Here is a 57,671-nt window from a genome sequence, read left to right on the forward strand (position 1 = left end):
TTATAATTTAGACATGATACAATGTCAAGAATTATTAAAATTACTAAGTTTACATACATTTTCTAAGTTATATATTCTGCCATTAGCTTTTATTTGTTTTAAATCATTCATTTTAAATTGCTTATTATATCTGTAAATATCAGATCCAATATCAAAATCTAAATCACTGATAAAGTTTCTATTGCTGAAAATAAAGTCATCTATTACAATTGGTTTTTTAATATTATAGTAGAGATTATTATATATGTTAAAAACCATGCTTTTTTCTTTCATGTTTTTTATAAAATTTATATTATTTTTAAAGTTAATTATAATATCAAACCTTTTTATGTTATCTATGTTTTTTATTATGCCAAGAGATAAGCCTGTGTTTTGTAAAATTTCTTGAGATACTTCTAAGGATTTATTTTTATTTTCTTTATATATATAAATATTTTTTATCTTAAATGGTATCTTTTCTATTAATTTTTTTAAATCATTTTTTTGGTCATATATAATTAATAGCTCTATTTCTTCTTGTGCTTTATAAAAATTCTTAACTATTTTTTTAATTACAAATGGTATAGTTTTTAATTTTACTTCTTTTGAATAATCATTTGGCTTTAATATCATTTTTTCTAATAATTTGTTTTCTAAATAATGATTATAATCACCTTGAAATATTATTGAAGATATATTTTCGCTATATAAATCTTTTTTTATCACTTTTTCTAATTTTTCTATTAATTTTTCTTCAGATATATTCTTCATTGTAGATAATCCTATATTATAACCTATTGTATTATCTTTATATTCAATTTCTGATAAAATTTTAGCTTCTTTTAATATATCAAATTTTTTTAATAATATATTAGGTATATATTTTTTGAGTTTTTCTTCTTTTAATTCTTCAATATACCTATCTTGATTTAGAATATATATAAATTTATTCAAATTAATCAACTCTTACTAATATCTATTACAAAACATTATATGAGAGAACTTAATCATCTATTCTATTTCATTTATATAGTTATTTAAGGTGTATATTATTTTTTCCTTACTATCTAATTCATTTAATTTACCACGAATACTAGAAGAATTGTGCATACCTTTTATATACCATCCTATATGTTTTCTAATTTCTTTCACTGCCACAGACTCACCTTTATGTTCAATTAATAATTTTAAATGCTTTATACACATATCAATTTTTTCTCCATTGGTAGGTTCAGGTAGAAGTACTCCTTCATTTAATAATTTATCAACCCTATTAAAGATAAAAGGGTTACCTTGAGCTCCTCTGCCTATCATGACTCCATCACAACCTGTATAGTCTATCATCTTTTTAGCATCTTGTGGAGAAAAAACATCTCCATTACCAAGTAAAGGAATATTAATAGCTTCTTTTACTTTTTTTATAATATCCCAATCAGCACTTCCAGAGTAATATTCTTCTCTAGTTCTACCATGTATTGCGACCAAGCTAGCTCCACTTTCTTCTATTACTTTAGCTATCTCTACAGCATTTATATGTTCATCATCCCAGCCTTTTCGTATCTTTACCGTTACAGGTTTATTTGAAACTTTAACTACTTTTGATACTATTTGACCAACTAGTTTTGGATTTTTCATCAAAGCACTACCATCACCATTTTTTACTATTTTAGGTGTGGGACAGCCCATATTTATATCTAGTCTATCAAAATCATCTTTGTAATTTAATTTTTCCTCTACCATCTTTGCCATTATATCTGGATCTGATCCAAATATTTGAAGCGATACTGGTCTTTCTTCTTTTTTGATTTTCATGAGATCTTTTGTGTTTTGATCTCCATAATATAATCCCTTTGCACTTACCATTTCAGTATATATAAGTCCTGCATTTTGTTCCTTACATAAAAGTCTAAATGATAAATCCGTAACTCCTGCCATTGGAGCTAGTGCTATTATTTTCATATTTTCACCTATTTCTAAAAAAGTAAGACTTAAGCTTTCGCTAAAGTCTTACCTTTACTTATTTATTTCATGAATTATTCTTAATCCTTCTAAAGTAAGGAGTTTGTCCACTTCATCTATACTTTCTGATTCTTCTGCTATGAGTGTAGATAAACCTCCTGTAGCTATGATTTTCGCATCTTTTAAGTTTAGCTCTTTTTTCATTCTATTAATTAAATAATCAACTAAACCTACATATCCATATATTATACCTGACTGCATGCTACTTACAGTATTTCTACATATTACTTTATCAGGTTTGGAAAGTTCTACCTTAGGTAGTTTTGCCGCTCTTAGAAATAATGCCTCTGATGAAATCTTTATTCCAGGTGAAATAACACCACCTAGATAATCTCCATTTTCAGATACTGTACAAAATGTAGTTGCAGTACCAAAGTCAACTATTATAACAGGTCCACCATACTTTTTATATGCTGCAACTGCATTTACTATTCTATCTGCTCCTACTTCTTTTGGATTGTCATATATAATGTTCATTCCAGTTTTTATTCCAGGTCCAACTATCAATGCTTCTTTATCGCAATATTTTATACTCATAGCTTGTAATGAATACATAAGTGGTGGTACTACAGAAGATATAATTACAGATTCTACCTCTGTTAATTTGTATCCATTATAGCTAAATAATCTATCTATAAGCATTCCATATTCATCTGATGTTTTATTTTTATCTGTAGAAATTCTCAAATCTTTTAAAAGATCTTCCCCTTGATATATGCCAAGAGCTATGTTTGTATTGCCTACATCTATTACTAAAATCAAATTTTCACCTTCTTATCTACGCTTTTTTCTTAAGTCCTATTACTACCCCACTTACTATTATCATCGCAACTATAACTTCCGGTATTCCATTTGCAATTCCAAGTGTAAGTATTGCCTTTCCAACAAGTTGTGTATCTCCACCAATCAACTTTACAAATCTCTCCCCATAAAATATATATATCATAAATAAAACACCTAAGGTATTTGTAAGGGTTCCTACTACAGATGCCATTATTATTTCAACTGCATTTTCCTTGAATTTCTTGTATGAAAAATATCCTATTAGAATAGTTAATAATATCAAAATAAATTTAAATATTATTGATATATTAAAGATATCTTCTGCAAGCTTCAAACTATTATATAAATCATATGATAAATATAAAAGTGTTGATACCCACATTAGACCAAGTAAAACTACAGAAGACTTTTTGCCTAGTCTTTTAAATAAGGTATAAGAATAATATGCAGTTATTCCTATTAATATCCTTGGTAGTACGGATACTAAAGGATTGTAAAATAGTGGTGATAATACTGTAGGAGCTGTTATGGCTCTTATTATACTAAATATACCAAAAATAAGCCCTACTAAAGCTCCAACTACCGGTCCTTCTATTATAGCTCCAATTATAACAGGAATATGCATTATGGTAGCATTTGCGGGACCTATTGGTATGAATCCTAAAGGTGTAAGTCCAAGTATTGCTGAAATTCCACCAAGCATACCAATAATAGTCAATTTTCTTGTAGACATTGACTTTTTGTTCTTGTTTTTCTTTTTATTTGACATTTTTTCCCCTCCGCTCTAGTTCTTTTTAAAGATACTAGTCGTATTATTTATAGGTTACTGACTACAAACCATTTTAGCAGTTTTTATATCATTTTTCAAATAAAATTTTACTAACTTTCTTTAAACATAATCATTCAAACCTCTAATAGAAATTTCTCCTGAAATAATTCTTTTAATTTTGCCAAATTCATCTTCTATTATAAGCCTTCCTTCACTATCTATATCTACAGCTTTTACTTTTTTTGTTTCATTGACATTTATAAGTCTTACCGTTTTTCCTAGTAATGCTGATTTACGTCTACAAATTTCAAGTGATTTTCCCATGGATTTACTATTTAAAAAGTCTTCATATAGATATTCAAATTCATTTAATATATTTTTTACAAGATTTGCCCTATCAATAAATATTTTGGATTCAATTTTTAATGAAGTCGCTATATCTTTTATATCAGGTGATAAATCTTTTTCTTCTAAATTAACATTTATTCCTATTCCTATAACTATAAAATTAATTTTATCTATTTCACCATTCATTTCTGTTAATATTCCACATACCTTTTTCTTGTTAATGACTATATCATTTGGCCATTTTATTTTATTTTCAATATTAATATCATCTAAAACTTTTGATACTGCTGCTGCTGCGATTTGGGTGATTTTTGGAGCTTCTTCAGGTGCTATTTCTGGTTTTAATATGATAGACATCCATATTCCCTTATATTTAGGGGAAATCCAATTCCTTCCCAGTCTTCCTTTACCCATAGTTTGTTCTTCTGATATAATAACTGATTCTTTATTTTCATTCATTGCTAAATTTTTAGCTTTTTTATTGGTAGAGTCTATAGAATTATAATAATAAATATCTCTTCCAATATACTTTGTAGTAAGTGATTTTTTTATCTTATCAATATCTAATATGTCAGGAGATGAAACTAGTCTATATCCTTTTCTTGATGCAGATTCTATTATATATCCTTCTTCTCTAAGCTTTGAAATATATTTCCATATGGACGTTCTAGAGACATTTAGCATTTCACTAATTACTTCTCCTGATATATATTCATTTTTATTTTCTTTTAGTACTTCTATAATTTTATTTTTCATATATTTCCCCTAATAATATATTAATCTAAATCTATATCATCAATATATTTCTCATTTACATATACCTTACCATCTTTTGATATATCTTCATTTTCTACATTAATATAGTTTGTATTTTCTTCAGTTTTTATATTTTCTGCTAAATCTTTTAATTTATCAGATGCTTTTAATAAATTAGTTTTTAATTTTTCTCTGTTCTCTTTTCCTGTTTCAGGCGATAATAATAAAGCTGCTCCAGCTCCTATAATTAATCCAAGGGTTATACCTTTAACTCCATTACTATTTTCCTTGCTCATAAAATTCATCTCTCCTTTTATTTATTATATCATTTAATATACCCTAAAATACAAGAATAATATAAAAAGAAAAAAAGGGATTAAATAATCCCTTTTTCTTTTAATGCCTCTACCTCTTCTTTACTTAAGTTTAAATACTCTTTTAATACCTCTTCATTGTGTTCTCCAAGAAGTGGTGCAGGTGTTTTTATTTCACCTTGAGTTTCACTCATTTTAATTGGTACTCCAGGAACTTTAGTTTTACCTGCTTTCTTGTGGTTAACTTCTACTATCATTTCTCTTTCTAATACTTGAGGATCGTTTACTACATCTTCAATATCATTTATAGGTCCATTAGGTATACCTGCTTTAGTTAAAGTTTCATACCACTGTTGTGTAGTTTTAAGTTTGAACTTTTCTGCAAGTAATGGTCTCATTTCATCATAATTTTCTCCTCTAAGAGGATTCGTCTTAAATCTTGCGTCTTCTATAAGTTCTGAAAGCTCTAATTCATTACATAATTTTGCCCACAATGCATCATTTCCTGCTGCAACCATGATTTCACCATCTTTAGTGTCAAATGGCTCAAATGGGAATATGGAATTGTGTACATTACCTGCTGGTTTAGGTGACTCTCCATTTACAAAATATCTTGCAATAGCATTTTCAAGTATTGCTACTTGACCATCAAGCATTGCTACATCTACTTTTTGTCCTTTTCCAGTTTCATTTCTATAATTTAAAGCTGCAAGGATTCCTATTGAAGTGAATAAGCCTGCAGTTATATCTCCTATAGAAGGGCCTACTCTTACAGGTTTACCACCTTTTTCTCCTGTGATGCTCATTATTCCACCCATGGCTTGAACTATAGCATCATATGCAGGTCTTGTGCTATATGGTCCAGTGTGACCGAATCCAGATGCTGCTGCATATATTAATTTGGGATTAACTTCTTTTAATTTTTCATATCCAAGTCCTAATTTCTCCATAGTACCAGGTCTATAGTTTTCTACTACTATATCTACCTGTTTTACCATTTCTAAAAACATCTTTTTTGTTTCATCCTTTTTCAAATTCATTGTAATACTTTTCTTGTTTCTATTAAGACTCATAAAGTATGCACTCTCACCATTTTCATATGGGCCAAAAGCTCTAGAGTCATCTCCCACTCCTGGTCTTTCTATTTTTATGATTTCCGCTCCCATATCTCCCAATATCATAGTAGCATATGGTCCTGCAAGTACTCTTGTTAAATCTAAAACCTTAATGTTTTCTAATGCTTGTGCCATAAATATACCTCCTATGTTTTTTATATTAAAACTAGAACACTATAATCTATTATAATATTCTAGCTCTCATATTTATATATTATATTATTATGTTATATATTTACCCTATTATACCTATTAATATCAACAATGCTCCAAACACAACTCCACCAAATCCTAAAATCAATAATTGTCCAAATAATTTTTGTTTATCTTCATTTTCTGGTGCATTTGCCATTGCAAGTGCTCCAAGGGTTGATATAGGTGAATTAGTTACAAGATGAGCTCCAAGAATTATTGCTGTTATTAAAGTAGGTCCTGTTACACCATCTAAGTTCTCTACCGCCCTGGTACTGTTGTTATAAGTGTCGGCATAACAACTCCAGATGCAGATGAAACTGCTGACATAAGCCCTGATATTATTGCTATTATAGGTCCTGCTGTAGTTGAATTCATAAATGTAGATAAACCATCAGTTAAATAATCTATTCCCCCAGCTACAGTAACCACATTTACAAGCACTCCAACACCAGTTACAAGCAGTAAAGTGCCCCATGGTATTGCTGCAATTGCTTTGTTTTGATCTGCTGCCTTTAAAAGAAGTAGTATAACTCCTCCAACGAATGCCGCAAATCCGATATGTGCTTGAAATCCAATTATAGCCACAACCACAAGTGCTATTACAACTAATGTTGTTTTTTGAACTTTATCAAATGGTGCTGGTTTTACTTTATCAGTAGATTGATCTTTTTTAAGTTTAAATCCACCTAATGCTATATATAAAACTGCAGCAAGTATTACTTGTGCTATTATCATATTAATAAATACATGCATAGAAGTGTCATAACCTGCTGCTTGAGCAAGTTGCGTTCCAATTATTCCAGTTGGAGCAATTGGCGAAAGTCCACCTGCATTAGAACCTGCTATTACCATTGCTGCCATAAGTAATGAACTTATATCTTCTTCATTGCCTACTGCCATAGCTATAGGAAGTACCAGTGCACAAACTGCAATATTACCAGGTCCTATTGCTGCTAATACAAGTGAGAACACAAAGAATAATAAAGGAATTAATTTTCTATTTCCCTTAGCTAGATGAGATGATTTACGTGCTAATAATTCTAAAGTACCGTTTACCCTTGCTATACTAAATAAAAATGTCATCCCAACTAAGATAAGAAATAAACTAGTGGAAAAACCAGCTATCAAAGGTTTTCCTTTTGCAGCTGCTCCCGACATTAATCCCATATCTTCTGTCATTACAAAAAAACCTAATATATATGCAAATGCAATACTTACAAGGCCAGTGTTGACCCCTCTTTTAAAACCTATAAAGATAGCTAAAATTAAGATGAGTAATGATACTAAACCTAAACCCATATGCAACTTCCTCCTTTTTTTTAAAACCTAACAATCAATTCAAGAATATTCAAAATTCTTTGATTCAAGTTCCCCACTACTAATTAGTAGTGGGGAACTTGAATATTTAATTTTAATTGTTTATTTAACCAAAGAACATTAATAATAATCCTGCTGCTACTGCTGAACCTATAACTCCTGCTACGTTTGGTCCCATGGCATGCATTAATAAGAAGTTTGAAGGATTTTCCTTTTGTCCAACTTTTTGAGCAACCCTTGCAGCCATTGGTACTGCTGAAACTCCTGCTGCTCCAATTAAAGGATTAATCTTTCCTCCACTTAATTTGTACATTAATCTTCCAAATAATACTCCTGTTGCAGTTCCTACTGCAAATGCAATAAGTCCTAATGCTATTATACTTAATGTTTGTGTTGTTAAAAATAATTCAGCCTTTGCTTTTGCTCCAACTGTTATTCCAAGTAGTATAGTCACTATATACATTAAAGAGTTTTGAGTAGTTTCTGTAAGCTTAGGAACTACTGCTGATTCTCTTATTAGGTTACCTAACATAAGCATTCCTATTAATGCTGCTGCAGAAGGTAATAATAATATTGTAAATAAAGAAACTATAATAGGGAATAATATTTTTTCAGTTTTTGATACATGTCTTAATTGTTCCATTTTTACTTGTCTTTGTTCTTTTGTAGTTAATGCTTTCATTATCGGCGGTTGAATTATAGGTACTAAGGCCATATATGAATATGCTGCTATAGCTATAGGTCCTAATAAATCTGGTGCCAGTTTAGATGTTAAAAACAATGCTGTAGGTCCGTCTGCTCCACCTATAATTGCAGTAGAAGCTGCTTCAGCACCTGTAAAGCTAACAAATGGAACAAATTCATCTAACAATATTGCCCCAATGAAAGTGAAAAATATTCCAAATTGAGCTGCTGCACCTAATAATACACTTTTAGGATTAGCTATTAATGGACCAAAGTCCGTTCCTGCTCCTACACATAAAAATATTAGTGGAGGATATATACCTAACTCAGTTCCTTGGTATATGTAATACAATAGGCCACCTTCATCCATAAGGCCTGCAAGGGGCATATTAACTAGCAGCATACCAAATGCTATTGGTATTAGCAAGTAAGGCTCATAGCCTTTTTTAATAGCTAAGTATAAGAATACTAGTGCTATTACAATCATTATTATCTGTTGAAAGCTAATGGCAGAAAAGCCAGTGCTGTTCCAAAATTCTATTAAAATATCCATCTAGAGTTCCCTTCCTTTCTCAATTAGTAAATTATTCTAAGGATATTAATGGGTCTCCTGAATTAACTGATTCTCCCTTAGAAGTGTTTATTGCTGCAACTTTTCCAGCTCTTGGTGCCATTATTTCATTTTCCATTTTCATAGCTTCTAGTATTAATAATACGTCTCCTTCTGCTACTGTGTCTCCTTCGGAAACTTTAATTTCAAAAACAGAACCTGGCATAGGTGCATTTATTGTTTCTGCTCCTTGAGGCACATCCTTTTTAGGAGCTGCTTTTGGTTGTTCTTGTTTCTTAGCTTGTGGTTTGCTTTGTGGTTTTGCTTGTGGCTTTGGTGCCGGAGAACTACTTTGTACAGTTTTACTTTCTGAAACTCCTCCTACTTCTTCCACTTCCACTTCATAAGTATTTCCATTAACAGATATATTGTATTTTTTCATATTGATATCCTCCTTATTTCTACTTAGTTACCTTATTAAATACTGATCTTTCTCTTCCAGCTCTCATCCATGTTGGAGAATTCTGTGGAATTCTTACTATGTTTTTAATGCTTATATTCTCTACTGTATTTCCTGTATGAGCTGCTATTGCTGCAGCTATTACTGCCACAATTTCCTCATCATTATCACTTTCTTTTTCATTAACTTCTAAAGTTTCTTCTTTTACATTATCTCCAATAGGGGGAGCTGCTTTTTTTACTGATGTCTTTGTAGAATCATCTTTATAAAATATAGATTTAAATCCTCCTAGTATTAATGAGATAATTATTAATGTGAGAAAAACTATACCCATACTAAATAGAGTTATAAACAACGCTTCTCCAAGATTAATTCCATCTTGTATATTCATCTACTCTCACCTCTCTAACTAATCTTATAATGGAAGGTTGCCATGTTTTTTCGGTGGCATTTCTTCTCTTTTACCCCATAACATATCAAAAGCACTTATTATTCTTGGTCTAGTTAATTGAGGCTCTATTACATCATCAATATATCCACGCGCTGCTGCTACATAAGGATTTGCTACTGTATCTCTATATTCTGATATTTTTTCTTTTCTCATTTCTACAGAGTCGACAGCTTCCTTTATGTCTTTTCTAAAGATTATATTAGCTGCTCCTTCAGGTCCCATTACAGCTATTTCTGCACTAGGCCATGCTAAAACAAAGTCAGCTTTAAGATGTCTTGAACACATTGCAATATATGCTCCACCATATGCTTTTCTAAGTATTACAGTAACTTTTGGTACTGTAGCTTCACTATAAGCATATAACATTTTTGCACCATGTCTTATTATTCCACCATACTCTTGACCTGTTCCTGGTAAAAATCCTGGTACATCTACAAGTGTTAGAAGTGGTATATTAAATGCATCACAAGTTCTTATAAATCTTGCAGATTTATCTGAAGCATTGATATCTAAACATCCAGCTAATACCTTTGGTTGATTAGCAACTATTCCTACAGATTTACCATTTAACCTCATAAATCCAGTTAAAATGTTTTGTGCATAGTAGGGTTGAACTTCTAAAAATTCTCCATTATCAGCAAGTATTGATATGATTTCTTTCATATCATAAGGTTTGTTTGGATTTTCTGGTATTATTTCATTTAGTTTTTCTTCCATACGATTAATTTCATCTTGAGCTTCAAAACTAGGTGGATCTTCTAAATTATTAGAAGGTAAATAACTTAATAAAAGTTTTATGTTATCTAATGTTTCTTCTTCTGTGTTATTTATAAAATGTGCTACACCACTGGTACTATTATGAGTCATAGCCCCACCTAATTCTTCTGCTGAAACTTCTTCTCCTGTAACTGTTTTTATAACTTGAGGTCCTGTTATAAACATCTTACTTGTGTTATCTACCATAAATATAAAGTCTGTTAAAGCAGGAGAATATACTGCTCCACCAGCACAAGGTCCCATAATTACTGAGATTTGTGGTATTACACCTGAAGCTTTAGTGTTATTATAGAATATATTTCCATAACCAAATAGTGCATCTACACCTTCTTGTATTCTTGCTCCACCTGAATCATTTATGCCTATAAGTGGTGCTCCTACCTTAATAGCCATCTCTTGAACTTTACAAATTTTTGCCGCATGCATTTCACCAAGAGAACCACCTATCACGGTAAAATCTTGGGCAAATACATATATTAATCTTCCATCTACTGTACCATATCCTGTTACTACACCTTCGCCTGGAGCCTTTTTATCTCCCATTCCAAAGTTAGTACATCTATGTTCTACAAATGCATCTACCTCAATGAAACTACCATCATCTAATAGGTATTCTATTCTTTCTCTTGCAGTTTTCTTGCCTTTTGCATGTTGTTTTTCAATGCTTTTTTCTCCTCCGCCAAGTTTTATCTTTTCTTTTCTTTGACGTAATTCTTCTATATTTTTATTAGACATATATAAACCTCCTAAGCCTTATATTAATCTCTCTGACATAATTCTATTAATACGCCATGAGTACTTTTTGGATGTAAGAAAGCTATTTTTGCTCCTCCAGCTCCATATCTTGGTTTTTCATCTATTAATCTTATACCTTTTTCCTTCATTCTTTCTAATGCTTTTTCGATATCATCCACTCTATATGCTATATGCTGAACTCCTTCTCCCCTCTTTTCAATATATCTTGCTATTGGTCCTTCCTTATCAGTAGATTCTAATAATTCTATTTCAGTATCTCCAAGTGGTAAAAATGCAGTTTTTACCTTTTGCTCTTTAACTTCTTCAGTTCCTTCTAATTTCATACCTAATACTTCTGTATAAAATTTAAGCGTCTCATCTAAATCTGCTACAGCAATACCTATATGATCTACTTTACCTACCATTTTACATTCCTCCTTTTAAATTATAGCATTAAATAGTTTATCCTTAGCACTATAAGGATCTATGTCTTTATTGTACACGTCTTTTAATATATTGTCTAAAAGATTATATATTTCTTTGTCGTTAAATATTCTAGATTTAATTTCTTCTTCTATTAAATTTACAATTTCTAAGCGTAATCTTGCAAGTCTTCTTTCTTCTAGCTCTCCTGAAGAAATTAAATATTTTTTATGATCATCAATTTCATTTAATAATTCTTTTATTCCTTCATTCTGGCTTGCAATTACATTTAAAATAGGTGGTTTTTTTTCTACTGTTCCCATTTCAACCATCATTTTAATTTCACCTGCAGTTCGCTCAGCTCCATCTAAATCAGACTTATTTATGGCAAATATATCAGCAATTTCCATAATACCAGCTTTTATAGCTTGAATATCATCTCCAAGACCTGGTACCATTATCATAACTACTGTATCAGCAGTCTTTACTATATCCACCTCTGATTGACCTACACCAACAGTTTCAACAAAAATATAATCACATCCAAAAGCATCAAATATCTTTATTGCACCATGAGTTGCCTTAGAAAGTCCTCCAAGATGGCCTCTTGTGCCCATACTTCTTATAAATACATTGGGATCAGTAGATAATTTATTCATTCTTATTCTATCACCTAATATAGAACCACCTGTGAAGGGGCTAGTAGGGTCTATGGCTATGATCCCTACTTTTTTACCCCTATCACTTAATTCTTTGCTAAGTCTATAGGTAAGTGTAGACTTTCCACCACCTGGGGGTCCAGTAATGCCAACAATATGAGCATTTCCTGTTTTCTTATATACTTCTTTTAATATTTCTATAGAGCCTGGTTCATTATTCTCAGCTTTAGTAATAGCTCGAGCACATGCTCTTTTATCTCCATCAAGGAGTCTATTTACCAAATCCAATATTACCACCACCTAAGCTTAATTATCTTTTTAAGTTATTTCTTATAAAGTCAATAGTTGTGGTAGTAGGTGTTCCAGGTGTAAACACTTCAGCTATTCCTGCTTCTTTAAGACCTGAAATATCATCTTCTGGAATAACACCTCCACCTACTATAAGCACATCGTCTGCGCCTTCCTTTCTTAATAAATCAACTATTTTAGGAAATAAATGATTGTGAGCTCCTGATAATATACTTAAAGCTACAACATCTACATCTTCCTGTACTGCTGATGCTACTATTTGTTCTGGTGTTTGTCTAAGTCCTGTATAAATTACTTCCATTCCTGCATCTCTTAATGCTCTTGCAATAACTTTCGCACCTCTATCATGACCATCTAATCCTGGTTTTGCAACTAATACTCTAATAGGTCTATCCATTTAAAATCCTCCTCATTTAATCTTTATAGCATTACTGCTTGCTCATATTCTCCAAATACTTCTCTCATAACACCACATATTTCACCTAAAGTAGCATATTCTTTTACTGCTTCTATAATATATGGCATAACATTTTCTTCAGTTTCACATGCTTTTCTTAAAGCCTCTAATTTAGTTTTTACTTCTTCATTGTTTCTTTCTTCTTTTAATTGGTCAATCTTTTTCATTTGCATTTCTCCAACTTTTGGATCAACTTTTAATAAACCTTTAGGTGCTTCTTCTTCAGCTTGGAATTTATTTACTCCAACTACTACTTCTTCTCCACTTTCTACAGCTTTTTGATAATTATATGCTGCATCCATTATTTCTTTTTGGATATAACCTTTATCAATTGCTTTTGGAGCTCCACCTAATTCATCTATTTTTTCTATATATTCCATAGCTAATTTTTCTATCTCATCAGTTTTAGCTTCTACAAAGTAAGATCCTGCAAGTGGGTCTACTGTGTTTGTAACTCCACTTTCATGTGCTACAACTTGTTGAGTTCTTAGTGCTGTTCTTACTGAGTTTTCAGAAGGAAGTGCCATAGCTTCATCTTTAGAGTTAGTATGAAGTGACTGAGTTCCTCCAAGTACAGCAGCTAGAGTTTGAATAGCAACACGTACTATATTGTTTTCTGATTGCTGAGCTGTTAAAGTTGAACCACCTGTTTGAGTATGGAATTTTAACATCATTGATTTAGGGTTTTTAGCCTTATATCTGTCTTTCATAATTCTAGCCCATAATCTTCTAGCTGCTCTGTATTTTGCAACTTCTTCAAATAAATCATTATGTGCATTAAAGAAGAATGAAAGTCTTGGTGCAAATGAATCTACATCAAGTCCTGCTTCAATTGCTGCATCTACATAAGCTATACCATCTGCTAGAGTAAATCCTACTTCTTGAGCTGCAGTCGATCCTGCTTCTCTTATGTGATATCCTGAGATACTTATTGTATTCCACTTAGGTACATTCTTTGAGCAATATTCAAATATATTAGTTATAAGTCTCATTGATGGTTCTGTTGGGAATATATAAGTTCCACGAGCTATATATTCTTTTAAAATATCATTTTGGATAGTTCCTCTAAGTTTATCTTCTGATACTCCTTGCTTTTCTGCTACTGCTATATACATTGCAAGTAATACTGCAGCCGGAGCATTTATAGTCATAGATGTACTAACCTTATCTAGTGGTATTCCATCAAATAATAGTTCCATATCCTTTAATGAATCAATTGCAACTCCAACTTTTCCAACTTCTCCTTGAGATAATGCATGATCTGAATCATAACCAATTTGTGTTGGTAAATCAAATGCAACTGAAAGTCCAGTTGAACCTTGCTCTACTAAATATTTATATCTTTTATTAGACTCTTCAGCAGTAGCAAATCCTGCATACATTCTCATAGTCCAAAGTCTACCTCTATACATAGTAGGTTGAACTCCTCTAGTATAAGGGTACATTCCAGGGAAACCTAAATCTTCATTGTAATCTAAATCACTAATATCAAGTGGAGTAGAAAGTCTTTCAACTTCAAGTCCTGACACACTCGTAAATTTTTCTTTTCTTTCAGGAAATCTTGCTAGAGATTTATCCACCTTATTCTCTTGCCATTCTTTTTTTGCTTCTTTGATATCTTTCATTTTTTCATCTTTATCCACAATATTGCCTCCTTTAGAGTTAAAAATATTTATTTCATACTACCCTCTTTTAGAAATTTCTCATGCCATGATAGCGCTTTTCCTATAGTATGAGGGGTATGTTTATATTTACCTTCTAGTGCTTGATTATAATAATCATAAAGTTTTTCTTTATAATCAGGATGTGCGCAATTTTCTATTATAGCTTTAGCTCTTTCTTTAGGGCTTAATCCTCTTAAATCTGCAACACCTTGTTCTGTTACTATTACATGTACATCATGTTCTGTATGATCATGATGAGATACCATTGGTACTATACTAGATATATCACCATCCTTAGCTATAGAAACCGTAGTAAATATAGAAAGATAAGCATTCCTAGTGAAATCTCCAGATCCTCCTATACCATTCATCATTCTAGAACCCATTATATTTGTAGAATTCACATTCCCATAAATATCTACTTCAATTGCAGTATTCATAGCTATTATTCCAAGTCTTCTTATTACTTCTGGATTATTACTTATTTCTTGTGGTCTAAGTAAAACTTTATCTTTGTATTTTTCAAAGTTTTTATAAAAATCATCTAATCTATCAGGGGACACAGTAAGCGAAGTACCTGATGCAAATACTACCTTACCAGAATCTAATAAATCTAGTGCTGAATCCTGAATTACTTCAGAATATATTTTAAGTTTTTCAAAATCAGAATCTATAAGTCCTCCAAGTACAGCATTGGCAACACTTCCTACTCCTGATTGAAGGGGTAATAATTCATTTGGAATTCTTCCTTCTTCAACTTCTTTTTTAAGAAAAGATATTAAATTTGTAGATATTTGTTTTGATATATCATCAATAGGAGCTACTGGTCTTGTTCTATCTTTTTTATCTGATATAACAACAGCTACTATTTTTTCAGGATCACAAGGAATATAATCCGTTCCTATTCTTTCTTCTGTTTTAGTTACAGGAATAGGTTTTCTATTTGGTGGATTTAAAGGAGAATATATATCATGTATCCCTTCAAGTGACAAAGGTTGACTAGTATTTATCTCCACTATGACCTTGTCTGCCTTTTCAATAAATACATTTGAATTACCTACAGATGTTGATGGTACTATTCCACCATCTTCTCTTATAGCTACTGCTTCTACTAAAGCAATATCTATATCACCAAAGAAGCCATATTTAACCCATTGAGGTGTATGACTTAAATGCATATCAGCATATTCTATGCTACCATCATTTATACCATTTCTAGAATCTTTGTTTGTTTGATAAGGATATCTTCTTTTAAGTACACCACTTCTTGCAAGTGCTCCATCTAATTCATCTCCTACAGATGCACCTGTAATTATAGTAAGTTCTAAATCATCTCCATTTTCTTTTCTTTTAGCTAATTCAAGAGGTACTGACTTTGGATAACCTGCAGGAGTAAAACCACTAGTTCCTACAATCATTCCTTTTTCAAATAATTTTGCAGCTTCAGATGCATCCATTATTTTTTCTTTAAGCTTTTCATTTCTAAGTCTTTTTTCTAACATATACTTCCCTCCTAATTTTATACTAATTTACCATTGATCTTATTGAAAGTTTTATGACATGATTTTATAGTTGTTAATATAGCTTTTTTAGCAGATCCAAAATAATGTTTTTGCACCTTAGCTTCTATGATGTTTAGATTTGTTATATTTTCACCTACTAATAAATCTTTTACAAAAGTCCTACCAAGATATGTAGATAAGGTAGGCTCAGCATCCAATATTTCACCTGTTTTTCTATCTACTGTTATTGCAAGTGCTATTACTCCATATAATTCCCTTGCAGTAATTCCTTCTGGTAATTTTGCATATCCCGTTAAAAAAACTTCATTTCTTCTCAATATAGCCACCCCAATTAAAAGCTTTTACTTATATATTAACAGAAAAATTGCTCAATGGGTAATTATATATAGATTTTAATTAATATTTCTTGATTGTTTAATAATTAACGGAATTAAAGGATAATAAAAAAACACAGCAGTACTAAGGTATGAACTTAGGCTACCGTGCTATAGTTACTTCTTTGATAAAAGGTTGTTTTATCACCACAACTATATGGTATCTCTATTGAGTTTTCAAAATCTTTTATTAATTACATTATAATACAAGCTTTAGTAAAAGACAAGTATAAATCAAACTTTATTAATATATATAAATACATATATATTGTTTTCGACATAATTTAATATTACCCGGGAAATTGCGACATTATATATGAAAATAAACCTAAAAAAGATGGCTTAAAAGCCATCTCTTTTATTCTTCATCTTTATTTTGATTTTTATCATCAATTTCTTTTTCATTACTTTCAATTGATTCTTCTCTATCAACAACTATTTTTTCTTCTATATTTACTTCTGATATATCTTCATTTTTTGGTTTTTCTTTTGTTTCTTCATATGCCTCTTTGATTTCAATATCTTCATCAAATATAGCATTGAATTCTTTCTGATTTAATGTTTCTTTTTCTAGTAGCTTTTGTGCCACTTCATGAAGTTTATCTATATTCTCAGTTAAGAGATCCATAGCAGCTGTATATGCTTTTTGAATTATGTGTTTCATCTCATGATCTATTTCAGATGCCACTTCTTCACTATAATCTCTACTATTTCCTAAGTCTCTGCCAAGGAATACTTCATTTTCATTTTTACCATAAGTCATAGGTCCAAGTTTGTCACTCATACCATATTGAGTTACCATGCCTTTAGCTATCTTAGTTGCTCTTTCAATATCATTTGAAGCTCCTGTACTTATATCATCTAACACTAATTTTTCTGCTACTCTACCACCTAATAATTCAATGATTTTTTCTTCCATTTCAGTTTTAGACATATAACTTCTATCTTCAGTAGGCAAGCTCATAGTAAAACCACCAGCCCTACCCCTTGGCATTATAGTAACCATATGCACTGGATCTGCATTTGGTAATAATTTTCCTACCACAGCATGGCCTGCTTCATGATAAGCTGTAAGTTTATTTTCTTTTGCACTTCTTACTCTACTACGTTTTTCAGGTCCTGCTATTACTTTTGTTATTGCTTCTTCTAAAAGTCTCATAGGGATTTCCTTTAATTCTTCCCTTGCAGATAAAAGAGCTGCTTCATTCATCAGGTTTTCTAAATCAGCAGGAGTAAAACCTATTGTCCTTCTAGCTATTATTTTCAAATCAATATCTTCTGCTAAAGGCTTACCTTTTGAATGAATTTTAAGTATAGCTTCACGTCCAACTATATCTGGAACGCCAATTTGTACCTGTCTATCAAATCTACCTGGTCTTAACAAGGCAGGGTCTAATATGTCAGGTCTATTTGTTGCTGCTATAATTATAATACCTTCATTAATTCCAAAACCATCCATTTCAACAAGCAATTGATTTAGTGTTTGTTCTCTCTCATCATGACCTCCACCAAGTCCTGCTCCTCTTCTTCTACCTACTGCATCAATTTCATCAATAAATATAATACAAGGTGAACTTTTCTTAGCTTGTTCAAATAAGTCTCTAACACGAGACGCTCCAACACCTACAAACATTTCCACAAAATCAGAACCACTTATACTAAAAAATGGTACTCCTGCCTCACCAGCAGTTGCCTTTGAAAGATATGTCTTACCTGTTCCTGGAGGGCCTACCATTAAAACACCTTTAGGAATTCTCGCACCTAAATGAGTGAATTTTTGTGGTGATTTAAGAAAATCTACTATTTCTATTAATTCTTCTTTTTCTTCATCAAGTCCTGCTACATCATCAAATGTAATTTTATTTTTTGGATCTTCTTTATGCATTTTAGCTTTGTTTTTACCAAAGGACATTACCTTTCCTCCGCCACCTTGGGACTTTTGCATAAATACAAACCAAAAGACTACAAAAATAAGTATCATAAATATAGTGGGCAGTGCTGCTATATACCAAGGCGTACCTGGATTTGGTTCTGCATTAACCTCTATACCACTTTCTTCTATCACTTCATCATAATATTCTTTTTGTACCTCTGGAACATATGATGTGAACTTAGTATTATCATCATCATTTAATGTACCTTCAACCATATTTTCAACTAATTTTATTTCTTTTATATTTCCTTTTGCTGCCTCTTCTTTAAAGTCTGTATAACTTAATTGGAGGGTTTCAGTTTGACCATCCATAAAATATCCTACAAACAATATAATAACTACAAATATAAGCAAATATGCACTTATACCTCTAAAAAATTTCTTCAAAAGTGTTCCTCCTTCCACATTAAAAGCCTAATATTATACATTTTAACACATTTAAAACTAAAATACAATTATAATTATTTATATATTTTTTCTTTTAATACTCCTATATATGGAAGGTTTCTATATTTTTCTGCAAAATCTAGTCCATAACCTACTAAAAATGCATCTGGAACGTTAAAACCTACATATTTGACATCCATATCAATTTTTCTTCCCTCTGGTTTATCAAGTAAGGTACATATTTCAATACTCTTAGGATCTCTTGACTTTAATATTTTCATTAAATAACTAAGAGTTAAACCACTATCTATTATATCTTCTACTATTAATATATTTTTGCCCTCTATGCTAGAATCTAAGTCCTTTATGATTTTTACAACTCCAGAAGACTTAGTACCTTCTCCATAGCTAGATACATCCATAAAATCTATTTCTAAAGGTATGTCTATGTTCTTTATTAAATCACTCATAAACATTACTGCACCTTTAAGTATACAAATTATAGTTAATTTTTCACCCTTGTAATGTTTTGCTATAGCTTTACCAAGCTCAGCATTTTTCTTTTGAATTTCTTCTTCACTGATTAAAATTTCTTTAATATCGCCTTTCATTTTTACCCCCTATTTTTTATTGAAATAATTAAAACCTTGCTTGTATCGCTATCAACTTTATAATCTTCACTTATTCTATTACCTACTACCCATAAGATACCTTTATTATCACAAATAAGAGGTGTTTTTTCTCTTTTATCTCTTGAAACCTTCTCATCGATAAAAAAATCCTTTAATTTTTTATTGCCTTTCATGCCCAAGGGTTTAAATCTATCTCCAGGTTTTCTAAGTCTTATGTATAAGCCATCTTCTATTTTATCATAATCAAAATACTTTATAAACATATCTTTTTTATTTATTGTTTTTATTTTTTCATTTGTTATTTGAATGTTTATTTCTAAATCTAATTCATCTATATAATTTATATCATTTAAGCTTAATTTGTGATTAAAGCTTTGCTTTAAATTTTCTTTTTTTAATCTAATTTGAATACAATTATAATCTATATAGGCTTCTAGATTATTTGTTAAATCTACTTTTTTACCTGTCTTGCTTTTTTCTATTAGTTTTATTATTTTCTCTATATGAACTTGTTCAATTTCTTTTAAATGTCCTATAATATCTTCTATAGCAAGTCTTATAATCCTATATTGTATAGCTTTATGATTTTTACTAAATAAGTTTATATTAATAGAAATATCATCCTTAGATATTTTTTTAGATATGGATTTAAATTTTTCATATGCATAGCTATTCATGAAATTTGAATCCATCTTCATTATTCTAGAAGTATTATAAAGAGTATCTATAAGTGCAGGATTATATTCAGATTTTAATTCAGGTATTAAATTCAATCTTATTTTATTTCGTCTATAAATATCTGTTTCATTGCTTTCATCTATTCTTACTCTTATATTTTTTTCTACTATATACTTTTCTATATCTTCTCTTTTTATATCAAGTATTGGCCTAATTATATCATTAGATTTAAAATTCATTCCCTTTAACCCATCTATGCCCGTACCTCTTAAAAATCTCATAATCATAGTTTCTGCTTGATCATTTTTATTATGTGCTACAGCTATGCTTCCTTTATTATCGTATTTTTTTAATGTTTCCCTAAAGAAATCATATCTTAATTCTCTTCCTGCTTCTTCTGAGGAGATATTTTTTTCTTTAGCATATCCATTCATATCAACCTTTGTAGAATGAAATTTAAGCTCATTTTTTTTAGAATATTCTCTTACAAACTCTTCATCCTTATCTGTTTCCTCTCCACGTGTACCATGATTTATATGACAAACTATTATATTAAAGTTTATATATTTTTTCAACTTACATAATATAGAAAGTAAAAACATTGAATCAGGACCACCTGATACCCCAACAACTATATTATCATATTGTTTTATTAGTTGATATTCTTTTATTGTATTTAATATTCTCTTCTCCATTTAATCCCTCTTTTAAATTATATGTTTTTTATTAAAAAGCTTAAAAAAACTAAAAATAGTCCTATACTAGTTATAAAAACTTTATCTATAACTTGATTATAATAACTACTTTTATTTGGGCTAATCATATTTTCCATATCATATATATAAGCAGATATTTTATATTCACCTTTTAAACCTCTTATAATTAAACCTTTAATATCTTTATTAATTTTAAATTCCTTTATCTTATATATTATATTCTCAATATTATTTGTCAATGGATTATATGTTTTTTTAGTTATTATTGAAACTATTAACATATTAATAGAAAAGACTAATGATCTATCATCATAATATGATTTATCTAAAAATGATTGGGCATTATATGAAGGAGTGTATTCTTTTATAGATTGTCCCACTTTTGATACTCCAGCAAAATCTATTATTTTTATGCTTTTAGTATCTTTTTCAATTATGATATTGGATATATTTATATCCCAATAGATATATCCGGATTTATAAATCTCATCTAGATATGTAGATAAGTCTAAAATTTTAGCTAATATTTTTTTTATATCATTTTCTCTTGTAAAATATGTCTTTAAATCTACCCCCTCAATATATTCCATGATAAAAAAATGTTTATATACATAGTTAATATACCCATCATCTAGTTCATAAACCTTAGGGGCAAAAGAAAATGATATATTTTTTAAAAAGTTAAACTCATTTGTTATAGATCTGATATCATCTGAGCACTTTAGGGCAAATTTCTTTCCCTTTTTATCTTTTACAAGATATACCTTTCCAATACTTCCTTTGCCTAATACCTTTTCTATAGTATAGGTTTTTTTATTCCATTTTCCTGTTATTAAAGTTCCCTTTTTCATAAATCCATTCTTTTCCTATAATTATTTTCTACTTCATTAAATTCAATTATTCTAAAAGCGCCTTCTAGAGCTTCTGCAGTAGGGGTTAAACCACCTATATCTATCTTTTTTAAATTATTTTTGATTATATTTATATCATCTGTAAAATCACATATTAGCTTATAATCATTATCTTTATATGGAAATATCACTACACCTATATTATTTTTTCCTTTTCTTGATTTTAATATATGTAAAAGATTTACTATAGATTTCTTTGCTTCTTGTATTTTAAATTTCATGCTTTTAGATGTATCTAATAATATTATAGTTTTTAAATCTAATGTATCTGATAAATCCTCCATCATATTAATTACTTTTTCTCTAGAATTAGGATTAATATCTTTTATATCCTTATTCATTAAACTTTTAAGCTCATGATTGATTACTGAATTTAGTGTATTATATATGGATTTTTGTGTAGTAGTATATATTGTAGAATTTAAATTATCTAAATCTGTACTTTCAAATACTCCCTTACCAAATTGAGCTATTTGTTGCATTTCAAGTAATGTGCTTTCACTACTATTTTCATCTAATATTCCTACTACACTTATAGTAATTCCGCTTTTAACTATTGGATTTATACTATTAATTGGATTTTTCAATCCATTTGATTCTCCATCGGTAACTAAAATTATTTGCTTAAGTAATATTTTATTTTTCATTTTTTTACCCCCTATTAGCATTTGTCTAAATTATTGCCAATAGGGGGTTGATTATACTTATCTTTTTTTCCACACTTTAGTTACTAATACTGTCATATCATCTTGACTTTCTTCTGTTGATATATTGATTGAATTTTTGAGTATAGTATCAGCTATGGTCTGTGGGTTTTTACTATTTATATTCCTGATTATATTTTCCATCCACTTTTCTTTATCATCAGATTCTTCATTAGAATCTAATAGTCCATCTGACATCATAATTATAAAATCTCCATCTTCTATATTGGATTCATAGATGTTAAAATCTATTTCTTTTAATATTCCTACAGGCAATGTATGTGAGTTTATTATTTCAACCCTATCTTTTTTCTTTATAAAAGTAGGAGCTGATCCAATTTTTATAAATTGTGCATTCCCTTTATATAAATCAAGTATAGACATATCAATAGTAGTAAAGACCTCTTCATTAGATTTTAATACTAATATTGAATTTATAGTTCTAAGTGCTAATTCCTTATCATAACCTGCTTCTAAAAATTTTTCTAATAAACTTATGGTTACACTACTTTCTGCCTTTGCAGTTTCTCCTCTACCCATACCATCACTAAGTACAGCATAATAATTGTTTTGTCTTTCTCCAAACGTATAACTATCTCCTGATATATAATTTTTATTATCATAACCTACTGCAACTCTTGTAACTGAACTATATCTATTTGATTTTATTAATTTGAATTTAACTCCTTTATCATATTCTAAATCACTTGTTGAAAATCTATCCCTTATTAGTCTATATCCTATAACCTCTGATGCCACATTAATCACTTTTCTTATCATCCTCTCTTTATTTGTACTTATATTTAAATCTATATATATTTCAAACTTTCCTTCTTTTGATTCTGTTACAGTTATTTCTTTTATAGGTATATCTTCTTTTTTAAGTTCACTAAATATAGCCCTTTCTACTTCCTCCTTAAATCGTATATCACTATAAATTTCCTTTGCTAAATCTTCTATTATGGTACTTACGCCTTCTAATTGTTGAGATACCATTTGTCTACTTTCTATTATTTTTCTTTCCCATTTATAATTTAATCTATAAATCTTAAATATATTATTGATTTTTTCTATAAATTGATTTTTATTATTACATCTTTTATAAAATAATTCAGGTAAATCTATTTCAGTCATAGAACCTTTCTTTTCTAATTTAATTATTATTTCAATCATATTATTATAGGTGTTTTGAAAATCATTTTGCCAGCATATTCTATTCATAGAACATTTATTGCATATTTCATTTGCAGCAGAATCCACTAATAATGATATGTCATCTTCCTCCAATATATCTTTTTTATATGATACTTGCTTTAATATATCTGATAATTCCTTGAATACACCAGAAAATTCATTGAGTCTTCTAAATGTCATATCCTTTATTCTATTACTATAAACATCTTCTACTAAATAACCTTTATCTGCTCCTACTATTATTTTATTTCCTACTTTAGATATATTTTTTGAAATTAAAAAGAAAATTATAGAAGCTATTATCATTTCTTTAAAACCTATTAATTCCTTGGAAATACCATTTATATAAAATGACATAATTATATTTCCAATAGTAAAACCTATTATTATTCCAATCTTTCCCAAATCTTTAAATATTCCTGAAAGCAAACCAGATATAGCATATATAGATACAATATAAGGCATGTCTACTTTGGACATGGAACTTATAAGCCCCATACTTACACCCACTACAGTAGCCATACTAATTCCTCGTGTATATGCAAAGAACATTATGAGAAATACTCCTAATATATCCATTAAAGATAGATTAAATAATGATATCCCAGAGGCTCCTGTTACAGCTATTGATAACATGATTACAGAAGAAATCATTTCTTCATTAGTAAATAATCTGTTTTTTATGCTATCTAAGGAATCTACACTATATGTAAATATAAATGAGATTGCAAAAACTATAATAGCTTCAAATATAAATATCATCAAATCATATAAATAAAAGCTTGTCCCTATCATCATCATAAATTTAAAGGTAAATAATATGCTTGCTGCAAGTATTCCAAAGAACATTTTACCTTTTTTAATTTCTAATACATTCATTACAAGATATATAGTAATCATAGGTATAATGTATTTATAACTAGATAGTCCATGTACTGTGATTGTTCCAATACTTGTTGCTAGTAACATAGATATTTTAGGATTATATTTCAAAGAATACGATGTTATAAAAGCTATTCCAAAAGGTGTAAGATTACCCATTATTGAAGCTTTAGATATGAAAAATGCTAATAAAAATAATGCTATATCACTTTTTGAAATTTCCTTTTTATCTATTCCTTTTATTATAAAACTAATTATTTTTCTTTTATTCTTTTTTAGTCTTACATTATTTAATTCAGTATTTATCATTATAAAAACACCATCCTTTGCTGCTATGTATTTATATTTTAACAGTAATATGATGAAATATTTGTCGCTTATCGTTGTCTGAATACAGAAAGTTTTCGCCATTTTTTTTATAATTATTCTTTTTTATTTTTAAATTACTTAAATGAATTTTAAGACATTAAAAAAGATGTCTTAAAATGGTTACCATTTTAAGACATCTTTTTTTATATATAATAATTGCTATGATAAAACAGATAAACTGCTTTATTGGATTTAAGATTTAGAATTCATACCTTTTTTCGAATCTCTGGATTTAATTTGATCTTGTCTTTCATTACTGTCTTTTAAGAATTTAGAAAGCTTATCTTCAAAAGATAATCCTTTCATCTTTGGGTCTGCTTTTTTAGACCAATCAATTTCTTGCGGCTTATTTGTTTTAGGTTTGGCTTGTCTTATAGATAAACTAATTTTACCTTTTTCTACTGATAAAACTTTCACCTTAACCTTTTGTGCTTTTTTCAAATAATTATTTATGTCTTTAACATAATCATCAGAAACCTCAGAAATATGAACTAATCCAGTTTCACCTTCACCTAATTGGATAAAAGCTCCAAAATTAGTTATACCAGTAACTACTCCTTCGACAATACTGTTTACTTTAACGGGCATAAATACAATACTCCTCCTTTTAATATCTCTCTACTAATTCTACTAAAGTATATATTAATATTTAATATATGTCAATATTATAACTATTTTAATCTTCTTTATCAAATATGTTTTTTAGCTTGTTTTTATCTATGTATATTATTTCATTTGGCTTTACCATGAAAAGTTCTTCTCTTGCTACATTTTCTATATGTTGTAAAATGTTTTTATATTCTTTTTTTTGTTTTTCATTATCAAGGGAATCTATATAAGAAATTGGATTTTTAGCAGATGATATTTTGTTTAAATATTCTGCCTTCTTGCCCTTATCTTCTATGAATTTTTCCAACTCCTGTTTTTCATTTTGTTCTTTTTTAATATTAGAATCTAAATTATTTATTTCAAATTCTTGGCGTATGAAAATACTAGCTAAATAAACAACTAATACTAACATTAAAATATATTTTATTTTAAATTTCTTTTTTTTATTTTTCATATTAGGTCCCCTATTCCTAATTATTGTAATACCTAATTACATTATATGCTATATTTTATAAAATTTAAAGAGATAAACAAAAGAATATTAATCTTTTTTTATAAATATACATTTAGATTTACTTTTTATTTTTCCAATAATCTTTCTATACCCATTTTTATTCTTTTTTAATATTTTCTTAATAAATCTTTTTTTTATATTTATGACCTTTTTTAGGGGAAAAAGGATAATAAATATAATTTTTCTAAAAACTTTTACAATAATATTACTTAAAAATATTTTATAAAGAATTCCTCCAACTAAAAAACCAAGAAATACATACCATCTAAGTTCAGCCCAGTTACTATAAAACAAGAAAAATAAAACAATTATAGAAACTAATATAAAAAAAATAGTATCTCCTATTATAGTAGCAATTTTTTTAGGATTAATAAAATATCTAAAGAGTCTATATAAATCATATATGAAACCTATGAATATTCCACCTAAAGTTAATTTAAGAAATATATAAAATTGTTCTAATACCAAATTCGACATGCTACTCCTCCAGTTAAAACTATTTAAACATTTTCTTTAAAAAATTACCTTCCTTTGATCCTAAACTAGTTTTATTACTATAGGTTAGAGATTCTATCAAACCTTCAATTTTTACATTTCCATCTTCTAAATTCAATTTACTGATATTTAAATTTTCACCTTTTATAGTTAAAGAACCCCTTAGCGTATATATCACTATCTGAGTTTCATTAAAACTTTCTACTTGTTCCACCCCTGATACATTTAGTTTCTCTCTGTTTTCTAAAGATAAATTTTGTAATTTCATCTCTCTTTCCATATTATCCCCTCCATTAACCTATAGAATAAGATATGAAATCAAATGCTAGTTTATTACAAAGTAAAGTAAAAATCACTCCATAAATTCTAAATGAATTTATGGAGTGATTTTATTGTATTATTTTATACATTTCACTAGCTTTGCCTTTTGGTGCATGATCTAGAAGCTCTAAAACTTCTATTTCCATTTTATTATTGCCAAAGTTAATTTCGATTCTATCACCTACAGAAACTTCAGAGCCTGCTTTTGCACTATTACCATTTATAAGTACACGACCAGTATCACATGCTTCTTTTGCTACAGTTCTTCTTTTTATAATTCTAGAATTCTTTAAAAATTTATCTATTCTCAATAAATTCACCTCTTAATAATTAATATATTTTAATTTTATAATATTAACAAGTATATTTCAACTTAAAGATGTAAATCTCTCTTTGGGTAAAATAAAAATGTACTTATTATTCCTATAGCTATTATAATTAAAGATATAACTATATATTCTAATTTTAGATTTAAATTTCCTGCTATATATGATGCTTTGAAGTACTCAAATGGTGTAATATACTTCAAAAAGTTTAATTTATCTGTTAGGCCTATGAGTACTGATATTATATATGTTACTAGCAAAATAGTAAGTGAAATATTCCCTGATTTTTTATATCTTTTTATTACTGAAGCTATACTCATTCCAATACTTAAAAATATTAATTGACTTATAAAGATTCCAATAAATAAAAGTGATAAGAATTTATAATATTCATTACTAGGATTGTATCTCATTGATATTATAATAATAGTCAAAACCGTTACTACATTTAAACTTATAAGTTCTAAAGTAGCTGCTATTATTTTGTTTAATATAACTTTTTTTCTTGAAATTGGAAGTGTAAATAAAAATTCAGCTGTCTTATCTCTTTCTTCCTTTGAAATGATAGAACTACCTAAAAGACTTGCATGAATTGAAAGTGGTAAATATATATATAGGGATATAAGACTGATAAAGCCCGTTAAAGTAGTCATATCAGCATCCAAAAAGCCTAGTGCAGATAACATTGCATCTGGAAATGAATCAAGCACATCATTTATAGCAGGACTATCCCTAAATGCATCAAACTCAGTCATAACTGCTATAATCAGTAAAATCATAGATATAGACCATATGATAATGGATTTAAAATCAGATTCTAATTCTCTTTTAATTATATTCATGTTTTCACCTCACTTATAATGAATGAATATCTCGTTTTATATATAAATTATAGCTAGCTATAAAAGATATTGTTATAACTATTAAAGCTATAACTAAAAGAGATAAATTATATTGACCATTTTTCAAAATATATCCTGGTTCAAAATAATAAAATGGTGTCATATATCCTAAAATATCACTAGATAGTATTCCACTTATAGAATTAATAACATAAAAACCTATTGAAATACCAAGAGAATAGCTTGTTACAGAGCGTATTTTACTTACAATTACAGATATAAACATTCCAATTCCAAGGAAAAACAATTGAAAGATTGGTATTGTACTAAGTAAAATGATTACATTTATTTTATTATAACTTTCTCCATTATTAAACAATTCAAGTGCTATGAAACTTGAAATAGATACTATTAATGTGGTTATTAATAAGCTTAAAAAGCTAGCAAAAAATTTAGCAAAATAAATCTCTTTTCTAGAAATAGGTTTGCTCATTAAAAAATCTGCTGTTAATTCTCTTTCTTCTTCTGAAAGGATAGAAAACCCATAATTAGCACTTTGTATAGCAATAGCAAGTTCTATCATACTAAATGTAAGGGCAAAATATCCTATCAATGTAGTAAAAGAAAGTCCTTGCTGCATACCAAATGCCTGTAAAAATTCATCGGGCAGACTTTGCATAAGCTCATTAAAGCCCTCTGCATCTGAGACTAAACCTGGAAAAAAAGCCATGTAAAATATCATAAATGCTGCTAGAGAAATAGACCATATAAGAATGGATTTTCTTTTCATTTTAAATTCATGTTTAAATATATTCATATTTTCCACCTACCTATAATAGTGCATAAATACTTCTTCTAAAGTCGGCTCTTCTATGACGACATCTTTTACATTTATTTTATTTATTATGCTAATCATTTTATTTATATCACCTTTATAAAATAAACTTATTTCATCATCACCTTTTTCCAAATTACTTATACCATCAATATTGAATATTTCTTTATTTAAATTTTCTCCTATAATTAAGACCTTTTTATAATTATTTTCTCTTAAAGTTTTTATATCTTCAACCTCTATGATATTACCTTTTCTTATTATGGCTACTCTATTACATAATTCTTGAACTTCTGATAATATATGTGATGAAAAAAATACTGTTGCTCCTTTTTCATTTTCTTCTCTTATTATATCAAAGAATTTTTGTTGCATAAGTGGATCAAGTCCTGATGTAGGTTCATCAAGTATTATAAGCTTGGGCTCATGTAAAAGTCCTTGAACTATACCTACCTTCTTCTTATTCCCATATGATAAATCTTCAATTTTTCTATCTAAATCTAATTCCATAATCTCTGATAAGTCTTTTATCCTTTTTCTATGATCCCCCTTATAAAAACTTGCAGAATAATTTAATAGTTCTTTTACTTTCATCTTCTCATAATAAAATATTTCTGATGGAAGGTAGCCTATTTTTTCTCTTATTTCAGGACCATGTTCAATTACATCTTTTCCAAATATTTTAGCACTTCCTTTGCTTGGATATATAAGATTTAGTAATAATCTTATAGTTGTAGACTTTCCAGCTCCATTTGGTCCTATGAAGCCAAAAATTTCTCCTTCAAAGACTTTTAAGTTTACATCTTCTATACCTATAGATTTACCATAATATTTTGTTAAACTATTTATCTCTATTATATTCATATATACCTCCAATTCATTGACTTGCTTGGTCAATAATAGAATATCATATATTTTTATTCTAATCAATATAAATAAAAAACTTTGCTGATTTAATCAACAAAGTTTTAAAATTTATTTATTTATTATTTACTGTTTCTTTTAAAGTTTTACCTGCTTTAAATACTGGTGCTTTTGAAGCTGGTATTTGAATTTTTTCTTCAGGATTTCTTGGATTTCTTCCTTCTCTAGCTTTTCTTTGTCTAACCTCAAAAGTTCCAAAGCCAACTAATTGAACTTTTTCTTCATCGACTAAAGCTTCCTCTACACTCTTTATAAATGCATTTAATGCAGCTTCTGCATCCTTTTTAGTTAACCCACTTTTTTCTGACATACTTGTGATTAATTCTGCTTTGTTCATTAATAATTCCTCCTTAATTTATCTTTTAAGTATTGATTTATAAAATCCATTATATAATGGATTAAAAAAGCTATAAATAGCTTATTTTAATTTTTTTGCTTGATTCCAAAGTATATCCATATCCTCTAAGCTAGTTTTTTCAAGTTGCTTACCTTCTTTAACTAAAGTATCTTCTATATATTTAAATCTAAATATAAACTTATTAATTGTCCTATTTAGAGCTATATGCGGATTGACTTCTAAAAATCTAGAAAAATTTACTATAGCAAATAATAAATCTCCAAATTCATCTTCTATATCATCAAAAGTATTTGAATCTATTGCTAGTTTTAGTTCTTCTATTTCTTCTTTTATCTTTTCATAAGCTTCTTCTTTATAATCCCAATCAAAGCCTACTTTTGCTGCCTTTTTCTGAATTTTATAAGCTTTTAAAAGCATTGGAAAATCTTTTGGTATACTCATCATACTTTCACTTATACTTTCTATACCCTTAGATTTGTTTTTTAATTTATCCCACTTATAATTAATTTCATCTATATCTTTTGTAGACTCACCTGAAAAAACATGAGGATGTCTATAGATCATCTTATCTGAAATTCCATTTATGACATTCCAAATATTAAAGTATCCTTCTTCTTTAGCTATTTGACTATGAAAAACTATCTGTAATAATAAATCTCCTAATTCTTCTTCTAATGAATCAACATCATTATTATCAATAGCATCAATAACTTCATAGGCTTCTTCTACTAAATATGCTCTTAAAGATTCATGAGTTTGTTCATTATCAAAAGCACATCCATCTTTACTTCTTAATCTTTCCATAATATCTATAAGATTATTCATATCATAGTTTCTTTTATCATCTTTAGTCTTAGATATATAAATCAAAGTATTATGATTATATTCATCTAATCTATCCAATTTATAAATAGGTATGGAAAAACACTTGTCTTTATCAGAAAAATCATTTATAACTTTTATCCTATAATCTTCCTTATAAACTTCCTCTAAATGTATTTTAACTTCTGATGCAATAATATTATCATAAATACCAAAAATTATCAAATCACTATTTATATCTAATTGTGTGGGTTTAAGTTCTAAAGCATCAATTATTTTAACATTATTTGTAATAGGCTTTTCTAATATATCATATATCTTTTCTAAAAATCCACCATTATTGAAAATTTTTATTTCAATTTCATTTTTAAATTTTTTTTCTAGTAACATTTCAGTAACTTTATCAAAAAGTGCTGGAGTTTTTGGAACGCAATAATTAATAACTGAATACTCTTTAGCCTTTTGTATCAAATCTTCTGATATTATATTATATACATTATCAAAATCTTCTTCAGATTCATATATTTCATCATATGATAAAAAATCAATTTTATTTTGTATCAAATATTCTGTCGCAGGACTTTTATCAGTTCTAAAAAAGTTTTTGTGATTTTTAATTAAATTAATACTTTTTAAAGTCAAATCATCTATATCACCAAAACCTAAACCAATTATATTTATCTTAGCCATAAAAACCTCCATAAGCCTTAAAAGTAGTTATCTAAACCTCTTTATAAGTATATTGCTTAAATTAAATAAAATCAAGTACTATCTTCTAAGTAAACCTATTTTTTTAAGTTTGTTAGATAATTTAGTGCCTCCAGGTAGTAATTCAAAATCCTTGCTGGTGATTGTAGAGGTAAGAAGTAGAGCAAATAAGTAACTTATTCCTCCAAATCCTATAGAAACAACTGTTGCTAGTTTAAGTCCTATAAAGCCTTCAAATATATTATAAGTAATGGCTACAACTATACTCATTATGGCTACTGATAGTACTGGTTTTAAAAATATATCCATTAAATTGAAACGAATTTTTGCATATTTCCTAACTGCTCTTAAATTCAAAAAAGATGCTATTACATAAGCTATAATGGTACTTATAGCTGCACCTTTAACTCCAATTCCTGGTATTCCAGTTAATACATATACTATAACTACCTTTGCAAGTGCACCTATTATAAGGTTTCTAACAGGTATAAATGCTTTACCCATACCTTGTAATATGGCAGTTAAAGATTGTACTAAAGTTAAAAATATTACACTAAATGATAATACTTTTAAAATAGATCCTGCACTTTCTTGTACTTCTAAAGGATTAGAAAAATATAATAGCTTTATAATTGGCTCTGCTAATATAAAAAGCCCCATAGCAGCAGGAAGACCTATAAGTAGTGTTACTCTTATGCCTGATGTTGCAGTTTTTTTAATCTCAGAAAAGTTTTTTCGTGCAAATGCAGTTGATATTGCAGGTACAAGGCTTGCTCCTATTGCAACTGAAAAAACTTGTGGGAAGTTTATTAAAGTTTGTGCCATTCCTGTAAGCTGCCCATATAAGCCTGAAGCTTCTTTTTGAGTGTAACCTATATCTTGAAGTCTTCTCATAACTATAGCTACATCTATTGCACCAAAAAGGGGTACAACTGAAGCTCCAATAGTAATAGGTATAGCTATTATTAATATGTTTCTTATTATTTTGGATGTATCTTCTTTTTCAAACTTTTCAGATCTTCTTATTTGTTTTCTTATCTTTTTTCTTCTTTTCATATAAATATATATAATAACTAAACTTCCAAAGAATCCTCCAGCTGAAGCACCAAATGATGCACCTCCTGCAGCCATTGGCAGCCCTTTATCTAGATTAAGAAGTACTGCTACTAATGCTAATCCTATTCCCACTCTTGCAATTTGCTCTATAACTTGAGATATTGCAGTAGGAGTCATATCCTGTCTACCTTGAAAATATCCTCTAAATGCAGACATTATAGGCGTGAATAAAAGTGCTGGTGCTAGTGCTATGAGTGCATAATAAGCATTTGTATTTTCTAATTTTCCAACTATGAATTTTGCCCCAAAAAATACAAATGATGAAGTTAATACCCCTCCAATTAAAAGACCTATAAAAGATATTCTAAATACCCTCTGAGCACCTCTGTAATCTCCAATTGAATTCTTCTCTGAAACTAATTTTGCAATAGCAACAGGTATGCCTGCTGTTGAAAGTGCAAACATAAGAGTATAAATCGGATATGCTGTTTGATAATATCCTATACCAGTATCCCCTATCATATTTGCAAGAGGGATTCTATATACTGCTCCTAATATTTTAACAAGAAATCCTGCTATACTGAGTATAGCAGCTCCTTTTAAAAAATTATCTTTACTCATTCATTTTTCCTCCTAATATTATCTAAAAAACTAATATATAGATTATATCAGAAACATCAAAGGAATAAAACTAAAAATACCTGCCATAAGGCAGGCTTTTTATTGTTCCATTTGTTTTGATAAAAATCTAGATGCAGTTTCACAAAGTTTAACTTCAAGTTCTGCCATTTTTTCATTAGATTCTTTAGTTAATAATATCACAGATCCAATAGGATCTCCTTGAGTTACTATTGGAGATATTACTTGAGAAGTATACTCTTCTGGACTATATTCATCTATTGTTATACGTATAGGTTTTGTATTTCCTTCAGTTAAATAAACTTCTTTTCCTTCAATTAATTTTTCAAGTTCTGGGCTTAATCTTTTATTTAAATATGCTTTTTTGGATCCTCCACATATAGAAATGATATTATCTCTATCTGTTATGAGTGTAATGTGGCCTGTAGTTTCATTTAAAGATGATGCATATTCACTTGCAAATTCATTTAATTCACCTATAGGTGAATATTTTTTTAATATTACTTCTCCTTGCCTATCAGTGAATATCTCTAAAGGATCCCCTTCTCTTATTCTAAGAGTCCTTCTAATTTCCTTTGGAACAACCACTCTTCCTAAATCATCTATTCTTCTAACTATTCCTGTAGCTTTCATCTTCTACCTCCTGTTAAGTTTGTTATGTAGTCAAGTTAGAGTTATTATATTACTATTTGCCATATTTTATACATACTAGATATTTTTTTCTAAAAAAATAAGCCACCATATTGATATGGTAGCTTATAAATAACTTTGATTATTCTTCTTTATCTTCTTCTTTTTTATCTGAATCTTCTTCTTTTGCATCCTTATTTTCTGCATCTTCTTCTTTATTTTCTTCTTCTTTGTCTTTTTTATTCTTTTCTGCTTCTTTTTCAAAATCTATTAATATCTCTGTATCTGCTTTATCTATTAACTTTTGAGCTTCTTCATTGAATTTCTCTACTTTTAATTTTTCTTTTATTTCTTCTTCATTTGCTTCTAGCCCTTTTTTCTCATCAGTGACTTTTATTATATGATATCCAAATTCACTTTTTACAGGATCTGATATTTCATCTTTTTTAAGCTTAAATGCAGCATCTTTAAATTCAGGAACTAACTGCGCATCTCTGCCAAAGAAACCTAAATCCCCAGCATTTTGTTCTGCACTAGGATCTATAGATTTTTCTTTTGCAAGTTCTCCAATATCTTCACCTGATTCTAATTGTTCTTTTATTTCTTTAGCTTCTTCTTCAGTTTTCACTAAGATATGACTTGCTTGAATCTTATCATATGCTTCTTTATTTGCTTCATATTCTTTTTTTATAGCATTTTCATCTATATCAACTATTTCATCTATTAACTTGTTGATTTTCATACCTTGCTTATACATTTCTTCGAAATACTCTTCTGATATTCCTAATTGTTCTAAATAAGATTTGAAATTTTCATCCTTTTCTTCGCTTCCTCTAAATTCTTCTAATTCTTTATCTAATTCTTTATCTGTTATCTTTATATCTTTTTTATCTGCTTCTTGAAGTAATACTTTTTGATTTACTAAATCTTGTAATGAAGACTGCTTTAATTGTTGTTCATAAGTAAATTCACTACCTTCAATTACTTGATCCCACATCTCAGGAGCAATATATCCACTAAGTTCTGCTTCCTTTTTTCTATAATCTACATGTTTATCTAGTTCAGATTCAGTAATTCTTTCATCATTAATCTTTGCTACTGCAACCCCTTCTTCTTTCTTATCATCACTACATGCAAAAAGGAATGTCGTTACTGTAATTAAAATTACAAGTAATAATATCATGCCCTTATTTTTATTCAAATTTACCATCTCCTTAAAATTTATCCTACATTTAATTATTATATATCATTTTTTCCATTTCTCAAACTATCTATTTTCTCAAATATTTGTTCTAACTTAGTAAGTATCTTGTCTTGACTTATATTATTAAGTTTATATTTCACAGACGGTTTACTAGATAAATCAAATGTCATATTTCTACCAAATATCTCATATAAACCATTTATAATCTCTGGAGTCATATTAGAATTTTTATCAAATTCAAGTATAAGCATATCATCCTTTTGTGATAAGTTTGTGAACAAGAGTTTATTTGCAAGACCTTTTATATATCCAATCCTAAGTAAATTATCCACAGGCCTTGGAAGATCTCCATATCTATCTATTAATTCTTCTAATAAGTCATTATATTCTTCCTTGTTTTCTATTGTTGTAATTCTCTTATACATCCTGATTTTTTGTTCTGTACTTTCAATATACCTATCTGGAATAAATCCATCTACACTTATATCAACTGTAGTTTCTACTAAGGATTTGTCTACATTCCCCTTTAGTTTATTTACAGTTTCTTCAAGGTATTTTACATATAAATCATAGCCTACAAGTGTCATGTGACCATGTTGCTCTGCACCTAAAATATTTCCTGCTCCCCTTATTTCTAAATCCCTCATAGCAATTTTAAAACCCGATCCAAATTCTGTGAATTCCTTTATGGCCTTTAATCTCTTTTCTGCTACTTCTGTAAGCACCTTATCCTTTTCATAAGTAAAATAAGCAAAGGCTATTCTATTTGATCTACCAACTCTACCTCTTAATTGGTAAAGTTGAGATAAGCCCATCTTATCTGCATCATGTATTATCATAGTATTTACATTTGAAATATCAAGTCCGGTTTCAATTATAGTAGTACATACTAAAACATCATATTCGCCATCCATGAAATCAAGCATTACTTTTTCAAGTTCTCTTTCACTCATTTGACCATGGCCTACAGCTATTCTTGCTTCAGGTATTAATTCATTTAACCTAGCAGCCATTTTTTTAATCCCACGAACTCTATTATATACAAAATATACCTGACCATTTCTATTGATTTCTTTAATTATAGCTTCGCGGATCATATTCTCCTTATATTCAACCACATAGGTTTGAACCGGATATCTTTCTTCGGGTGGTTCTTCTATTACTGACATGTCCCTTGCTCCTATAAGGGCCATATGAAGGGTTCTAGGTATTGGTGTAGCTGTTAAGGTTAATACATCTACTGATTCTTTTATTTCTTTTATACTTTCCTTATGTTTTACTCCAAATCTTTGTTCTTCATCTACTATTAAAAGACCTAGGTCCTTATATTTTACATCTTTATTTAATAATCTGTGCGTCCCTACAATTATATCTATATTACCACTTTTAAGATCTCTAATTATCTCTTTTTGCCTCTTAGGTGTCCTAAATCTACTTAGCATTTCTATATTGATTGGAAAGTCACTAAATCTCTCTACCATAGTATTAAAATGTTGTTGGGCAAGTATGGTAGTGGGTACAAGTATAGATACTTGTTTTCCGTCTAAGGTAGCTTTAAATGCTGCCCTTAGTGCTACTTCAGTCTTCCCATATCCTACATCTCCACATAATAACCTATCCATAGGAGAGGGATTTTCCATATCTTCTTTAATGTCTTCTATAGATTTAAGTTGATCATTAGTTTCCTCATAAGGAAATGTATCTTCAAATTGATTTTGCCAAGGCTGATCTTTTGAAAAACTAAATCCTTTCACCGTACTTCTCTTTGCATAGAGTTGTAATAGATCTATTGCCATTTCTTTTATTGCTTTTTTAACTTTGTTTTTTGTTCTAGACCATTCTCCACTGCCCAGTTTAGATACCTTGGCTTTTCCTGCATCTTGACCAATATATTTTTGTATTAAATCCATTTGTTCTACTGGTATATATAATCGATCTTCTCCTGAATATTTAACAGATAAATAATCTTTTTTTATACCATCTACTGCTAATTGTTCCATCCCAATATATTTACCTATACCATGGTTTTCATGTACTACATAATCTCCTACTTTTAAATCTCTAAAAGAATTTATTTTCTTTTGATCTTTTTTATCTCTTTTACTTCTTTTTCTTTTTATAGTGCCAAAAACTTCTTTATCACTTATTATCATAAATTTAATGTCTGGATATTCAAAGCCTTGAGATATTGTTCCAGGAACTATTACTATCTGTCCTGTTTTAATATCTATGTTATAATCAGAGGAAAATGATACTTGTATACCTTCTTCTTTTAAATTATCTCTAAGTCTTTTACCTCTATCTTCAGTGCCTGATAATATAATGATTTTATAGCCTTTATAGGTAAGCCTATTTAGTTCATCTTTTAATATATCTATTTTATTATGAAAAGCTTGAACAGATTTAGTAGAAATGCTTATTATTTTTTTAGGCTTAAAGTTTTTATTGTTTTTTAAAAGTCCTGTTATTGTAAGTATGTTCTTTTCTTTTAATAGTTCAATCATGTCTTCATAATCACAAAAAATATTTTTATGAGAATTTAATACTTCCCCAGATTCATAAAGTTCCCTATACTTTTCTAAGAATTCTTCATTTAATGATTTCATATTTTCATCTATTCTATTTGGTTCATCTATTAAAATAGAAACATTATTTTTGAAAAAATCTATTACATTGGATAAATCATTGATCATATATGGAAGAACAATATCTGAGTTTTCTATAGAAAGATTATTATTTATCTTCTCTATATAGAATTCAAATTTATCATTTAATTTTTCTGACTTTAATTCTTCCTTACTATTTTTAAATTTAGATAAAGTTTTCTTCAACTCTTTTTTTATCTGATTTTCTATATCATTTTTAGAGTCTTCTTCTATGAATATTTCTTTTGCAGGTGTTATTGTAGCTATAGTATAATTTTCTATCGACCTTTGATCCTTCAAACTAAATGTTCTTATAGAATCTACTTCATCATCAAAAAGTTCAATTCTGTAAGGATCTTCACTTGTGGTAGGGAAAAAATCAATTATTCCACCCCTTATACTAAATTGAGCCTCACTTTCTATCATGTCAACTCTTTCGTATCCTTGAATTACTAATGAATTTATAATATCATTTAATATTAATTTTTCTCCGAACTTTATTTCTTTTTTATATTTTTTAAATATATTCTTCTTCATAACCCTATTTAATATTGATTCCATAGATGCAACCACTATTATATTTTCATCATTTATAAGTTTATCAAGTACTTTTATCCTTTGATTTGATATATCATTACTTACTGCATCAAAATCATAAAGCACTAATTGACGCGATGGAAAAAGCTCAGAATTTTTCACATCAAATAATGCTAAATCTTCTATTATAGATTTAGCTCTTAATTCATCATAAGTTATTATAAGTACCTGTCTTTTCATGTCTTCTTTCATAGCATATGCCATGTGAGATATGTTTTCTCTTGATAAGCCATGAAGGGATATTGGTGATATATCTTTTTTAAAATCTTTTATTATTTCATTATAAGAAGAAAGATTTTTTAGTTGTTCTTTAAATACATTCATATACTCGCTCCTTAAATACCTTTAGCCTAGGATGACTATCCTAGGCCTAATAAGCATTCATTTGTTTAACTATTATATATATTCATTGCTTTTTCTAAATCTGTATTCATTATTTCTTCTATTGCTTTAGATGCTCTTAAAATACTATCATCTACTAATTCTCTAGCTTCTTTACTAAAAGCTCCAAGTACATGATTTATTAAATCTTTTTCACCACTTGGTTTACCTATTCCTATTCTAATCCTTGGAAAATTATCATCCTTTAAATGATATATTATAGATTTCATACCATTATGACTTCCTGCACTACCTTTTTTTCTAATTCTAATATTTCCTATTGGTATATCTATATCATCATATACTACTATGATATTTTCTATGGGTATTTTATAAAAATCAGCAAAACCTCTAACTGATATTCCACTGTTATTCATATATGTTTGAGGTTTTATAAGTATTACCTTTTCTCCATTTATAGTTATTTCACCATATAGTGATTGATGTTTAATTTTTTCTACTTTTACATTTAATTTTTCTGCTAATAAATTAATCATGTCAAAACCTACATTATGTTTAGTATCCCTATACTTTTTGCCCGGATTTCCAAGCCCTACTACTAAATACAATTCTTTCACTCCTTGGTTTACTTAAAAAGTTTACTTACTGATTTATTTGAGTAGATTCTATTTATTGCATCTGCAAATAATGGAGCTATTGATACAATTTCTATTTTATCTATTTGTTTTTCTTCTGATAAAGGTATTGAATCTGTTATTATCAATTTTTCTATAACTGATTCTTCTAATCTTTCTATAGCAGGGCCTGATAAAACAGCATGAGTACAAGCAGCATATACTTTGTTAGCTCCAAAATCTTTAAGTACCTTTGCAGCTTTTGCCATTGAACCTGCTGTATCTATTATATCATCTATTATTATTACATCTTTACCTTTAACATCACCTATAACATTCATAACTTCAGATACATTTGCTTTTGGTCTTCTTTTTTCTATTATTGCTATAGGTAAATCTACAATAGATGCAAAGTTACGAGCACGTCTTACTCCACCTATATCTGGAGATACTATTACAGTATCTTTGTTTATTCTATCCTTTTTTATACAATCCTTTGCAAGTATTGGCACTCCTAATAAATGATCTACTGGTATATTGAAGTATCCTTGAAGCTGAGTTGCATGTAAGTCCATTGTAACTACTCTATCTGCTCCTGCTACTGATATCAAATCTGCTATAAGTTTAGATGTGATAGGATCTCTTGCTTTTACCTTTCTATCTTGTCTTGCATATCCATAGTAAGGTATAACAGCATTGATTCTACCTGCTGATGCTCTTTTTAGTGCATCTATCATTATCAACATTTCCATAAGATTTTCATTTACAGGAGGATTTGTAGGTTGTATTACAAATACATCTGCTCCCCTTACCGTTTCATTGATGTTTACAGATATCTCTCCATCACTAAACCTAGTTACTTCTGAATCACCTAAAGGTACTCCTGCTGCTTTTGAAATTTTTTCAGCTAATTCTTTATTTGCATTACCAGAAAAAATCTTTATGTCTCTTCCCATTACTTGCATTATATATCCTCCTAATAGTTTGTTATTTATTTTTTTTATTAAATACCCAATTTGATTTATTTACTTGCCTTGCGCGAGCTATAGATAAATCTCCTTCTCTTACTTCATCTGTAATAGTAGATCCTGCTGCAATATAGCCATGATCTCTAACTATTACTGGTGCTACTAAGTTAGAATTACTTCCTATAAAAGCATTATTTCCTACTGTGGATCTGAATTTATTTCTACCATCATAATTTACAAATACTACTCCACAGCCTATATTTACATTTTCTCCAACATCAGCATCTCCTACATATGAAAGATGTGATGCTTTAGAGTTATCTCCTATAGTAGCATTTTTAATTTCTACAAAGTCACCGATTTTAACATTTTTACCTATATTACTTTTTGGCCTTAAATATGCATTTGGACCTATATTAGTATCATCATCTACAAAACTTTCTATAAGCGTGGATGACTTTATATTTATTCTATCACTGATTATAGTATCTGTGATACTTGTACTTCCTTCAATTACACAGTCACATCCAATTTTAGTTTTACCTTTTAAGATTGTTCCAGGATAAATTATTGTATCTCTTCCTATTTCTACACTTTTTTCTATATAAGTATTTTTAGGATCTATTAATGTAACCCCATTTAACATGTGATAATCATTAATTTTTTCTCTCATAATTTCTTCCGCTTGTGATAATTGAATTTTAGAATTTACTCCAAGTATTTCTTTATTATCCTTTAAAATATATCCATCTACGTTATAACCTTTATCAGATAATATCTTTATAGTATCTGTTATATAATATTCATTTTGAGAGTTTTCATTTGTTAAACTCTTTAGTGCATATTTTAAAGCACTACCTTTAAACATAAAAATTCCAGAATTTATTTCTTTTATTTCTCTTTCTATTTCTGTTGCATCTTTATGTTCTATTATACCTATTATATTCCCATTTTCTTGTCTTTTTATTCTACCATAGCCTGTTGTATCTTCAAATTCTGCTGTTAAAACTACAGCATCTAAATCATATTTATTGCTATAATCTACAAGTTCCTTTAAAGTTTCACCTTCTATCAAAGGAGTATCTCCTGTAAGTATTATAACTTTATCAGAATCAGATATATGCTCCTCTGCTTGCATAACTGCAAAGCCTGTCCCATATGGTTCATTTTCACCAATAGGTTGATTTTCAAATACTATGTTTTCTCCTTGTAAAATATCTTTAACTTTTTCTTTGCCATGTCCTACAATTACTATATTTTTCTCACAACCAGCTTCTTCAGCTGCATCAATTACATGACCTGCCATAGGTTTTCCACATACATTATGTGCTACTTTTGGTATGTTTGAATTCATTCTAGTTCCTTCACCAGCTGCAAGTATTACAGAAATTATCATTTTAACACCTCTATTATTAAAATCTCTTTTTCCATATATATTATAACAGAAAGATAGGATATTTTATAGGGCAAAGTAAAAAAGATACCTAAATATAGATAAAGGTATCTTTAAGATTTAATTAAGCATTAACTAATTCTTCTTGTTTTTCATTTAATTCTATTTCATATTCTTTAAACACTGCCTCTTGAATTCTCATTCTAGTATCTGAATTAATAGGGTGGGATACATCTCTAAACTCTCCATCAGCCATTTTTCTACTTGGCATAGCTACAAACAGACCATTTATCCCCTCTATTACTTTGATATCATGAACTACAAATTCATGATCAAATGTTACAGAAACTATTGCTTTCATTTTACCTGTTTCATTTATCTTTCTAATTCTTACGTCAGTTACCTCCATCTCTTTACACCCCCTAAGCATTATAGATGATAGAATTATTTTACTTACTATCTATATTCTCTATAAATCCTCAAATTCCTTCTTTTTTTATGAAATTAATTTGATTTTTTTTAATATTTAAAAATATTAAAAAATTTCTTGATTTGGCTCTATTTCAATTTCATGTTTTTCTGGATTCATACTCTTTAAATTTAATAGGGCTGTATAATCATCTATTAATTTTTCTTTTGGTTCAGGTGTATTTATAACTACTCCAATACCTACAACTTCTGCCTTAAATTCTTTCATCATATCTCTCATTCCTCTTGCAGTTCCTCCAGCTTTCATAAAGTCATCTATTATCAAAACTCTAGAGTTCTCTTTCATTGCTTTTTTAGATAAAAACATAGTTTGTATTTTATTGGTAGAACCTGATATATAATTTATACTTACTGTAGCTCCTTCTGTGACTTTTAAATCTTTTCTTATTATTATTAGTGGCACATTTAGTATTTTTGCTGTCATGCTAGCAAGAGGTATCCCTTTAGTTTCAACAGTCACTACATAATCTATATTTTTATCCCAAAATTTAGTAGCAAATATTCTGCTCATTTTATATGATATATTAGGTGAATAAAGTAAATCTGACATATATATAAATCCACCTGTTATCATTCTTTCTGGATCCATAAATTTATTGGATATATCCTTTAAAAATATCTCGGCATTTTCATTTGAAATAGTAGGTATAAACTTAACACCACCACTTGCACCAGCTATTGTAACAATTTTACCTAAATCTAATGTTTCTACTAGTTCTTTTATCATCATGATATCTTCACTTATACTTGACTTTGCAGTATCAAATATATTATTAAAATAATTATAAGTAAATATTTCATTTGTTCTTTCTGTAAGTATATTCATTATTACTGCTAATCTATCTTTTCTATTAAACTTTTTCACAAAATTCACTCCTTGACGAATAATAAACTCTATTAATTCTATTTTATTCGTTTTTGAGATATTTATCAATGATATTAGCTTTTTATTTTATATATTTTTAACTTGTGATATAATCTTGAAGTGTAGATATCACAAGTTTTGGAAATAATAGATGTAATATAAATTAGGAGGAAATTTTATGTTAAATTTTGATATAGATAAATCAAATTACAAAAAAATACATTTTATAGGAATTGGCGGTATTAGTATGAGTGGTCTTGCTCATATTTTATTAAATAAAAATTACACAGTTACAGGTTCCGACATGAATGATTCTAATATAATAGAAAAATTAAGAGATGATGGGGCTATTATACATATTGGACATGATTCTAATAATATAAATGATGTAGACTTGATAGTATATACTTCAGCTATAGGTGAAGATAATCCAGAATATGCCTTTGCAAAAGAAAATGATATACCTATGATGGATAGAGCAACTTTTCTTGGAGAGATCATGAGAGGATATAAAAATTCTATAGCAGTAGCTGGAACTCATGGAAAAACGAGTACAACAGGAATGATATCATCAATACTTGTAAATTCAAAAATAGACTCAACTATTCTTTTAGGTGGAGAATTAGATTGTATTGATGGAAATGTTAAAATTGGAAATAATGAATTACTACTTACAGAAGCTTGTGAGTATAGGGGCAATTTCTTGAAATTCAACCCTACAGTAGGAATAATATTAAATATAGATGAAGATCATCTAGATTATTTTACTGGTATTGAACATATTAAAGATACCTTTAAAGAATTCATAGATTTGATACCTAATACCGGCTCTTTAATAGTAAATGGTGATGATAGTAATGTTAAAGATATAATTAGTAAGGATAGAAAAAATGTCATAAGGTTTGGTCTTTCAAGAGAAAATGATTATTATGCAGACAATATAAAATATGACAAGAAGGGCTATGGAAGCTTTGATTTATATATTAATAATGAATTTATTTCAAATATAAAACTCAATGTTGTAGGTGAACATAATATATTAAATTCCCTATCATCGATTGCTGCTACTTATGTTTCTGGTGTTGAAATAGATGTTATTAAAAGTGGTCTTGAAACTTTTGTAGGTACTCATAGAAGGTTTGAAGATAAAGGAATAGTTTCTGGAATACAAATAATAGATGATTATGCTCATCATCCGACAGAAATCAAAGCTACCCTAAGTTCTATAGGAGATATTTATAAGAATATTTATTGTGTTTTTCAACCGCATACTTATACAAGAACCAAATCACTTTTAAAGGAATTTGGAAAATGCTTCATAGGAGTAGATCAAGTGATTGTTACAGATATATATGCAGCAAGGGAGAAAGATACAGGAATAGTGAATTCCAAACAATTAGTTGATGAGATAAATAATAACGGAGTAAAGAGTGTTTTTATAAATACTTTTGAAGAAACCCTAGATTTCCTAGAAAAAACTGTGGATAAAGGTGATTTAATCATCACTGTAGGTGCAGGAGATGTGTATAAGATTGGGGATATGTTTAAAGAAATAAAAAGATAAGAATTCCCAAAGGGGAATTCTTATCTTTTTATTCTTCTATTCTTTCTAAATTTTCTACACCATATATTTCTTTCATCAATTCTTTAGTTTGCTCCTTATCATGTTCAAAAAAGGATAATGTCCAATCTTTAAATGTCAAAGGCTTTGTTTCTCCTGGAAGAGTATGAGTATTTACATCATCCATATCCATCCCTATAGCCTTTGTAGCATTAGCTGTTATATCTATTAAACTCATATCAGTTTTAACTTCTTTTGCAGCAGTCATAGCTACTTTTGGAAGGTTGAAACCTAGGGCCTTTTTAAGAGCTGCTTTAATAAACTTTTGTTGAGCTTCTACTCTGCCTATATCTCCATTGTTATATCCTTTTCTAAATCTTAAAAATCCCACAGATTCGCTGCCATTAAGAACTTGTCTTCCTTCTTCTAAGTATCTCACTTCTTTTTTGCCATCTGGATAAAAATAATCATATTTCATCCTTAAGGGAACATCCATTTCTACCCCACCTAAGGATTCAACTATATTTTCTACTCCATCATAAGAAATCGTAGCATAATTATCTATAGGTACTCCTAATATTTCTTCTACAGCTTCCATTGTTTTTTCTGCTGCCCTTTCATGTCCTTTTTTTAAATTTCTTATATATACTGCATTGAGTTTTCTATGATCTGCACTGTCATATCCTTGCTCATGATACTGGGTATCTCTTGGTACAGATATCATATCAATTCTTTTGGTTTTAGGATCAAAACTTGCAAATACAAGTGTATCACTTCTACCTTCCGCTTCTATTCCAATCAGTAATACATTTAACCTATCACTATTTGCTATTGCTTTTTCAAAAGCTGGCAAATTTTCTATTTCTTCCTGAGTATAATCACGCATAGGATGATCACCTCTTTTGTCATTTGCATTTGCTGTGTCATCGAAAAAATTAAAATAAGTATATACTCCTGCACCCATAACTATAGTAAAACATAATAGTGCAATTGAAAACACCTTCAAAAAATATTTCATATTTTATCTCATCCTTTATATTTATCCATCATAAGTTCACAAAATTATTATACCATATATATTAAGATATATTATTATTTTTTTATTACAGTTTAGCTTTATTTTTAAAATTCTTCTTCAATTATATGAATCATATTATCAAATACCATATCAACCCTTTCATCTTTTATACAATTTTTTTCTATTTGAGATTTTAAAATTATCATAAATTCTATTAAATAAGCCTTCATATTTATTTCTTTTTTCCTTGACTCACTCATACTTTTAAACCAAATCATTTTATTTTTAAATATAGTATATCTTTCTAATTGAATTATAACTTTTAAGGCCTCTATAGTATCATTAGCAGCCATAAATATCAATTCATCAGGAGAAGAAGGATATTCATTAAAGTATTTTTTATTCTTAGCTTCTTCTTGAGTACATTATATTATCTTTTCTTTATTTATATCTATACATTTAACTAATTCTTCCTTATCCACGAAATCATCCCCTTAATATCTTTTCTTATTATTAACTATATAATACTTTTAGAAAATTTAAAACATAAAAAAAGACATTACCCAAATTAATTTGAGTAATGTCTTTTAAATAGATTACTATCTTTCTACTATAAGTGCTGTTCCTTGTCCTCCACCTATACATAATGTTGCAAGTCCTCTTTTAGAATCTCTTTTTTGCATTTCATATAATAATGTTATAAGAATTCTAGCACCACTTGCTCCTACTGGATGACCTATTGATATAGAGCCTCCATTTACATTTACTTTTTCTATATCTATTTCTAAATCTTTAACTACTGCAAGAGATTGAGCTGCAAAAGCTTCATTTGCTTCTATTAAATCTATGTCTTCTATAGTTAAGTTAGCTCTTTCAAGTGCTTTTTTAGTAGATGGCACTGGTCCATATCCCATTATCTTTGGATCAACACCTGCTGAAGCATATGATTTTATAGTTGCAAGAGGTGTAAGTCCTAATTCATCACATTTCTCCTTGCTCATTACTACAAGTACTGCTGCTCCATCATTTATTCCTGATGCATTTGCAGCTGTTACTGTACCATCTTTTTTAAATGCTGGACGAAGTTTTGAAACCTTTTCTTTTGTAATCCCTGGTTTAATAAATTCATCATCAGAAACTACTATAGCATCTCCTCTTCTTTGAGGTATTTCCACTGGTACTATTTCATCTTTGAATCTACCTTCTTTTTGAGCCTTTTCTGCTCTATTTTGGCTTGTAACTGCAAAATCATCTTGCATATCACGAGTTAAATTCCACTCATCAGCTATATTTTCTGCTGTTATTCCCATATGAATATCATGGAAAGCATCAACTAAAGCATCATTAAGCATGCTATCAACTAAAGTGCCATCTCCCATTCTTTGGCCCCATCTTGCCTTAGGAAGTAAATAAGGAGCATTACTCATGCTTTCTGTTCCTCCTGCAATTATAATATCTGCATCACCTAACATGATAAATTGTGCTGCCATGCTTACTGTTCTAAGTCCTGAACCACAAACCTTATTTACTGTAAGTGCTGATGTAGTATTTGGTATTCCTGCATTTATAGCAACTTGTCTAGCTGGATTTTGTCCAAGACCTGCTGATAACACATTACCTAATATTACTTCATCTACCATTTCTGGTTTAATTCCTGCTCTTTTCATTGCTTCTTTAGTTGCTACAACTCCTAGATCTATTGCTGATAATTTTGATAAAGATCCCCCAAAAGATCCTACTGGTGTTCTAGCTGCTCCTACTATTACTACTTCTCTCATTTATATTTCCTCCTAGTTTAGTTTAATTTAATTTAATTTAAGTTAATTAATTAACAACTTCTTTAAACAAGTAGAACCTCGCTTTTATAAGCAAGGTCCAAACATTATTTCTTATTTATTATAATCATAAAATCCTTTTTTAGTCTTTCTACCTAACATATTACCTCTAACCATTTTTCTTAGTAATGGATGTGGTCTATATTTAGAATCACTAAATTCTTCATATAAGACTTCCATGATTGCAAGACATACATCAAGACCTATTAAATCTCCTAATGCCAATGGTCCTATTGGATGGTTAGCTCCTAATTTCATCGATTCATCTATATCTTCTTTAGATGCAATTCCTTCTGCAAGTATACCAACAGCTTCATTTATCATAGGAACTAATATTCTATTTACAACAAATCCAGGAGCTTCTTCAACTTCTACTGGAGTTTTTCCAAGCTCTTTAGACATTTCAACAATTTTTTCCTTTGTTTGATCACTGGTTGCTATACCTTTTATAACTTCTACCAATTTCATTACTGGTACTGGATTGAAAAAATGCATTCCAATTACCTTTTCAGGTCTATTTGTAGCTGAAGCTATTTCTGTTATTGAAAGTGAAGAAGTGTTTGAAGCAAGTATTGTTTTTTCATCACAAACTTCATCCAATTCTTTAAATATTTTTTTCTTTATATCCATATTTTCAACTGCTGCTTCTACTACTATATCTGAATCTTTAACATCATCATTAGAAAGCGTACCACTAACTCTTTTCATTATTTCATTTTTTTTATCTTCAGATATTTTTTCTTTTTTTACTAATCTATCTAAGTTTTTAGATACAGTATTTATACCCTTATCTACAAATTCTTGCTTTATATCTTTTATAACTACATCATAACCATTTTGTGCAAAGGCTTGTGCAATTCCTGATCCCATTGTTCCTCCACCAATAATCGTTGCTTTCATACATCTACCTCCTACAATTTATTTGTTTTTAAAATTTGGTTTTCTTTTTTCTATAAATGCACTCATACCTTCTTTTTGATCTTCTGTTGAAAAACATATTGCAAATAAATCTTTTTCTATCTCTATTCCTGTTTCAATATCTGTTTCTATTCCTCTATTGATAGCTGTTTTTGAATATTTTACAGCAATTGTTGCATTGGAAGCTATTTTTTCTGCCATCTTCATTGCTTCATCCATCAAATCTTCTTTAGAAACTAATATGTTTACAAGTCCTATCTTTTCTGCTTCTTTTGCATCAATCATATTACCTGTAAATATCATTTCTTTAGCTTTAGCTGCTCCAACTATTCTTGAAAGTCTTTGAGTACCACTAAATCCCGGAGTTATTCCAAGACCTACTTCCGGTTGACCAAATTTAGCTTTTTCTGATCCAATTCTTATATCACAAGCCATAGCAAGCTCACATCCGCCCCCTAATGCAAAACCATTTACAGCAGCTATAACTGGTTTTTCTATTAATTCTATCTTTCTAAAAACTTTAGCACCAAGGTTTCCAAACTCCCTTGCTTTGGCTGCAGTCTTTTCTTTCATTTCTACAATATCAGCTCCAGCCACAAATGATTTACCTTCACCTGATAATATTATAACGTTTACATCATTATCATTTTTCAAATCCTCAATTGCTTTATCTATCTCTATTAAAGTTTCTGTGTTTAAGGCATTTAACGCTTTGGGTCTATTAATTTTAATTATAGCTATACTTTCCTTTTTTTCTAAAATCAAATTATTAAAATCCACATTACCCCTCCTCATATTCTCTTAACTTAAATTGATGCAAATATTATGCCAAGTAAGAACTTACATGTAATATAGCATCTCACCCATATTTAGATTTCTTGTATAAATCATATGTCCTACAATTCATACACTTGTATAAAATAATATACACTATAAATTTATAGTGTATATTATTTTAATTTGCCTCTTTTATCATACTATCATATGCTTTGTTTATTTGGAAAACTCCTATATAATTATTTTCACTATCTATTACAGGTAAAATACTACTTCCAAATCTAAATTGAATTTCCAAAGCTTCCATTATTGTTTTATTCTTATCTATAGTATTTGTACTAATTATATTATTTCTATTAAAAACAAAGTTGTTTTCTATAGAGTAAGCCCCTATATATTTTCCATCTTCTATCACTGGTAGTATTTTTATATCCCTTTCTACTATTAATTTAGTATTATCTTTAACCTCTTTTAAATCTATTATAGGATATCTCTTATCTATAGCACTTCCAACATTCGCTACATCAGCATAAGATGTAAAACTTTTTATCCCAAAAAATTCATTTAAATAATTATCTTCTTGATTGAAAAATATATCTTCTCTACTACCTGATATTATGAGTTTTCCTTTTTTTAGTAAGATTATCTTACTTCCAAGTTTCATGGCTTCATGAATATCATGCGTGACAAATACAATGGTCTTATTTAATTTGTTTTGGATATTTAAAAGTTCATCTTGTAATTTTTTTCTAGTTATTTCATCTATTGCTCCAAATGGTTCATCCATCAATATTATAGGTGGATCTGCAGCTAATGCTCGTGCAACACCTACTCTTTGTTGTTGACCTCCACTTAATTCTGCAGGATATTTAGCTAAATCAGATCTATTAAGTCCTACAAGCTCTATAAGTTCAGATGCACGTTTTTTTCTTTTTTCCTTTTCTATTCCCATTATTTTTAATACATATGATATGTTTTCAGATATACTAAGGTGTGGAAATAAACCCACCTGTTGTATTACATACCCTATTTTGCGTCTTAAATCTATCTTATTCCATTTATTGATTTCTTTATCATTTATAAATACCTTACCACTAGTAGGACTTATCAATCCATTTATCAGTTTTAGGGCTGTAGTTTTCCCACAACCAGAAGGACCAATTAATGTTACAAAATCTCCTTCATTTATTTCTAAACTCAAATTATCTAATGCTCTTTTCCCATCACCATAGTCTTTTATAACATTCTCAAATTTTACTATAGCCACTATAATAATCCTTTATCTTTTAAGAATTCACGTGCTACATCTTCTGGTTCTTCATTGTTGCTTTCTACTTTATTGTTTAATTTTCTAATTTCTTCTTCAGATATATTATCTGTCAACATATTTAAGACATCCTTAAGTTCTGGATAAGCTTTGAGCGTTTCATTTCTAACTATTGTTGCAGCATGATATGATGGGAAAAAGTTCAAATCATCTTTTAATACCTTTAATCCATATTCATCTAATAGTCCATCTGTAGAAAAGGCATTTATTACATCAACTTCACCTGATTCAATTGCTTGGTATTTAAGTCCTATATCCATTTCTTTTGTATCTTTAAAGTTGAAATTATATTTTTCTTTCAATGCATTGAAGCCATCATCTCGTTCATAAAAATCATATTCTGCTCCAAATACTAATTCATCACTATTTTTTGCTAAATCAGAAAATGTTTCTATACCTAATTCTTCTGCTTTTTCTCCATTTATTGCTAGTGTAAAAGTATTGTTAAATCCATAAGGTTCTGTCCATAAAAGATTATATTCTTCATCATATGCTTTTTTAGTTTCTTCATACATTTCATCAGCATCTTCTATCAAATCATTTTTAAGTACAAACATCCATCCTGTCCCTGTATATTCTGGATAAATATCAATTTCACCTGAAGTTATTGCAGGATGTAAATTACTAGTTCCACCTGCTATTCCAGATTTCATCTCTACATCGATATCAGTTTTTTCTTCTATTAAAATCTTTAACATATCACCTATAATATATTGCTCCGTCATAGGTTTCGTACCTATTGTAACATTTTTGTCTTCAGATGCATCATCATTTTCTGAATTATCATCTGAAACATTTTCATCTCCACAGGCTATTGCTAGTCCTAAAATTAAAACTAATGTTAATAATAATATTGATATTTTTTTAAGCATTTAACTTTCCTCCCTTAATATTTTTTCCTTGTACTTTTTTAATTACTATTTTTTCTATAAATTCTAATATTCTATCTGCAATAATTGCAAGCATTGCAACTAGAATACTCCCTGCAAATAATAATTCCGTATTATAAGTGCTTATACCTCTCCATATAGCTGTTCCTATTCCCCCTGCTCCTATGAAAGCTGCTATTGCTGTCATTGCTATTGTCATTACTATCATAGTTCTAATTCCTGCTATTATAACGGGTAGTGATAGAGGTAGTTGTATATTAAATAATAATTGTAATCTTGTGCTTCCCATTCCCCTTGCAGCTTCTATTATATTTTCATCCACTTCAGTAATACCAACATAAGTATTTCTTACAACAGGAAGTAAACCATAAATTATCAGTGCAAGAATTGCATTTGTAGTACCAAGCCCAATAATAGAAACCATTATTCCAAAAAAGGCTATTACAGGTATTGTATATAGGAAGTTGGTGAAACTTATTACAAATGGAGCTAACTTTCTATATCTAGAAATTAGTATTCCAAGTGGTATTCCTATTAGAGATATTAAAATTATAGCTATAAAAGATATTTTTATATGTTCTATAGTTATTTCTAAAAAGTAATCAAATCTCTCTACATACATTATTATGACCTTTAACACCATTCCTATTATCGGAATATCTATCAATGAATTCAAGAAATCCATTTTACACCCCCTAAGTGTATTATGATATTTAATAAACATAATATACCCTTACTTACAATTTATAAGCAAAATATAATATATAGCTTTTGTTTATATGCTAAAGCTAAGGGTAGAAATATAATTGAGTCACTAAAATATTAAGGGGAGGTTTTATGAATGGATAATACTTTAGGAATTTTAAAGTATGCAATGGAAATGGAAAGACAAGGACAACGCTTTTATGAAAAATATAAAGATGATGTTGAAAATGAAAATGCAAAGAAAGTTTTTGCAAGCCTTGCAAAAGTAGAAGATGATCATTATCAAATATTGAAAAAACATTATGATGGTCTTTCAGAAAATAAAAATTGGTCTTCTGAAGATATAGATCTTTCTGGCGGAGAAGATATATTTGAAAATACTTTTAAAGAAGAAGAAGATAAAATGACAGAGAAAAATTTAAACTCTAGTTTTTCTGATATGACTATTATGAGAATGGCTTATTTGATAGAAAATGATTTTGCTAATTATTATAGGCAAGCTATAGAAAAAACTGATAATGAGCAAGCTAAAAATTTACTTAAAACTCTAGCTGAATGGGAAGATAAACATAGAGAATATTTCTATAAGGAATTTAAAAGTTATATGCAAGATAGTTGGTTTGATCAAAGTTTTGCTCCATTTTAATGAAATAAAAAAATACCCATATGGGTATTTTTTATTTCATTCTTTTTTCTAATTCTACTTTTAAATCTTCATATCCTGCTTTACCTAAAAGAGCAAACATATTCTTCTTATATTCCTCTACTCCTGGTTGATTAAATGGATTAACTCCTAATAAATATCCACTTATAGCACAGGCTTTTTCAAAAAAGTATATTAATTTACCAATATAATATTCATCAGTTTTTGGAATATTAATTATTATATTTGGAACTCCTCCATCTACATGAGCTATTAGTGTTCCTTCAAAGGCCTTCTTATTTACAAAATTCATAGTTTTACCTGCAAGATAATTAAGACCATCTAGATTTTTATCGTCTTCTTTTATTTCTATATCTATTTCAGGATTTTCTATATTAAATACAGTTTCAAATATATTTCTTCTTCCCTCTTGGATGAATTGTCCCATAGAATGAAGATCTGTTGAAAAATCTACTGATGCTGGAAAAATACCCTTACAATCTTTCCCTTCACTTTCACCATATAATTGCTTCCACCACTCAGATATGAAATGCATATGCGGTTCATAATTTGCTAAAATTTCAATTTCCTTACCCTTATTATAAAGAATATTTCTTATAGCAGCATATTTATAAGCTTCATTTTCTTCTAAATTTTCTTTGCTATATTCTATCCTTGCCTCTCTTGCTCCATCTATTAATTTATCTATATCTATACCACTTACAGCTATTGGAAGTAGTCCTACTGGAGTTAAAACTGAATATCTACCACCTACATCATCTGGTATTATAAATGTAGTATAATTTTCTTCTTCAGATAATTTTCTAAGTGCTCCCTTAGTTGAATCTGTCGTAGCATAAATTCTTTTATTTGCTTCCTTTTTGCCATATTTATCTTCTAAAATTTTTCTAAATATCCTAAAAGCAAGGGCCGGTTCTGTTGTAGTACCTGATTTTGATATTACATTTATACTAATGTCCTTACCACTTATCTTCTTTTTAATACTTTCTATATACCTGGCACTTATATTGTTTCCTACAAAATATATTTGAGTGTCACTTTCCTTATCTAGTGCTTCTATTACTGCTCGAGCACCTAAATATGATCCACCTATTCCAATTACTAAAAGTACATCAGAATCTTTTTTTATCTGTTTAGCTGACTTTTTAATTTTTTTAAATTCTTCTTTATCTAAATCATTAGGTAAATCAATCCACCCTAAATAATCACTACCAAGTCCCTTTCCACTTTCAAGTAATTGATGTGCCTTTTCTACCATAGGCTTTATTCCTTCTAATTCTTCATTTTTAATCATAGCATTAGAATAATCTATTTTTATATTTTCCAAAGAATATCCCTCCTTATTTCTATTAGTTCTATTATACCACTTCATATGTATGTTAAAAAAAGAAAAGTTATTAAGAGATAACTTTTCTTTTAATTCCTGGAAATGTGGGTTTGTTTGGATTGTTATCAACTATATAATTATATATATAATCTTCAGCTCTTATGCCTTGTTCCTTTAAACCTTCATTTCCAAATAAAACATTAAATTCTAATACATAAAACTTACCATCTACTTCTACTATATCAAATCCTGCATGATTTATTCCTAATTGTTTTGCCATTCTATCTACCAAATCTACTGCTTTCAAGGGAATATTTTCAAAGGAGTAGCTAGCCCCTTTAGCTATATTATTGTGAAAACTTCCTTCTTCTGCTATTCTATAATATGCACTTACTACCTTATTGCCTATATATACTACTCTTAAATCTCTATCTATAGGTAAATACTCTTGAATATATAAGGTTTCATTGGTCTTTATATATTCTTTTAATTCCTTTTTGTCTTTTAAAAGAAATACTCCATTTCCCATAGAACTCTTTATCTCTTTTGCTACTAGTGGATATCCAAATTCTTCTTCTATAATATCAAAGGATGAATCATTAGAGGCCATTATTCTAGTATATGGAACATTTTCCGGAAATGTAGCTAAAAACACCCTGGTCATTTCTACTTTATTATGACCCAAATGAAATGTATCTATATTTGGAAATATATTTTTCTTTAGTCCATATACAAGAGAATTAACCTGCCAATACTCTGGAAAAAGTATTAAATCTGCTTCTTTTATTTTTTCTATTTCTTTAAACATATTTTCTGGTTTTATATATGTGACATTTTTCATTCCTATAGTTCTGAATGGATTAAATGATATAATTTTCATCTTCTTTTGTCTCCTCTTTTAAGCATGTAAATATATTACTTTAATTTGAAGAAGATGTCAATGTTTTTTATCTCTATAACAATACTATATTTGCTTTGTTGCATTCCTCTATCATCCAGTTAGGCCATATAGAGGATTGAACTTCTCCTATGTGAGCTTTTCTTAAGAAAAACATACAAAGTCTTGATTGTCCAATTCCACCACCCATAGTAAGTGGAAGCTTATCTTCTAATAACAATTTATGATATTCTAATTTTTTTCGATCTTCACAATCAGCTAATTGTAATTGTTCAGCTAATGAATCTTTGTCTACTCTTATTCCCATAGAAGATATTTCAAATTCATCTTTTAAAATAGGATTCCAAAAAATTATATCTCCATTTAAATCCCAATCATCATAATCAGGTGAACGCATACCATGAGCTTTACCTGACTTTAATTTTCTTCCTATAGACATTATAAATACAGCTTTTTTTTCTTCAGATATTTGTTTTTCTCTTTCTTCTGGGCTTAAATCGGGATATAATTCTTCTAACTTTTGAGTGCTTATAAAAAATATTTCTTCTGGTAAGATAGGTTTAAGATGAGAATATAAACTACACAAGTGTTTTTCTGTATCTTTGCATATATTATAGATTTTTCTTACTACTTCCTTTAATTTCTCTTCATTTCTATCTTTTACATCTATTATATTTTCCCAATCCCATTGATCTACATATATCGAGTGAGTATTATCAAATTCTTCATCACGCCTTATAGCATCCATGTCAGTATAAATACCTTCTCCAACTTCAAACTTATATCTTCTAAGTGCCATTCTCTTCCATTTTGCTAATGAGTGAACTATTTCCAAATTACATTCATCATTCTTCATATCAAATACAACAGGCCTTTCTACTCCAGATAAATTATCATTTAATCCAGTTTTTGTCCTAACAAATAATGGAGCAGAAACTCTAAGTAAATTTAATTCTTTTGATAATTTTCTTTCAAAGAAATCTTTTATAGTTTTTATTGCAATTTCTGTTTCTTTTAAATTCAATTTCGGTTTATACCCTTGAGGTATAATTAATTTTTCCTTCATTACAATCACTCCTATAATATTTTTAAATATAACACTCAATATATTACAAATACGTAATAAAGTCAATTGAAAAAATAGAGTAAATTTACTCTATTTTTTAATTCATTCTAATTTTAAGTAAAGCTATATCATCTTGGGGTTCATCATAGTGAAAATCATCCATGGCATCTAAAATATGTTTTATGAGATTACCTTTTTTACCTTTTATACTATTTTGCAATCTCTCAATCCCAAATTCTTCTCCAGATTTATTTCTAAGCTCAATTATACCATCTGTATATAATAGCAATTTATCATCTTTTTCTATATTTATCTTTTTCTCTTTATGATTTATTTGATCAAATAAATAGCATATAGGAAACCCCGAATTTTCTAATACTTTTATTTTATCTTTCTTTATTAATAAGGGAAAACTATTGTGACCTGCATTAGCATAAGTAAAAGTCTTTTCTTTATTATCTAATACACCATAAATTATAGTAAAGTATTTATCATCGTCTATGTTTAAATCCAAAAAACTTTTATGAAGTTCCTTTAACACCTTAGATGGTTCTATAGTGTTTTCCATTATAGCTCTCATAGTTTGTCTTACAAACATAGTAAGGATGGATGCAGAAACACCATGTCCCACTACATCCGATATATAAACACATGTATATCTCTCATTAATATTGACTATATCAAACATATCACCACTTAATACTTCTGCGGGATGATATATATAATCTATGGATACAGGTCCATAACTACCTTTAGATGGAAGTATCTTTTTTTGTAAGGCTGTTGAATATTTAATATCCTTATTCATCTTTCTATTTCTTTCTATCAATTGACTCTCTAGGTTTTTCTCCTTTGTAATATCTCTAAAAACTTCTACAACTGCATATATATTTCCTTTAGAATCTTTGACAGGTGAACTTTTAATAGAAAAAATTCTATCTTCTATTATTTGTTCTTTCTCAGATATAGCTTCAGTTTGAAATGTAGTTTTAGTTATACATTTTTTACATTCACAAGATTGGCCAAGAGAAAAATAGCAAGATTTTCCCATTGAATCAAATCCTATCTCTCTTCTCATAGTTTCATTTTCATATATAACTATTCCATTTCTATCTATAACCCTTACCCAATCTGCCATTCCATCTAATATATCACGTGCTAACTTTTGGCTAGCACCATCTTTATCATTTAAAAACATCCTAACATTGTTATTAATGCTCAAGGTAAAACCTCCTTCAGTTTGATAAAATGCTCAAACCAATATATATAATTATATCATAATGAAATATATATTTATATGCTTAGGAGTTAAAATAATAAAATATAGCCCGGAATACTTGGAGTATCCAGGCTATATTTTATTTATTAAATTTTACTTCTTCATAACCATCTTCAATATATCTAGATAATGAGTAAAGTAAA

The 57,671-nt window shown here is 28.8% G+C and carries 58 protein-coding genes and 1 pseudogene (1 of these 59 running past the window's edge); 2 read left to right on the forward strand and 57 right to left on the reverse strand.

Annotated elements, in window-relative coordinates; translation table 11 throughout:
• Positions 1–24: 24 nt before the first annotated feature.
• From ACTHUW_RS02080 to purR, 44 genes and pseudogenes are all read right to left on the reverse strand, one after another.
• Positions 25–933 (reverse strand): hypothetical protein, encoded by a 909-nt coding sequence (locus tag ACTHUW_RS02080; protein ID WP_442198337.1) that lies wholly within the window; start codon positions 931–933, stop codon positions 25–27.
• A 57-nt stretch (positions 934–990) separates the two neighbouring features.
• Positions 991–1,938, reverse strand: coding sequence for a tRNA dihydrouridine synthase DusB (dusB, locus tag ACTHUW_RS02085; protein ID WP_442198338.1), 948 nt, complete (start codon positions 1,936–1,938; stop codon positions 991–993).
• 54 nt (positions 1,939–1,992) lie between these two features.
• Positions 1,993–2,760 (reverse strand): type III pantothenate kinase, encoded by a 768-nt coding sequence (locus ACTHUW_RS02090; protein ID WP_442198339.1) that lies wholly within the window; start codon positions 2,758–2,760, stop codon positions 1,993–1,995.
• 16 nt (positions 2,761–2,776) lie between these two features.
• Complete coding sequence (locus tag ACTHUW_RS02095; protein WP_442198347.1) at positions 2,777–3,163, reverse strand: ECF transporter S component; 387 nt, start codon at positions 3,161–3,163, stop codon at positions 2,777–2,779.
• Between the two features lie 27 nt (positions 3,164–3,190).
• Positions 3,191–3,514: pseudogene (locus tag ACTHUW_RS02100) on the reverse strand (ECF transporter S component); the annotation flags it as partial.
• A gap of 156 nt (positions 3,515–3,670) precedes the next feature.
• Positions 3,671–4,654, reverse strand: coding sequence for a biotin--[acetyl-CoA-carboxylase] ligase (locus ACTHUW_RS02105; protein WP_442198340.1), 984 nt, complete (start codon positions 4,652–4,654; stop codon positions 3,671–3,673).
• A 20-nt stretch (positions 4,655–4,674) separates the two neighbouring features.
• Complete coding sequence (locus tag ACTHUW_RS02110) at positions 4,675–4,950, reverse strand: YtxH domain-containing protein (RefSeq protein WP_442198341.1); 276 nt, start codon at positions 4,948–4,950, stop codon at positions 4,675–4,677.
• Positions 4,951–5,030: 80 nt separating this feature from the next.
• Positions 5,031–6,218, reverse strand: a complete 1,188-nt coding sequence (locus ACTHUW_RS02115) for a CaiB/BaiF CoA transferase family protein (RefSeq protein WP_442198342.1) — start codon at positions 6,216–6,218, stop codon at positions 5,031–5,033.
• A 318-nt stretch (positions 6,219–6,536) separates the two neighbouring features.
• Positions 6,537–7,577: an SLC13 family permease gene (locus tag ACTHUW_RS02120; RefSeq protein WP_442212424.1), complete on the reverse strand. Its 1,041-nt coding sequence runs from the start codon at positions 7,575–7,577 to the stop codon at positions 6,537–6,539.
• Positions 7,578–7,701: 124 nt separating this feature from the next.
• Positions 7,702–8,832 (reverse strand): sodium ion-translocating decarboxylase subunit beta, encoded by a 1,131-nt coding sequence (locus ACTHUW_RS02125; protein ID WP_442198344.1) that lies wholly within the window; start codon positions 8,830–8,832, stop codon positions 7,702–7,704.
• A 31-nt stretch (positions 8,833–8,863) separates the two neighbouring features.
• A complete protein-coding gene (locus tag ACTHUW_RS02130; protein WP_442198345.1) occupies positions 8,864–9,271 on the reverse strand; it encodes a biotin/lipoyl-containing protein in 408 nt (135 codons plus the stop codon).
• Positions 9,272–9,290: 19 nt separating this feature from the next.
• Positions 9,291–9,680: an OadG family transporter subunit gene (locus ACTHUW_RS02135; protein WP_442198346.1), complete on the reverse strand. Its 390-nt coding sequence runs from the start codon at positions 9,678–9,680 to the stop codon at positions 9,291–9,293.
• Between the two features lie 24 nt (positions 9,681–9,704).
• Positions 9,705–11,252, reverse strand: coding sequence for an acyl-CoA carboxylase subunit beta (locus ACTHUW_RS02140; protein ID WP_442212426.1), 1,548 nt, complete (start codon positions 11,250–11,252; stop codon positions 9,705–9,707).
• A gap of 23 nt (positions 11,253–11,275) precedes the next feature.
• Positions 11,276–11,677 (reverse strand): methylmalonyl-CoA epimerase, encoded by a 402-nt coding sequence (mce, locus tag ACTHUW_RS02145; protein ID WP_442198292.1) that lies wholly within the window; start codon positions 11,675–11,677, stop codon positions 11,276–11,278.
• A gap of 15 nt (positions 11,678–11,692) precedes the next feature.
• The gene (gene meaB, locus ACTHUW_RS02150) at positions 11,693–12,631 is read right to left on the reverse strand and encodes a methylmalonyl Co-A mutase-associated GTPase MeaB (protein WP_442198294.1); all 939 of its coding nucleotides are present in this window, start codon (positions 12,629–12,631) and stop codon (positions 11,693–11,695) included.
• 13 nt (positions 12,632–12,644) lie between these two features.
• The gene (locus tag ACTHUW_RS02155) at positions 12,645–13,040 is read right to left on the reverse strand and encodes a cobalamin B12-binding domain-containing protein (protein ID WP_442198291.1); all 396 of its coding nucleotides are present in this window, start codon (positions 13,038–13,040) and stop codon (positions 12,645–12,647) included.
• Positions 13,041–13,063: 23 nt separating this feature from the next.
• Entirely contained in the window at positions 13,064–14,725 is a 1,662-nt protein-coding gene (locus ACTHUW_RS02160) for an acyl-CoA mutase large subunit family protein (protein ID WP_442198293.1), read from the reverse strand.
• 47 nt (positions 14,726–14,772) lie between these two features.
• Positions 14,773–16,266, reverse strand: a complete 1,494-nt coding sequence (locus ACTHUW_RS02165) for an acetyl-CoA hydrolase/transferase family protein (RefSeq protein WP_442198290.1) — start codon at positions 16,264–16,266, stop codon at positions 14,773–14,775.
• 17 nt (positions 16,267–16,283) lie between these two features.
• On the reverse strand, positions 16,284–16,604 hold the full coding sequence (locus ACTHUW_RS02170) for a DUF3870 domain-containing protein (RefSeq protein WP_442198289.1): 321 nt from the start codon (positions 16,602–16,604) through the stop codon (positions 16,284–16,286).
• Positions 16,605–17,019: 415 nt separating this feature from the next.
• A complete protein-coding gene (gene ftsH / locus ACTHUW_RS02175; protein ID WP_442198288.1) occupies positions 17,020–18,981 on the reverse strand; it encodes an ATP-dependent zinc metalloprotease FtsH in 1,962 nt (653 codons plus the stop codon).
• Between the two features lie 74 nt (positions 18,982–19,055).
• On the reverse strand, positions 19,056–19,592 hold the full coding sequence (gene hpt, locus ACTHUW_RS02180; protein ID WP_442198287.1) for a hypoxanthine phosphoribosyltransferase: 537 nt from the start codon (positions 19,590–19,592) through the stop codon (positions 19,056–19,058).
• 2 nt (positions 19,593–19,594) lie between these two features.
• A complete protein-coding gene (tilS, locus tag ACTHUW_RS02185; protein ID WP_442198286.1) occupies positions 19,595–20,986 on the reverse strand; it encodes a tRNA lysidine(34) synthetase TilS in 1,392 nt (463 codons plus the stop codon).
• A gap of 17 nt (positions 20,987–21,003) precedes the next feature.
• Positions 21,004–21,858 carry a protein kinase domain-containing protein gene (locus tag ACTHUW_RS02190; protein ID WP_442198285.1) on the reverse strand — a complete coding sequence of 285 codons (855 nt, stop codon included), beginning with the start codon at positions 21,856–21,858 and terminating at the stop codon, positions 21,004–21,006.
• Positions 21,855–22,565 carry a VWA domain-containing protein gene (locus ACTHUW_RS02195; RefSeq protein ID WP_442210939.1) on the reverse strand — a complete coding sequence of 237 codons (711 nt, stop codon included), beginning with the start codon at positions 22,563–22,565 and terminating at the stop codon, positions 21,855–21,857. Before ACTHUW_RS02195 ends, ACTHUW_RS02190 begins: the two co-directional genes overlap by 4 nt.
• A 57-nt stretch (positions 22,566–22,622) precedes the next feature.
• Positions 22,623–25,007, reverse strand: coding sequence for a stage II sporulation protein E (gene spoIIE / locus ACTHUW_RS02200; RefSeq protein WP_442198283.1), 2,385 nt, complete (start codon positions 25,005–25,007; stop codon positions 22,623–22,625).
• A gap of 252 nt (positions 25,008–25,259) precedes the next feature.
• Complete coding sequence (locus ACTHUW_RS02205) at positions 25,260–25,655, reverse strand: S1 RNA-binding domain-containing protein (RefSeq protein ID WP_442198027.1); 396 nt, start codon at positions 25,653–25,655, stop codon at positions 25,260–25,262.
• A gap of 88 nt (positions 25,656–25,743) precedes the next feature.
• Positions 25,744–26,130, reverse strand: coding sequence for a hypothetical protein (locus ACTHUW_RS02210; RefSeq protein ID WP_442198026.1), 387 nt, complete (start codon positions 26,128–26,130; stop codon positions 25,744–25,746).
• A gap of 87 nt (positions 26,131–26,217) precedes the next feature.
• Positions 26,218–26,667, reverse strand: a complete 450-nt coding sequence (yabQ, locus tag ACTHUW_RS02215) for a spore cortex biosynthesis protein YabQ (RefSeq protein ID WP_442198025.1) — start codon at positions 26,665–26,667, stop codon at positions 26,218–26,220.
• A gap of 19 nt (positions 26,668–26,686) precedes the next feature.
• Complete coding sequence (yabP, locus tag ACTHUW_RS02220) at positions 26,687–26,965, reverse strand: sporulation protein YabP (protein ID WP_442198024.1); 279 nt, start codon at positions 26,963–26,965, stop codon at positions 26,687–26,689.
• A gap of 109 nt (positions 26,966–27,074) precedes the next feature.
• Positions 27,075–27,317 (reverse strand): RNA-binding S4 domain-containing protein, encoded by a 243-nt coding sequence (locus tag ACTHUW_RS02225; protein WP_442198023.1) that lies wholly within the window; start codon positions 27,315–27,317, stop codon positions 27,075–27,077.
• A gap of 62 nt (positions 27,318–27,379) precedes the next feature.
• The gene (locus ACTHUW_RS02230) at positions 27,380–28,174 is read right to left on the reverse strand and encodes an ABC transporter permease subunit (RefSeq protein WP_442210323.1); all 795 of its coding nucleotides are present in this window, start codon (positions 28,172–28,174) and stop codon (positions 27,380–27,382) included.
• A gap of 13 nt (positions 28,175–28,187) precedes the next feature.
• Positions 28,188–28,991 carry an ABC transporter permease subunit gene (locus ACTHUW_RS02235; protein ID WP_442198021.1) on the reverse strand — a complete coding sequence of 268 codons (804 nt, stop codon included), beginning with the start codon at positions 28,989–28,991 and terminating at the stop codon, positions 28,188–28,190.
• A 9-nt stretch (positions 28,992–29,000) separates the two neighbouring features.
• Positions 29,001–29,873: an ATP-binding cassette domain-containing protein gene (locus tag ACTHUW_RS02240; RefSeq protein ID WP_442198020.1), complete on the reverse strand. Its 873-nt coding sequence runs from the start codon at positions 29,871–29,873 to the stop codon at positions 29,001–29,003.
• Between the two features lie 115 nt (positions 29,874–29,988).
• Positions 29,989–30,270 carry an HU family DNA-binding protein gene (locus ACTHUW_RS02245; RefSeq protein WP_442198019.1) on the reverse strand — a complete coding sequence of 94 codons (282 nt, stop codon included), beginning with the start codon at positions 30,268–30,270 and terminating at the stop codon, positions 29,989–29,991.
• 81 nt (positions 30,271–30,351) lie between these two features.
• On the reverse strand, positions 30,352–31,803 hold the full coding sequence (mazG, locus tag ACTHUW_RS02250) for a nucleoside triphosphate pyrophosphohydrolase (RefSeq protein WP_442198018.1): 1,452 nt from the start codon (positions 31,801–31,803) through the stop codon (positions 30,352–30,354).
• A 78-nt stretch (positions 31,804–31,881) separates the two neighbouring features.
• Complete coding sequence (locus ACTHUW_RS02255) at positions 31,882–33,498, reverse strand: putative polysaccharide biosynthesis protein (protein ID WP_442198017.1); 1,617 nt, start codon at positions 33,496–33,498, stop codon at positions 31,882–31,884.
• 99 nt (positions 33,499–33,597) lie between these two features.
• A complete protein-coding gene (spoVT, locus tag ACTHUW_RS02260; protein ID WP_442198016.1) occupies positions 33,598–34,149 on the reverse strand; it encodes a stage V sporulation protein T in 552 nt (183 codons plus the stop codon).
• Between the two features lie 139 nt (positions 34,150–34,288).
• Entirely contained in the window at positions 34,289–35,347 is a 1,059-nt protein-coding gene (locus ACTHUW_RS02265) for a peptidylprolyl isomerase (protein WP_442198015.1), read from the reverse strand.
• A gap of 38 nt (positions 35,348–35,385) precedes the next feature.
• The gene (gene mfd, locus ACTHUW_RS02270) at positions 35,386–38,916 is read right to left on the reverse strand and encodes a transcription-repair coupling factor (protein ID WP_442212428.1); all 3,531 of its coding nucleotides are present in this window, start codon (positions 38,914–38,916) and stop codon (positions 35,386–35,388) included.
• A 65-nt stretch (positions 38,917–38,981) separates the two neighbouring features.
• Positions 38,982–39,551: an aminoacyl-tRNA hydrolase gene (gene pth / locus ACTHUW_RS02275; RefSeq protein ID WP_442198013.1), complete on the reverse strand. Its 570-nt coding sequence runs from the start codon at positions 39,549–39,551 to the stop codon at positions 38,982–38,984.
• Positions 39,552–39,559: 8 nt separating this feature from the next.
• Positions 39,560–40,513, reverse strand: coding sequence for a ribose-phosphate diphosphokinase (locus ACTHUW_RS02280; protein WP_442198012.1), 954 nt, complete (start codon positions 40,511–40,513; stop codon positions 39,560–39,562).
• Between the two features lie 22 nt (positions 40,514–40,535).
• Entirely contained in the window at positions 40,536–41,912 is a 1,377-nt protein-coding gene (glmU, locus tag ACTHUW_RS02285) for a bifunctional UDP-N-acetylglucosamine diphosphorylase/glucosamine-1-phosphate N-acetyltransferase GlmU (RefSeq protein WP_442198011.1), read from the reverse strand.
• Between the two features lie 121 nt (positions 41,913–42,033).
• The gene (gene spoVG / locus ACTHUW_RS02290; protein WP_442198010.1) at positions 42,034–42,318 is read right to left on the reverse strand and encodes a septation regulator SpoVG; all 285 of its coding nucleotides are present in this window, start codon (positions 42,316–42,318) and stop codon (positions 42,034–42,036) included.
• Between the two features lie 126 nt (positions 42,319–42,444).
• Positions 42,445–43,263, reverse strand: a complete 819-nt coding sequence (gene purR / locus ACTHUW_RS02295; protein WP_442212430.1) for a pur operon repressor — start codon at positions 43,261–43,263, stop codon at positions 42,445–42,447.
• Between the two features lie 178 nt (positions 43,264–43,441).
• Between purR and murC the strand changes: the two genes are divergently transcribed.
• The gene (gene murC, locus ACTHUW_RS02300) at positions 43,442–44,827 is read left to right on the forward strand and encodes a UDP-N-acetylmuramate--L-alanine ligase (protein WP_442198008.1); all 1,386 of its coding nucleotides are present in this window, start codon (positions 43,442–43,444) and stop codon (positions 44,825–44,827) included.
• Positions 44,828–44,855: 28 nt separating this feature from the next.
• On the opposite strand, the gene ACTHUW_RS02305 is transcribed toward murC, so the two are convergent.
• The 8 genes from ACTHUW_RS02305 to ACTHUW_RS02340 form a co-directional block, all read right to left on the reverse strand.
• Positions 44,856–45,842: an LCP family protein gene (locus ACTHUW_RS02305; RefSeq protein ID WP_442199189.1), complete on the reverse strand. Its 987-nt coding sequence runs from the start codon at positions 45,840–45,842 to the stop codon at positions 44,856–44,858.
• A 104-nt stretch (positions 45,843–45,946) separates the two neighbouring features.
• Complete coding sequence (locus ACTHUW_RS02310) at positions 45,947–46,195, reverse strand: hypothetical protein (RefSeq protein ID WP_442198005.1); 249 nt, start codon at positions 46,193–46,195, stop codon at positions 45,947–45,949.
• Positions 46,196–46,441: 246 nt separating this feature from the next.
• Positions 46,442–47,620: an acetyl-CoA C-acetyltransferase gene (locus ACTHUW_RS02315; RefSeq protein WP_442198004.1), complete on the reverse strand. Its 1,179-nt coding sequence runs from the start codon at positions 47,618–47,620 to the stop codon at positions 46,442–46,444.
• A 111-nt stretch (positions 47,621–47,731) separates the two neighbouring features.
• A complete protein-coding gene (locus ACTHUW_RS02320) occupies positions 47,732–48,577 on the reverse strand; it encodes a 3-hydroxybutyryl-CoA dehydrogenase (protein ID WP_442198003.1) in 846 nt (281 codons plus the stop codon).
• Positions 48,578–48,595: 18 nt separating this feature from the next.
• On the reverse strand, positions 48,596–49,375 hold the full coding sequence (locus ACTHUW_RS02325; protein ID WP_442198002.1) for a short-chain-enoyl-CoA hydratase: 780 nt from the start codon (positions 49,373–49,375) through the stop codon (positions 48,596–48,598).
• Between the two features lie 175 nt (positions 49,376–49,550).
• On the reverse strand, positions 49,551–50,639 hold the full coding sequence (locus tag ACTHUW_RS02330; RefSeq protein WP_442198001.1) for an ABC transporter ATP-binding protein: 1,089 nt from the start codon (positions 50,637–50,639) through the stop codon (positions 49,551–49,553).
• Complete coding sequence (locus tag ACTHUW_RS02335; RefSeq protein WP_442198000.1) at positions 50,639–51,571, reverse strand: glycine betaine ABC transporter substrate-binding protein; 933 nt, start codon at positions 51,569–51,571, stop codon at positions 50,639–50,641. Before ACTHUW_RS02335 ends, ACTHUW_RS02330 begins: the two co-directional genes overlap by 1 nt.
• On the reverse strand, positions 51,564–52,274 hold the full coding sequence (locus ACTHUW_RS02340; protein ID WP_442197999.1) for an ABC transporter permease: 711 nt from the start codon (positions 52,272–52,274) through the stop codon (positions 51,564–51,566). The genes ACTHUW_RS02335 and ACTHUW_RS02340 overlap by 8 nt, the downstream gene beginning before the upstream one ends.
• A 156-nt stretch (positions 52,275–52,430) precedes the next feature.
• On the opposite strand from ACTHUW_RS02340, the gene ACTHUW_RS02345 reads away from it, so the two are divergent.
• Complete coding sequence (locus ACTHUW_RS02345) at positions 52,431–52,940, forward strand: ferritin family protein (RefSeq protein ID WP_442197998.1); 510 nt, start codon at positions 52,431–52,433, stop codon at positions 52,938–52,940.
• 31 nt (positions 52,941–52,971) lie between these two features.
• Here the strand turns inward: ACTHUW_RS02345 and ACTHUW_RS02350 are convergent, their stop codons facing one another.
• From ACTHUW_RS02350 to ACTHUW_RS02370, 5 genes are all read right to left on the reverse strand, one after another.
• Complete coding sequence (locus ACTHUW_RS02350) at positions 52,972–54,330, reverse strand: glucose-6-phosphate isomerase (protein ID WP_442197997.1); 1,359 nt, start codon at positions 54,328–54,330, stop codon at positions 52,972–52,974.
• A 25-nt stretch (positions 54,331–54,355) separates the two neighbouring features.
• Positions 54,356–55,165 carry an ATP-grasp domain-containing protein gene (locus tag ACTHUW_RS02355; protein WP_442197996.1) on the reverse strand — a complete coding sequence of 270 codons (810 nt, stop codon included), beginning with the start codon at positions 55,163–55,165 and terminating at the stop codon, positions 54,356–54,358.
• A gap of 73 nt (positions 55,166–55,238) precedes the next feature.
• A complete protein-coding gene (asnA, locus tag ACTHUW_RS02360) occupies positions 55,239–56,258 on the reverse strand; it encodes an aspartate--ammonia ligase (protein WP_442197995.1) in 1,020 nt (339 codons plus the stop codon).
• An 88-nt stretch (positions 56,259–56,346) separates the two neighbouring features.
• Positions 56,347–57,471, reverse strand: coding sequence for a SpoIIE family protein phosphatase (locus ACTHUW_RS02365; protein ID WP_442197994.1), 1,125 nt, complete (start codon positions 57,469–57,471; stop codon positions 56,347–56,349).
• Between the two features lie 136 nt (positions 57,472–57,607).
• Positions 57,608–57,671 carry the 3' portion of a cob(I)yrinic acid a,c-diamide adenosyltransferase gene (locus ACTHUW_RS02370; protein ID WP_442197993.1) on the reverse strand. 467 nt of this gene lie beyond the right edge of the window, so 64 of the gene's 531 nt are visible here — the last part of the coding sequence; its start codon lies beyond the right edge, outside the window; the stop codon is at positions 57,608–57,610.

Source organism: Senegalia sp. (in: firmicutes) (assembly GCF_052088025.1).
GTDB lineage: Bacteria > Bacillota > Clostridia > Tissierellales > SIT17 > Anaeromonas.

Coding starts and splice junctions, on each gene's coding strand:
- dusB (WP_442198338.1), bottom strand. CDS start 1,938: ATGAAAATAATAGCACTAGCTCCAATGGCAGGAGTTACGGATTTATCA.
- ACTHUW_RS02095 (WP_442198347.1), bottom strand. CDS start 3,163: ATGTGGGTATCAACACTTTTATATTTATCATATGATTTATATAATAGT.
- ACTHUW_RS02105 (WP_442198340.1), bottom strand. CDS start 4,654: ATGAAAAATAAAATTATAGAAGTACTAAAAGAAAATAAAAATGAATAT.
- ACTHUW_RS02110 (WP_442198341.1), bottom strand. CDS start 4,950: ATGAGCAAGGAAAATAGTAATGGAGTTAAAGGTATAACCCTTGGATTA.
- ACTHUW_RS02115 (WP_442198342.1), bottom strand. CDS start 6,218: ATGGCACAAGCATTAGAAAACATTAAGGTTTTAGATTTAACAAGAGTA.
- ACTHUW_RS02120 (WP_442212424.1), bottom strand. CDS start 7,577: ATGGGTTTAGGTTTAGTATCATTACTCATCTTAATTTTAGCTATCTTT.
- ACTHUW_RS02125 (WP_442198344.1), bottom strand. CDS start 8,832: ATGGATATTTTAATAGAATTTTGGAACAGCACTGGCTTTTCTGCCATT.
- ACTHUW_RS02130 (WP_442198345.1), bottom strand. CDS start 9,271: ATGAAAAAATACAATATATCTGTTAATGGAAATACTTATGAAGTGGAA.
- ACTHUW_RS02135 (WP_442198346.1), bottom strand. CDS start 9,680: ATGAATATACAAGATGGAATTAATCTTGGAGAAGCGTTGTTTATAACT.
- ACTHUW_RS02140 (WP_442212426.1), bottom strand. CDS start 11,252: ATGTCTAATAAAAATATAGAAGAATTACGTCAAAGAAAAGAAAAGATA.
- mce (WP_442198292.1), bottom strand. CDS start 11,677: ATGGTAGGTAAAGTAGATCATATAGGTATTGCTGTAGCAGATTTAGAT.
- ACTHUW_RS02155 (WP_442198291.1), bottom strand. CDS start 13,040: ATGGATAGACCTATTAGAGTATTAGTTGCAAAACCAGGATTAGATGGT.
- ACTHUW_RS02160 (WP_442198293.1), bottom strand. CDS start 14,725: ATGAAAGATATCAAAGAAGCAAAAAAAGAATGGCAAGAGAATAAGGTG.
- ACTHUW_RS02165 (WP_442198290.1), bottom strand. CDS start 16,266: ATGTTAGAAAAAAGACTTAGAAATGAAAAGCTTAAAGAAAAAATAATG.
- hpt (WP_442198287.1), bottom strand. CDS start 19,592: ATGAAAGGCGATATTAAAGAAATTTTAATCAGTGAAGAAGAAATTCAA.
- tilS (WP_442198286.1), bottom strand. CDS start 20,986: ATGGAGAAGAGAATATTAAATACAATAAAAGAATATCAACTAATAAAA.
- ACTHUW_RS02190 (WP_442198285.1), bottom strand. CDS start 21,858: ATGAAAAAGGGAACTTTAATAACAGGAAAATGGAATAAAAAAACCTAT.
- ACTHUW_RS02195 (WP_442210939.1), bottom strand. CDS start 22,565: ATGAAAAATAAAATATTACTTAAGCAAATAATTTTAGTTACCGATGGA.
- spoIIE (WP_442198283.1), bottom strand. CDS start 25,007: ATGATAAATACTGAATTAAATAATGTAAGACTAAAAAAGAATAAAAGA.
- ACTHUW_RS02205 (WP_442198027.1), bottom strand. CDS start 25,655: ATGCCCGTTAAAGTAAACAGTATTGTCGAAGGAGTAGTTACTGGTATA.
- ACTHUW_RS02210 (WP_442198026.1), bottom strand. CDS start 26,130: ATGAAAAATAAAAAAAAGAAATTTAAAATAAAATATATTTTAATGTTA.
- yabQ (WP_442198025.1), bottom strand. CDS start 26,667: ATGTCGAATTTGGTATTAGAACAATTTTATATATTTCTTAAATTAACT.
- yabP (WP_442198024.1), bottom strand. CDS start 26,965: ATGGAAAGAGAGATGAAATTACAAAATTTATCTTTAGAAAACAGAGAG.
- ACTHUW_RS02230 (WP_442210323.1), bottom strand. CDS start 28,174: ATGAATATAATTAAAAGAGAATTAGAATCTGATTTTAAATCCATTATC.
- ACTHUW_RS02235 (WP_442198021.1), bottom strand. CDS start 28,991: ATGAATATATTTAAACATGAATTTAAAATGAAAAGAAAATCCATTCTT.
- ACTHUW_RS02240 (WP_442198020.1), bottom strand. CDS start 29,873: ATGAATATAATAGAGATAAATAGTTTAACAAAATATTATGGTAAATCT.
- ACTHUW_RS02245 (WP_442198019.1), bottom strand. CDS start 30,270: ATGAACAAAGCAGAATTAATCACAAGTATGTCAGAAAAAAGTGGGTTA.
- mazG (WP_442198018.1), bottom strand. CDS start 31,803: ATGGCTAAGATAAATATAATTGGTTTAGGTTTTGGTGATATAGATGAT.
- ACTHUW_RS02255 (WP_442198017.1), bottom strand. CDS start 33,498: ATGAGTAAAGATAATTTTTTAAAAGGAGCTGCTATACTCAGTATAGCA.
- spoVT (WP_442198016.1), bottom strand. CDS start 34,149: ATGAAAGCTACAGGAATAGTTAGAAGAATAGATGATTTAGGAAGAGTG.
- mfd (WP_442212428.1), bottom strand. CDS start 38,916: ATGAATGTATTTAAAGAACAACTAAAAAATCTTTCTTCTTATAATGAA.
- ACTHUW_RS02280 (WP_442198012.1), bottom strand. CDS start 40,513: ATGCAAGTAATGGGAAGAGACATAAAGATTTTTTCTGGTAATGCAAAT.
- glmU (WP_442198011.1), bottom strand. CDS start 41,912: ATGATAATTTCTGTAATACTTGCAGCTGGTGAAGGAACTAGAATGAAT.
- spoVG (WP_442198010.1), bottom strand. CDS start 42,318: ATGGAGGTAACTGACGTAAGAATTAGAAAGATAAATGAAACAGGTAAA.
- murC (WP_442198008.1), top strand. CDS start 43,442: ATGTTAAATTTTGATATAGATAAATCAAATTACAAAAAAATACATTTT.
- ACTHUW_RS02305 (WP_442199189.1), bottom strand. CDS start 45,842: ATGAAATATTTTTTGAAGGTGTTTTCAATTGCACTATTATGTTTTACT.
- ACTHUW_RS02310 (WP_442198005.1), bottom strand. CDS start 46,195: ATGGCTGCTAATGATACTATAGAGGCCTTAAAAGTTATAATTCAATTA.
- ACTHUW_RS02315 (WP_442198004.1), bottom strand. CDS start 47,620: ATGAGAGAAGTAGTAATAGTAGGAGCAGCTAGAACACCAGTAGGATCT.
- ACTHUW_RS02320 (WP_442198003.1), bottom strand. CDS start 48,577: ATGAAAGCAACGATTATTGGTGGAGGAACAATGGGATCAGGAATTGCA.
- ACTHUW_RS02335 (WP_442198000.1), bottom strand. CDS start 51,571: ATGCTTAAAAAAATATCAATATTATTATTAACATTAGTTTTAATTTTA.
- ACTHUW_RS02340 (WP_442197999.1), bottom strand. CDS start 52,274: ATGGATTTCTTGAATTCATTGATAGATATTCCGATAATAGGAATGGTG.
- ACTHUW_RS02345 (WP_442197998.1), top strand. CDS start 52,431: ATGGATAATACTTTAGGAATTTTAAAGTATGCAATGGAAATGGAAAGA.
- ACTHUW_RS02350 (WP_442197997.1), bottom strand. CDS start 54,330: ATGAAGTGGTATAATAGAACTAATAGAAATAAGGAGGGATATTCTTTG.
- ACTHUW_RS02355 (WP_442197996.1), bottom strand. CDS start 55,165: ATGAAAATTATATCATTTAATCCATTCAGAACTATAGGAATGAAAAAT.